Genomic DNA, 57,671 nt, shown 5'->3' with positions numbered 1-57,671 from the left:
GGTCATCGAGTTGATGATCGCGACCATCCGCGGCACTTCCTTGCCGGTGATCTGGTTCTTGACCGCATCGGGGATCTGGCCCATGCCCGGCAGCTTGTCCATGAGCCCGTGCAGGCCGCCCATGTTCTGCATCTGCTCGAGCTGGTCCTTCATGTCGTTGAGGTCGAACTTCTTGCCCTTGGCGACTTTCTCGGCGAGCTTCTGCGCCTTGTCCTTGTCGACCTGTTGCTCGACCTGCTCGACCAGCGACAGCACGTCGCCCATGTCGAGGATGCGGCTGGCGACGCGGTCGGGATGGAACACGTCCAGGCCGTCGGGCTTCTCGCCGACGCCGATGAACTTGATCGGCCGGCCGGTCACGTAACGCACCGACAGCGCGGCGCCGCCGCGGGCGTCGCCGTCGGTCTTGGTCAGCACCACGCCGGTCAGCGGCAGCGCCTCGGCGAAGGCCTTGGCGGTGATCGCGGCGTCCTGGCCGGTCATCGAGTCGACCACGAACAGAGTCTCGACCGGCGCGACCGCGGCGTGCAGCGCCTTGATCTCGGTCATCATCGCTTCGTCGATGGCGAGGCGGCCGGCGGTATCGACCAGCAGCACGTCGACGAACGACTTCTTGGCGTCGGCGATCGCCGCGCGCACGATCTCTTCGGGCTTCTGCGATGCGCTGGACGGGAAGAACAGCACTTCGACCTGCTCGGCGAGCTGGCGCAGCTGTTCGATCGCGGCCGGACGGTAGACGTCGGCCGAGACCACCATCACCTTCTTCTTGCGCCGTTCGCGCAGGTGCTTGGCCAGCTTGCCGACCGTGGTGGTCTTGCCGGCGCCCTGCAGGCCGGCCATCAGGATCACCGCCGGCGCCGGCACGTTGAGGTTGAGGTCGGCGGCCTGCGAACCCATGACCGCGGTCAGCTCGTCGCGCACGACCTTGATCAGGGCCTGGCCCGGGGTCAGCGACTTGAGCACTTCCTGGCCGACCGCGCGCACCTTGATCCGCTCGATCAGGGCCTGCACCACCGGCAGGGCGACGTCGGCTTCGAGCAGGGCGATGCGCACTTCGCGCAGCGACTCGCGGATGTTCTCTTCGGTCAGACGGCCGCGGCCGCGCAGGCGCTCGATGGTGCCGGACAGGCGTTGGGTCAGGGATTCGAACATGGCGGAGCGGGGTCGCGGAATGGCGGGACCGGCAAGTATAGCGGCCCCGGCCCCTGGCCCGTGCGCTCGTGCTTGCCGCGACAACCGGCCGCCCCCGAATCGCGAATCCCAAATCCCGAATGCCCGCTCTTATGCCACACTCCGGCGATGACAATCGTTCTCATCGCGGTCGCCCTCTATCTCGTTGCGACCGGGCAGTTGGTCGCGGCCGTGCGCAACGGCGACGGCCGCAGCGCCCGGTGGTGGCTGCTGCCGGCCAATCTGGCCGTGCTCGGCCACGGCCTGGCGCACCTACTGGCCTGGCGCAACGCGGGTGGGGCCGATCTGCATTTCTTCGCCGCGCTGTCGCTGGTCGGCCTAGGCATGGCGGCGCTGACCGCGATCGTCGGCGCCTCCGGGCGCATGGCCGCACTCGGCGTGGTGGTGTTCCCGCTGTCGGCGCTGATGCTGGCCGGCTACCAGCTGTACGGCCATGTCCAGCACCCGGAGCCGCTGGACTGGCGCCTGCAATTGCACGCCTGGCTGGCCTTGCTGGCCTACGCCACCCTCGCCGTCGCGGCGCTGTTCGCGCTGATGCTGTGGCTGCAGGAACGCGCCCTGCGCCGGCGCGAGTTCCACCGCTGGTTGCGCGCATTGCCGCCGCTGGTGGAACTGGAAAGCCTGCTGTTCCGCACCATCGGCGTCGGCTTCGCGCTGCTGACCGCGACCCTGCTGACCGGGGTGCTGTTCGTCGAGAACCTGTTCGCCCAGCACCTGGTGCACAAGACCGTGCTCAGCGTGCTGTCCTGGCTGGCTTTCGGCGGTCTGCTGCTGGGGCGCTGGCGCTACGGCTGGCGCGGCACGGTCGCGGTGCGCTGGACCCTGGCGGCGATGATCCTGCTGGTCCTGGCCTTTTTCGGCAGCAAGTTCGTGCTGGAACTGGTGCTGCAGCGGGTCTGACCGCGGGTTCCGGCAGCCCGTGCCGGGGCAGCCCATGGCCGTGCGGTCGTGGCCGCCGAGGCAAACACCGCGGCCCCGCCCGCCCCCGACCTGGCCCGTTTTGGCGGTTCGGCCCTCCAGGAGCCGAGAGCGCTGCCGCCGGGGCCGGCGGCGGGCCGTCTTCGTCCCCGGCCCGGCCACACGAAATAATCGATTTAAATCAACACGTTAAAAGTAACGAAGCGTGTCGCGCAAATTAAGCACGATCGTTCGATGCTTGCTGAACGAGCCTATTGCAAGCTCAATATTTGCATTGACAAATATTTCGCGCGCACAGAACATGCCGCGCCATGACCACCCTGCCCCCGAACCAAGCCTGCTCGACCTCGAACCTCGGCCTGCTGTTCCGCCAGGTCCGCGATGCGATGTGGGCGCAAATGGAACGCGAGCTGGCCCAGGCCGGCCACGATCTGACCTTCAGCCAGTTCATCACCCTCAAGGAACTGGCCATCGGCACCGCCGGCGTCACCGAACTGGCGCGCGCCGCCCAGCTCAACCCCGGCGCCATGACCCGCCTGCTCGACAAGCTGGAAACGCGCGGCCTGGTCGCCCGCGTCGCCGATCCCGACGACCGGCGCGCGCTCAACATCCACCTGACCGAAGCCGGCGCCGCGATCTGGGCCGACATCGACGCCTGCGGCCGGCGCGTGCGCGAACGCGCCATGACCGGCCTCAGCGACGCCGACCGCGACCAATTGCACCGCCTGCTCGAACAGGTCCGCGACAACCTCACTTTCACCGGTTCCTGAGCCATGTCCCGCCACGACACTCGCCCGCGCCGCGGGCTGCCCTTCGTGTTCGCACCGCTCGCCGCGGCGCTGATCCTGGCCGGTTGCGCGAGCAGCCGCGGCCTCGCGCCCGAAGGCCGCGCGCTGGATGCCGACGCCCTCGTCGCGCAGCGCAGCTTCGCCGACGCCGCCCTGTCCGACGCCGCGTTCCCGCGCGCCGACTGGTGGACCGGGTTCGGCGACGCGCAGTTGAACGCGCTGATCGAAGAAGCCCTGGCCGGCAACCCCGGCCTCGACGCCGCCGACGCGCGCGTGCGCCAGGCCGTCGCCCAGGCCGGCCTCGCCGATGCAGCGCGCAAGCCGACGCTCGGCGCCAGCGCCCAGTACTCCGGCCTGCAATTGCCGGAGACCGTCGCTCCCGAACCGCTCGGCGGCAAGTACAGCGGCGTGGAAGTGCTGTCGCTGAGCTTCAAGTACAGCCCCGACCTGTGGGGCGGCCACCGCGCCCGTTGGCGGGCCGCGCTGGGCCAGGCCCGCGCCGCCGAGGTCGAAGCCCAGGCCGTGCGCCTGAGCCTGTCGTCGAACATCGCCCGCGGCTATGTCTCGCTGGCCCAGGCCTTCCAGGCCCAGGACGTGGCCCTGGCCGAGAAGCGGCGCGCCGAGCAGCTGCTCGCGCTCGGCCGGCAACGGGTCAAGGCCGGCCTCGACAATCAATTGCAGATCCGCAACGCCGAAAGCGCCAGCGCAGCCGCGGATCAACAGATCCAATCCGCGCAGCAGCAGATCGACTCGCTGCGCAACGCTCTCGCCGCGCTGCTCGGCAAGGGTCCTGACCGCGGCCTCGACATCGCCCGCCCCGGCGCGCTGGCCGCGCAGGCGCCGGCGGTGCCGGCGGTGCTGCCGAGCGAGCTGCTCGGCCACCGCCCCGACGTGGTCGCCGCACGCTGGCGGGTGGAAGCCGCTTCGCACGGCATCGAAGCGGCCAAAGCCGAGTTCTATCCCACCGTCAATCTCAGCGCGATCGTCGGCCTGGCCTCGGGCGGATTGTCCGACCTGTTCACCCGCGATGCGCGCTTGATCCAGGGCGGTCCGGCGATCAGCCTGCCGATCTTCGACGGCGGCCGACTGCGCAACCAGTTGGCCGGCCGCGACGCCGACTACGACCTCGCCGTCGCCAACTACAACCAGAGCCTGGTCGGCGCGCTGCGCGAAGTCGCCGACGCGTTGCAGGCGGCGCGTTCGCTCGACGGCCAATTGGCGTCCGCGCAGCAAGCGCGCGACGCCGCGCAGCAGGCCTGGCAGATCGCCAGCACCCGCTACCGCGCCGGCCTGGGCACCCAGCTCGATGTGCTCGCCGCGCAGCGGCCGCTGCTGCAGCTCGACCAGCAGCTCGCCGGCCTGCGCGCGCAGCGCCTGGCCGCCGGCATCGACCTCGACCGCGCGCTCGGCGGCGGCCTGCCGGTGCAGGCGTCCGATCCGGTCGCGCCGCTGTCCGAACGCAGCGATTCCTCTTCGATCCACGCCATCGCCAAGGCCCCCACGCCATGACTTCCGAAATCAACCCGCAAGCCGCGACCGCGGCCGTCGCCGCGCCGAACAACGGCAAGCGTCGCAAGGCGCTGCTGATCCTGCTCACCGTGGTGGTGGTCGCGGCGGTCGCCTGGACCGCGTACTACCTGCTGGTGCTGCGCTGGCACCAGGACACCGACGATGCCTACGTCCAGGGCAATGTGGTCAACATCACTCCGCAGACCCTGGGCACGGTGATCAGCATCGGCGCCGACGACGGCATGAAGGTGCGCGCCGGCCAGGTGCTGGTCCAGCTCGACCCCAACGACGCCCAGGTCGCCTACGACCAGGCGGTGGCGAATCTGGCCAACACCGTGCGCCAGGTGCGCGGCCTGTACAGCGCAGTCGACGCCGGCCAGGCCGATCTGGCGGCACGCCAGGTCGCGGTGCAGAAGGCCCGCGCCGACGTCAAGCGCCGCGAAGGCCTGGTCGCCGGCGGCGCGGTCTCGGCCGAAGAGCTGGCCCACGCCCGCGACGAGTTGGCTACCGCCGAAGCGGCGCTGTCGTCCTCGCGCGGCACCCTGGCGCGCAATCGCGCCCTGGTCGATGCGACCACGGTCGCCAAGCAGCCGCAGGTCGCCGCCGCCGCCGCGCAGCTGCGCCAGGCCTATCTCAACCTGCAGCGCGCGGCGATCGTCGCGCCGGTCGACGGCTACGTCGCCAAGCGCAGCGTGCAGCTGGGCCAGCGCGTCCAGCCCGGCACCGCGTTGATGACGGTGATTCCGCTGGAGCAGGTCTGGGTCGAAGCCAACTTCAAGGAAACCCAGCTCGCCCACATGCGCATCGGCCAGCCGGTGGAGGTGCATGCCGACCTGTACGGCAGCGACGTGGTCTACCAGGGCAAGCTGACCAGCCTCGGCCTCGGCACCGGCAGCGCGTTCTCGCTGCTGCCGGCGCAGAACGCCAGCGGCAACTGGATCAAGATCATCCAGCGCGTGCCGGTGCGGATCGAACTGGACCCCAAGCAACTGGCCGACCATCCGCTGCGCCTGGGCCTGAGCATGCACGTCGACGTCAGCATCCGCGACCAGGCCGGCGCAGTGCTCGCCAGCGCGCCGCCGGCCAAGCCGGTCCTGAGCACCGACGCCTATGCCAAGCAACTGCACGACGCCGATTCGATGATCGACAAGATCGTGCGCGAGAACCTGCCGGGCGCGCAGCACGGCTGATCCCTTCCCCGCGGACGACGCCCTCCCCCTCGTCGTGCTTCGTCCGCCGTTCGCGCCGCATCGCGGCGAACCGGTCTCCTCCCCCGCCGGATTCGCCTTCCCCTGCGACAGCGCGCGAACTCCGAAGCCGCCGTTCCGGCCTCGCGCCGGAACGGCGGACTAAGGACCGCGGCGAAGCGCCTTCGCGTCCGCCCGCGCCCCCTCCGACTGCACAGGCCGATCCATGTCCGCCACCACCGCCCCCGCCGGACCCGCCGCCGCCCCGGCGCCGCAAGCCGGCTTCCGGCCGCCGAACATGCCGCTGACCACGCTGGGCCTGGCCCTGGCGTCGTTCATGCAGGTGCTCGACATCACCATCGCCAACGTCTCGCTGCCGACCATCGCCGGCAACCTCGGCGGCAGCAGCAGCCAGGCGACCTGGGTCATCACCTCGTTCGCGGTCAGCAACGCCATCGCCCTGCCGCTGACCGGGTTCTTCACCCGCAAGTTCGGCGAGCGCAAGTTGTTCATGTGGGCGACCCTGCTGTTCGTGATCGCCTCGCTGCTGTGCGGCCTGGCCAACAGCATGGGCCTGCTGGTCGCCGCGCGCGCGCTGCAGGGCTTCGTCGCCGGGCCGATGTACCCGGTCACCCAGGCGCTGCTGATCTCGATCTATCCGCCGCACAAACGCGGCCAGGCCATCGCCCTGCTGGCGATGGTGACCGTGGTCGCGCCGATCGCCGGCCCGATCCTCGGCGGCTGGATCACCGACAACTACAGTTGGGAGTGGATCTTCTTCATCAACGTCCCGATCGGCATCTTCGCCAGCCTGGTCGTCGGCAGCCAGTTGCGCGGCCGGCCGGAGAAGCTGGAAAAGCCGAAGATGGACTACATGGGCCTGATCACCCTGGTGATCGGCGTCGGCGCGCTGCAGGTGCTGCTGGACCTGGGCAACGACGAAGACTGGTTCAACTCGAGCAAGATCGTGATCCTGGCCATCGTCGCGGCCATCGCCCTGGCGGTGTTCGTGATCTGGGAGCTCACCGAGCGCGACCCGATCGTCAACCTGCGCCTGTTCCGCCATCGCAACTTCGCCAGCGGCACCGCGGCGATGGTGCTGGCCTATTCGGCATTCTTCGCGGTCGGCCTGCTGGTGCCGCTGTGGCTGCAACGCAACCTGGGCTATACGCCGATCTGGGCCGGCCTGGCGACCGCGCCGATCGGCATCCTGCCGGTGCTGTTGACGCCGTTCGTCGGCCTGTACGCGACCCGCTTCGACCTGCGCATCGTCGCCAGCCTGGCCTTCGTGGCGATGGCCTTCACCAGCTTCGTGCGTTCGGGCTTCAACCTCGACGTGGACTTCCAGCACGTGGCGATGGTGCAGTTGTGGCAGGGCCTGGGCGTGGCGCTGTTCTTCATGCCGGTGCTGACCATCCTGCTGTCCGATCTGGAACCGCACGAGATCGCCGCCGGCTCCGGCCTGGCCACCTTCGTGCGCACCCTCGGCGGCAGCTTCGCCGCCTCGCTGACCACCTGGGGCTGGAACCAACGCAGTACCATCCACCACGCCGAGCTCACCGAGCACATCGGCGCCTACGATCCGGCGATCCGCCAGACCGTGGACCTGCTCGGCCGCGGCGACCTGCAGCGCGGTGCGGTCTCGCTCAACCAGATGATTTCCCAGCAGGCGGCGCAGATCGGCTTCAACGAGATCTTCCACCTGCTCGGCATTCTGTTCCTGGTGGTGATCGCGTTCGTCTGGTTCGCCAAGCCGCCGTTCACCGCCAAGGCCGCCGGCGGCGCGGCGGCGGGCGGTCACTGAGCGCGCGCGTCCCACGAACCGCCGTGGGCGACGACCACGAAACAGGCCGGGCATCGCCCGGCCTGTTTCGTTTCGGCCGCGACCGCGCCGGGCGCCTAGGCCGGCACCTGCGCCGGCCGGGCCGGCGTCGGCGCCGAATGCGCCGCGGCGGCCTCGCACGGGGCCGTGTTCTTGCGCACGAAACGCCGCCGCGCCTCGTGATAGCTGCGGTCGGCGCCGAAGAAATTGCGGTACATGTGCGCCAGTTCCTCGGCGCCGTAACTCTCCAACGGCTTGCGCCGTTCGTCGGCGGCGCGGTGGCGGCGCTTGAGCGCGACCGCCTTGCGCCACGCCGTCGGATCGGCCAGGCGTTCGGCGCGTTGTTCGACGTGCGCGGCGAAGTCGGCGACGCCGGTGCCGAACGCGGCATCGATCAGGCCGATGCGTTCGGCCGCGCCGGTGCCGAGCGGGCGCAGCTCTTCGGTGAGCTCCTGCGCCATCGCCTGGCCGACCCGGCGCGGCAGCAGGTAGGTCCAGTACTCCGAACCGTACAGACCGCCCATGCCTTTGTAGTGCGGGTTCATCACCGCACCGCGACGCGCCCAGACCTGATCGGCGGCCAGGGCCAGGATCACCCCGCCCGCCCCGGCGTTGCCCTGCATCGCCGAAATGACCAGGTGCGATTCGGTCAGCACGATCTCGCGCACCAGGGCGTTCATGGCCAGGATGTTGCGCCACGACTCCAGCGCCGGATCGGCCGCGGCCTCGATCGCGTTGAGGTGGATGCCGTTGGACCAGATGTCCTGGCCGCCCATCAGCACGATCGCCCGGGTCGGACGCCGCCGCGCCTGCAGGAAGGCGGTACGCAGGCGATCGCATTGCCCGGTCGACATGGCGCCGTTGTAGAAATCGAAATGCAGGTAGCCGACCGCGCCGATTTCGCGATAGCGGATCTGGCGATAGGCGCGGTCGCGGCGCGCGGCGACCGAAGTCGCCGGCCGCGGCGGACGCTGGGCGACGCCGGCCAGGCGGCGTTCGCCGAGTACCTGGGTGGCCGGCAGCTTGATCCCGTCCTTTTCGCGCAAATGGCTCAGCCACAACGCGCCGTCGCCGGTGCCGACGCACACCGCGCCTTCGCGCCGTCCGAGCAATTCGCCCGGACGGCCGCGCAGCGAGGGCTCGATATGGGCGCCGAAGGCGTGGCAACGCAGCCCGGCCAGTTCGACCCGCGCGCCCGGCGCGCTGTCGGCGCTGCGGATGCGGTCGTGCAGACTCGCAGTATCGCCGTGCCAGTCGATCTCGCGGTCGCTGGCGCGGATGCCCGGGCGCAGCCGGCCGCGTACGTCGGCGCGAGCGTAATCCAGCGCCTGCGGCCGATAGTCGCCGCTCTCGAAACGTTCCACCGCTAGCAGCAACGCGCGCAACGCCGCGTCGGCGACCTCGTGCCGGTACAGCTGGCTCTTGGGCACCGCGCGCATGGCGAAGCCGGCGCTGGCCCAGATATCGCCGGCGTCCATTTCCTCGGCCGCCTGCAGCACGGTCACGCCCCAATCCGGCTCGCGTTCGAGAATGGCCCAGTCCAGCGAGGACGGACCGCGGTCGCCGACGATGCCCGGATGCACGATCAGGCACACGTGCCGGCGCCAGATGTCTTCGGGAATCGCCGACTTGAGCATCGGCGCGACGATCAGTTGCGGCCGTTCCCGCGCCACCGCCGCGCGCATCGTCGCCGCGTCGGCGGCGACCTGCACGGCGACCTGATGGCCGAGTTCGCTCAGCTCGGCCCAGGCGCGTTGCGCCAGGCCGTTGTACGCGGTGCACAGGAACAGGATACGCAACGACATCGCACGCTCCTTGTCACGACGAAGGCTCGAATGTCCGCCAACTCTCGTTCACGATCCTGAGCGCCGATCACAAATCGCGCGCCTTGGCGTTTCGAACGCGATGACCGGACCGATCCGGTCGACGAACGCGATCGCGCTTGCGGCGCGGTGCGCAGCCTGACCGTGCGCATCGCCATACTTCGTTTGCCGATCCGCCGCACCTATCGAAACTGACAGTAGCCAAACGCGGCCGCCCCGGCCGATGCTCGCCGGGCCCACACATCGTCATCCTCGCGGCGCCCGGGACGCAGCGTCGCGATCGTTCGGACCGCGTCCGGGAACCGGCCGCCACACGGTCCCATCGCCCACGACGGGCAATCAAGGAGAGCATCGATGTTGAAGCGTGCAAGCAAGCTGTTGGGCATCTGCGCATTCTGTTTCGGCGCGGCGTTTTCGATGAGCGCGTTCGGCGCCGGCGGCTGCCAGTCGTGCTGGGACAACTGCCAGGTGCAGTTCGACCAGTGCATGGATTCGGGCAGCCCGGCCTACGTCTGCCAGACCAACTGGCGCCACTGCGGCCTGTCCTGCGGCTGCGACATCCCCTGAGCCCGATCCGGCGCGGGAGGCCGCGCGCCTCTCGCGCCGTCGCGCGGCAGCGTGCTGCGGCGCAACGAAGCCGTATCGCGCCGCGGCGGCCGGCAACCACGCCGGCCGGCGCGGCGCACGCAACAGCCGACTGCGTCGCGGATCGCCGCGACCGCCGTCGCGAATCGGTGCGGCGGTGCTATAAACGCAGAGCCCGCCGACGGGCACAGGGAGCAAGCGCGATGTTCGAGTCAGGCCGGATCGCCGACGCCACGGGTCGTGTGCGCAGTCTCCGATCCATCCTGCCGCACGCCGCCACCGCGACGCCCGCAACGGCGCCGCCCCCTCGCCCCTGACTCCACCACCCGCCGGCGCGCCGACGCGCCGGCTTCTCTTGAGGACAAGGAATGAGCTTCAAGTCGATACTCGGCACCATCGCCATCGTGGTCGTGGCGCTCGCGCTAGGCGTGGGCGCCGGCACCCTGGTCAAACGCACCGGCCTGATCGGCGACGGCGGCAAGGGCGGCGCGATGGTCGAACAAGGCGATTACTCGCAGGTCTATGCCAATGCCGGCGGCGAAGTGGTGCTGTACTCGCTGTCGACCTGCCCCTTCTGCCACAAGACCAAGGAACTGCTGCAAAAGCAGAACGTGCGCTTCGTCGAGCGCGTGATCGACCAGGACGAAGCCGCACGCAAGGAAGCCGACGGACTGAAGATCAAGAGCGTGCCGGTGATCTACGTCGGCAACCAGAGCCTGCACGGCTACGACGAGGCCAAGCTGGTCGAAATCCTGGCCGCGCACGCCAAGAGCGCCAAGCCGGCCGCCTGAGCCGGCGCGCGCCTCGCGCCCCTGCGGGCCGCCGCGGACCGCGGGGCCCGCTGCGCGGCGAGACCGCGGCTGCGTCGCCGCACGGGCCGTGCCTGGCCGCACCGCTATGTCGCCGGCGGCCTCAAGCCAGCCAGCGCAAGCCGAGTGCGAAACCCGCCCCCAGCGCGGCGCCGCCGATCACTTCGGCCAGGCGGTGCCGGCGCATGCGCAACCGCGCCCAGCCCAGCAAGGGCAACGACGCCAGCCCGATCGCCGCCGCCGTCGGCGCCAGCGGCCACAATGCGACCCCCGCGAAACTCAGGCTGGCCATGTGCAGCGACAGCTTGATCCAGCGATTGAGCAGCGCGGCCGCGACCAGCATCGCCGCGACGGCGACGATGCCGTGGCCCAGCACTGCGGCGCGGCCGCGCATCCACCACCAGACCAGCGCCAGCACCCACAGCAAGAGCAGATAAAGCACCGGCCGCTCGCTCGGATGCGAGGCATCGACCGTGCTCCAGCGGCCGCTGCGGTGACGCTGCCAGACGAACAGCCACACCACCGCCACCGCCGCGCCGACCGCGGCCATCGCCGCGGCGAACGCCTGCGGCGCCAGCGCGCGCACGCCCAACACGGTCAGGGCCAGGAACACCGCGAAGGGGTGCAATGCGATCGACACCGCGCGCGCCAGCGCGAACGCCGCGCCGGCGTCGGCGCGGCCGCCGTCGCGCGGGCCGGGCACCGGGTTCACGCCGCGTCCAAGGCCTCGGACAGCCGTTCGACCGCGATCACTTCCATCTCGCCGATGCGGCCGCCGCGCGGCGCGTTGCCCTTGGGCACGATGGCGCGCTTGAAGCCGTGGGTCGCCGCTTCCTTGAGCCGGTCCTCGCCGTTGGGCACCGGCCGGATCTCGCCGGACAGGCCGACCTCGCCGAAGGCCACGGTCTGCTCGGCCAGCGGCTGGTCGCGCAACGAGGACAGCACCGCCAGCAGCACCGGCAGGTCGGCGGCGGTTTCCTGCACACGGATGCCGCCGACCACGTTGACGAACACGTCCTGATCGCCGACCGCGATGCCGCCGTGGCGGTGCAGCACCGCCAGCAGCATCGCCAGCCGGTTCTGCTCCATGCCGACCGCGACCCGGCGCGGGTTCGACAGCGGCGATGAGTCGACCAGCGCCTGCACCTCGACCAGCAACGGCCGGGTGCCTTCGCGGGTCACCATCACGCAGCTGCCCGGCTGCGGCCCGCGGCTGCCGGAAAGGAAGATCGCGGACGGATTGGGCACCTCGCGCAGGCCTTTGTCGCTCATCGCGAACACGCCGAGCTCGTTGACCGCGCCGAAGCGGTTCTTGAACGCGCGCAGCACGCGGAAACGGCTGCCGCTCTCGCCTTCGAAGTACAACACCGCGTCGACCATGTGCTCGAGCACGCGCGGACCGGCGATGCCGCCTTCCTTGGTCACGTGGCCGACCAGGAACACCGAGGTGCCGGTCTCCTTGGCGTAGCGCACCAGCCGCGCCGCGCTCTCGCGCACCTGGCTCACCGAGCCCGGCGCCGCGCCCAGCTGCTCGGTCCACAGGGTCTGCACCGAGTCGGCGACGATCAGCGCCGGCCTCATCGAGGCGGCGTGCTCGAGAATGCGCTCGACGCAGGTTTCGGCCAGCGCATGCACACCGTCCAGCGGCAGGCCCAGGCGCGCGCCGCGCCCGGCCACCTGCGACAGCGATTCTTCGCCGGTCACGTACAGCCCGGGCATGCTCTGCGCCATGCGCACGATCGCCTGCAGCAGCAGGGTCGACTTGCCGATGCCCGGGTCGCCGCCGACCAGCACCACCGCCCCGGGCACCAGGCCGCCGCCGAGCACCCGGTCGAACTCGCCGATGCCGGTGCCGACCCGCGCCTCTTCGCTGTGGCGCACGTCCTTCAGCGCGGTCACCGCCGGCGCGTCGGCGCGGCCGGCCCAGCCGGCGCGGCGCGAGGCGGCAACGCTGGCCCCGGCGCCGGCCTTGGCCGCGGGCTCGACCACGAATTCGCTGAGCGTGTTCCAGGCCCCGCATTCGCCGCACTGGCCCTGCCACTTGCTGTAGTCGGCGCCGCACTCGGCGCAAACGTAGGCGGTGCGGGCCTTGGCGGCGGCGGATTTGAGCGGGGTCTTGGACATGGCGGACGGCAACGGCACGGGCGAAGCCGCACTTTAGCCGCTGCCGGTCGCAGCGCGCGAGACCGGCAGGCGCGGTCGCGGCAAAGCCTTACCCGGCGTCGGGCCGGATCGCCGCGGCGAGCGCCGGTCCGCGAAACGGACCGGCCTGCGGCTCAGGCCGCCATCGGCTGGTTCGGCCGGTGCTGTTCGGGATAGATCGCCTGCAGGTGCTGCTGCGGCATCGCCAGCAGGCCGCTGACATCGTTGGAGGCGACGATGCTGTAGCCGCGCGCGTCGATGTCGTTGGCGATCGCATGCCAGTCCAGCTTGGGCATGGCCATGCGGGTGTCGATGGTCCAGCCGAAACGCAGCGCACCGAGCGCCTTCATTTCGTCCAGGGGCAGCCAGCTGTCGGACGGCGCGACCACATAACCCTCGTCGTCGCCCACTACGAATACGTCTACGCGCATTTTTGTCGGTGCCTTTGCTGTATGCGTTGCAAGCCGGCGCATGGTGTCGATCCACCCGATAAAAAGGAGTGAAGAAGGAATGGCCAATTGGTGAATCCAGGCAGCCGCCTGAATGATGGATGCCGATTCAATGCAGACATGTGACAAGGCCGGCGGAAGCGTAGTGTGACCGGCGCGGCTCTCACCGGCCGCGACGGCGCAGGCCGCGCGAACGCGGTCTCACACCTGCAACGGACGATGAACCGGTGCGAGGCGAATCGTCGGCCAAGCGGCCGCGTCCGCCGGACCGGTCGTGCGCGCAGCGCGCCGGGCGGCCCGCTCCGCCCGACGCCGCATGCCTAACGGTGCGCACGCCGCCGCAGCGCATCGCGGCGGCGTGCGCCCGCCCCCCTTCACTCGATGCAGCTCTCGACCCGGGCGCGGCCGACGTCGAGGAACTCCGCGAACGCGTCCAGGTGCTCCGGGTGGTCGCGCAAGCGGGTTTCCCTCGGCGCGATCACCACCAGTTCGAAGCGGTTGAGATAGGTGGGGTTCTGCGCCAGCTTGTAGCCCCAGGTAATACCCACGCCGGCCACCTTGCCGGTGCCGGTATCGAGCGCGTACTCGGCGAAGCGGGTGGCGGCCGGACTGTCGAGCACGCCGCCGGCCAGAGCGTCGGCGACCTCGCGCGCCGTATCGATCAGCCAGCACTCGGTCGCCGCCAAACGCCGCACCGGCTGGCCGGCGTAATGCGGCGAATGCTCGCCGACGAACAGATTCGCCTCGCCGTACAGGCAACGCCCCAACAACGAGGCGCTAGGCTCCGGCTCGCGCTTGTGCACGCTCCAGCGCCCGGCCTGGGCGTGCGCGAACAACGCCACAGGCGACTGGATCAACTGGATCAGGCCGACCGCACTGGAATGCAGCGCCGCGCGCGTGTACGACACCCGGCCGTCGATTCCGTACTCGACCACGGCGCCAGCCGCGAACACGTTCTCGGGCGCGGCGACATAGGGATGCAAGCGCAACCCGAACTTGCCGACTTGGTAAACCTGCTCGGAACCGTAGTGGCTCATGGGCGCGCCCGCCGTGGAAGTCGAAGACTCGGCCCGGCCGCCCAGGAATCGGGCACCTGGACGAGTCCGACCGCACTCCGCCTTAGCTAACGCCTGGGGCACACGGGCGTGAATCGTGCGGACGGCGAGGGCTGCTGCGAACGGCGGCAAAGCTTGGCCGCATTGCCGCGACGTTCAGCCGAGCATTCGCGGGCGTGCCGCGGTGCGGTTGACGATCAGCGGCGTACCACGAGGACGGCGCAGCGCCGATCGACCGGCACCCGATGTCCGAATCGGCGGTCGATGCCGGCTCTGCGCCCGTCGGTCGTCCGCTGGACGCGCGCCCGGGGGCCGGAACGCTCGCTATCGTTCTACCGGCGATCCGCCGCAGCCGGTTCGCCGCTGCGGTATTCGAAGCGCACCTCGCGCATACCGTCCTTCACCTGCGGCAGCGAAGGCTCCGCGCCGGTGCAGCCACGGTAGAGGCGACCTTGCAAGGCCATGGCCAGCGTCTGCAGCTTGACTGCATCGACCTGCGATCCATCGCGCACCACGACGCGATCGGGCAGTACCCAGGCCACCGCGTTGCCCTCCACGGAAGACGTCGCCAGCGCTTTCCGCGGCGCTCGCGCGCTCTGGGCCAGGGTTTCGACCGGCGGCGGCGACCAGCAGCTGCCGCTGCTGCCGATGTCCAGCCGCGCCAGCATGTCGCGCGCGAGCTGCTCCAGCGCCTGGCGCACCTGGGCTCGGCCGTACTTGGCGGTCTCGGCGCTGTAGCGAAACTTGATGGCATACATCCGATCCACGGCGAACACCATCGCCGAACTGAGCGCCTTGCCGTCGCGGACATAGGCGAAATCCAGCGCATAGGCTGCGATGCCCTCGTCCGCGGCGCTGAGGCCGGGCCCGGGCCCGCCGCCGTCGTCGTGCTCGATCGGCACGGAGAATCTGTTCAATGCCGTCATATCCTGCGGACCGGCCATCGACTTGCCCCAGGTATCGAGCAACGCCTGGCGTTCGGCCTCGGCCATCTTCGCCGTATCGGCAGCGGACGACACGCCGACGGGATAGAAATACACGTCGATCCAGCCGCTGTCGTCGCCAACGCGCTCGAACCGCACCGAAGCGCCGGCCTCCTGCCGGTCGTAACGCTTTTCCGCCCGCATCTCCCACTCGCCGGAACGAAGCGGATACACCACATGCGAGTGGCGAAGGAAACCGCCCAGAAAGACCGGGCTGGACGGCTCCGGCACGGCCGCCGATCCGCTCGGCGCGGCGGCGGCCGCCTCCGCGCTGCCGCAGTTCTGCTCCACCTTCGGCGCCAGATAGGCCCGCAGCGTGCCCGCCTCGCGCTGGGCGATCAACGCATCCAAGCGCGGCGCCTTCGCCCTTGCATCCCGGGCGACGAATGCGGCGTAGGCGCGCAACGCGCTTTCGACCCCCGCCACTTGCTTGGCGAGCTCGCCGGCGTCGGCGCCAGCTTCGATCTGGAATGCGGCATTGCCGTAAATCATCTGCACCGACAGCTCGCTCTCGTGCGGCACGCCATCGCCGCCCGCGGCGGCGAAATCGAGCAGATCGCAAACCGCGATGGAGTAGGCGCGCGTCTGGATCGCCCATCGGGTCAGCCATCGGCGAAGTTCGGGCGCGTCGGCGCGGTCGGGTGCCGCCTCCAGCTCGCGGGTGTATCGCACGACCCGCGCCTCGTCCGATTCCGACGACACTGCCGCTGCGGCGCCCGGCATCTGCGCGCCGGCGCCCGCCGAGGCGAGCAGCAAGGAAAATGCCAGCCCTACGTGCAGCGCGAAGCCGCCCAATCGGTGCGATGTCATTTTGTTCGTCCTTGCCGGCGCGGGCTGCCGTCCCGTGCGGGAGATTATCGATGGATGCTCGGTCGCGAGCCTGACCCGCGGCATCGGCGCTCGTATTCCGCACGCGCCAAACAAAAAGGGCCTGCAGTCCGGGCGGACAATGCAAGCCCTTGATTTTATTGGTGCCGGAAACAGGAGTCGAACCTGCGACCTACGCATTACGAATGCGCCGCTCTACCAACTGAGCTATTCCGGCGAAGGACGGCAATTCTAGGCGGCCGGGGCTTGAGCGGTCAATTCTGGCGGCGACAGGTCCGCGTCGCCTCGCCCGCGATCGGACTCGGCGATAAGCGAAGCTGGTCAGCTTCCGCCCGCTCCTCAGGCCACGACGGTCACAGCCCGCAGGGCGACGGCAAAGCCGGGCTCCGCTCTTTCACGCGATCGACGTGCGCCACGTTCCGGGCCCGCAGGCCGGCGACTTTCGCCTCCACCTCGGCGCTGGCCAGGGCGACGTCCTGCTGGAAGAACACCCAGTCGATGTCTTCCTGGTACTCGCGCAGTTCCGGGGAATCGACCGGGCCCAGCGAGCCGTCCGCGCCCTTGGGCATGAACCACAAGTTGAAGTTGATCGACATGAAGTCTTCCGGGTACACGGCGCTGCTGTGCTCGGAGAACAGCTGGCCGTCGACGTAGTAGCGGACCTTGTCGTCGGCGACCGTCAGCACCAGGGTGCGCCAGCCGGCGTAGCTGCCCTGCTTGCGCGAGAACTCGTTCACCTTGGTCCACGGCTCCAGTTGGAACGTTTCCCAAGTGGTGGTCCACATCGCCGGCATGGTGTTTTCGCCCCAGCCGCCATTGGGCAGATATTCGAAATCGGTCTCGCTGTAGTCCTTGTCCATCGGCGCCTTGAGCGGGCTGATGGCGTAGAAGGTCTGGATCACCTCGTCGCCGTCCGGGCCGAAGCTCGGCGCATCGCGGAAGAAGATCCGCGCGGCGTAGGTGCCTTCGCGATACTTGCGCGCGTGGCAGAACTGGGTGTGGCGGGTGTTCTCGCCCGTGCCGTCGGTGACCGAGCTCATCCTCACCGCGCCGGCCTGGGTATCGGCAATGTCCGAGTGGAACGACAGGCCTTGCGCGGACCAGGTCGCGCCCTTGATGCCCGGATGGCCGGTTTCCGTCCTCACCTTCCAGCCGTTGGCCTGGAACGCGGCCAGATCCGGATAGCTGAAATCGTCGAAAAAGACTGCGTCCGCCGCCGGCGCCGGCTGCGGGGCCGACGTTTGCGCGGGTTCGGAGGCCTGTCCGGCCGGGGCGCCGGTGTTCGAATCGCAACCGGCGACGGCGATGGATGCAGCGACGATGCTCGCGAGGAAAGTACGGTGCAGCCCCATGGTGTCGTCCTTTGTCGGTGACCGGTCGATGGCGATAGATCGAGCGGAGCAATCTCCCGCACAGAAGACAACGTTGTCAAATCGAGACATCGAACGACGCGAGACCGCCGATTCCGGGCGAACCCTAGCGCCCTCCCCTTCGCCGCGGCCGGGCCGCCGGCGCTACAGGTCCCAGGCGTTCCCGGCCAGGATTCGCCCGGTCAGCGCGGTCCCCGAGCGAGGCTGCAAGCGGAGGATGTCGCCGTCGGCTTCGACGCCGAAGCACTCGTTCGCGGTGAATTCCAGGCGCCGCACGCTGGCGGGCACGTCGCTCAGGCACAGCAGCCCCAGGTCGTCGCGCAGCAGCCATTGCAGCGGACGCACGGTGCCGGCCGAGCCGGCGCCGCGCAGCGCGACCCGGCCCTCGCCGTCGGGCAGCAAGCGAATTCCGCGTTCCCGCTCCGGCCGGTCGCGATGGCGCACCACCAGGGTCTGCCCGACCAGCCGCGCCCGCAGCCGCCGGGCGGCCTCGCGGGCCGGGGCCGACAGCCGGCGCGGGTCGCCGGCCAACACACGGCCGTACGCGCCGCCACCGTTGCTCATGCGCCAGGCCATGCGATCGCCGGTGAGCCGGACGCTGCGGCAATCGCCCTGTTCGGGCGAGCGTTCTTCCACCCCGATGCACAGGCCGCGCTCGGGCGTGAAGGTCCATCGGAACGAGCGCAGCGAGGCGCCGGCGATGCGATCGGCGCTATTTCCGGGGTCCGGCACCAGCATCTGCCCGCGGCCGCGCGGTTCGAAACGGTAGGCGCCGGATTCGGTACCGCTTGGTCTGTCGTCGCCCAGCACCGCTACGACGAAGGTGCGGCCGATCAGGGCTTCGACCGCGTCCCGCCCGGCGAGCGCGCGCACCGGACGCTGCAGCCAGCGCTGCTCCAGGTTCCAGGCATCGCCGGCCAGCACCTGTCCGGTACCGGCGCGCCCGTCTTCGCCGGTCCAGCTCGCCCGGTCGCCGTCGACCGCGACGACGCGGCAATCGGCCTCGCGGTAAGAACGTTCGGGGGCGTGGGTACAGAACCGGCCGTCCGAGCGCGAATACCACTTCAGCGGTCGCGGCGGTCCGATCCGATCGCCGTCGCGCAACGCGCTCCAGCCGCTGCCGTCGTAGGCGAAGAAGCTGGCCTTATGCGCTTGCACGCCTGCGGCTTCGACCAGGGTGTTCTCGGCCAGGGCGTAGACCGGCGCGATCGCCGCGCCGGGGGCGCGCTCGGCGGCGTGCAGCAGCGGCACGGCCGCAGCCAACAATGCCGCCATCGGCCGGCGCATCGCGTCGAACATCGGTCCTCTCCCTGGGCCATCGTGGTCGCGCCGCCGGTGCGGCGCCGATCGCGGCATTCTGCCGCCTAGCCGCTCCGCGAGGAAATCCGGCCTGCGGATTGGGGCGATTCTTTGGCTCTTGCTTTTGCCAATCCCTAATCCCTAATCCCTAATCCCCAATCCCCAACCCTCAATCCACCAACTGCAGGCGCAATTCCTTGGGCAGGGCGAACACCATGTCTTCCGGTTCGCCGTCGAGTTCGGAAACCCGCTCCGCGCCGAGTTCGCGCAGGCGCTCGATCACTCCGCGCACCAGCACCTCCGGCGCGGACGCGCCGGCGGTGATGCCGATGCGGCGACGGCCTTCGACCCACTTGGGATCGATCTCGACCGCACCGTCGATCAGATGCGCTTCGACGCCGTCGCGCTCGGCCAGTTCGCGCAGACGGTTGGAATTGGAGCTGTTCGGCGAGCCGACCACCAGCACCAGGTCGCAGTGCTGGGCCAATTCGCGCACCGCGTCCTGGCGGTTCTGGGTGGCGTAGCAGATGTCGTCCTTCTTCGGCCCCTGCAGCGCCGGGAACTTGGCGCGCAAGGCCTCGATCACGCCGCGGGTGTCGTCGACCGACAAGGTGGTCTGGGTGGTGTAGGCCAGATTCTCCGGCTGATCGACCACCAGCCGGGCGACGTCGTCGGCGTCCTCGACCAGGTAGATCCGGCCCGAACCGGCCTCGCGCCGCCACTGGCCCATCGTGCCTTCGACTTCCGGGTGGCCTTCATGGCCGATCAGGACCACGTCGCGGCCGGCGCGGCAATGGCGCGAGACTTCCAGATGGACCTTGGTCACCAGCGGGCAGGTCGCGTCGAACACCTTCAGCCCGCGCCGGTCGGCCTCGGCGCGCACCGCCTTGGACACGCCGTGGGCGCTGAAGATCACGGTCGCGCCGTCGGGCACTTCGTCGAGTTCCTCGACGAAGATCGCGCCGCGGTGCTTGAGGTCGTCGACCACGAAACGGTTGTGCACCACTTCGTGGCGCACGTAGATCGGCGCGCCCAGGGTTTCGATGGCGCGCTTGACGATTTCGATCGCGCGATCGACGCCGGCGCAGAAGCCGCGGGGGTTGGCGAGGATGACGTCCATGGGGGCGATTGTACTCCCGTCGGCAAGCGGGCGCTTTCGGCGGCCCGGCGGAAAGAAGCCGGGGGCGGGCAATCGGAAACGAGTCCGCCGTTCGCGGCCGACTCGTTTCTGCTTACTCGCTGCCCGCTTTCTCGGGCTTGCTGAACAACCCGTAAGCCGCGATCCCGATCGCGCCGGCGACGATCGCCGAGTCGGCGATGTTGAACGAGGGCCAATGGTAGTCGCGCCAGTACCACTGGATGAAGTCGACCACATGGCCGTGCATCAGCCGGTCGATCACGTTGCCGATCGCGCCGCCGATCACCAGGGCGTACGGCAGCGCGGTCTTCCAGTCGCCGCGGCGGGTGCGCGACAGCCAGAACCCGAGCAGGCCGCTGATCGCCACCGCCAGGACCATGAAGAAGTACTTCTGCCAGCCGCCGGCGTCGCTGAGGAAGCTGAAGGCCGCGCCGGTGTTGTAGCTGCGGTACCAGTTCCAGAACCCGTCGATCACCGGCACCGGCGTGTACTCGGGCAGCGAGGCCAGCACCCAGGCCTTGCTCCACTGGTCCAGGGCGATGACCGCGATCGAGACGATCAGCCACGGCAGCGCGCTCTTGTCGGGTCGGTGGGCGGTATCGGTCATCGGTGAGGCATCCGCAGAAAACGACTGAAAGGGTGGAGCTCGCAAGCGAGCGGCGAAAGCGGACCGGCCGTGCTCGCGCGCGCCCTCGGACGCGCGCGAGCACGGGGGCTCAGAACCAGCGCCGGTCCTCGCCCTCGCCGGCCACGTTGCTCACGCAACGGCCGCACAGCTCCGGATGCGCCGCGTCGGCGCCGACGTCGGCGCGGTAATGCCAGCAGCGCACGCACTTGCTCTTGGCGGTCGGCGCGGCCAGCACGGCGATGTCCTTGATGCCGTCGTCGGCGATCACTTCGACGTCGCCGCTGATGAACAGGAAACGCAGTTCGTCGGCCAGCGGCGCCAGCCAGTTCTGGTCGGCGACGCCACAGCGCAGCGAGATCTCAGCCTCGAGCGCGGCGCCGATCTCGCCGGCGGCGCGCATCGGCTCCAGCACCTTGGCCACGCCTTCGCGCAGCGCCAGCAGGCGTTCGAAATCCTCGGCCGACAAGGGCGCATCGGCCGGCAGCAGGGCCAGGCCGTCGTACCAGGTCGCGAACAACACGTTGCCGGCGCGCGCGCCGCGCTCGGTGGCCGCCGGCAGATGGCGCCACATCTCGTCGGCGGTGAAGGCCAGGATCGGCGCGATCCAGCGCACGAAGGCCTCGGCGATGCGGTACATCGCGCTCTGCGCCGAACGCCGGCCGAGCGAGTCCTCGCGCATCGTGTACAGGCGGTCCTTGGTCACGTCCAGGTACAACGACCCCAGGTCGACGCTGCAGAAATTCGACAGCAGCTGCACGATCTCGGCGAAGTCGTAGCGCTCGTAGGCCGAAGCGATGCGGTCCTGCAGTTCGGCGGCGCGATGGACGATGTAGCGGTCCAGCGCGACCATGTCCTGCAGCGCGACCAGGTGGTGCGCCGGATCGAAGCCGCTGAGGTTGCCGAGCAGGAAGCGCGCGGTGTTGCGGATGCGGCGGTAAACGTCGCCGTTCTGCTTGAGGATCTTGTCCGACACCGACATCTCGCCGCTGAAGTCGGTCGCCGCGACCCACAGGCGCAGCACGTCGGCGCCCATCGCGTCGATCACCTTCTGCGGCACGACCACGTTGCCCAGCGACTTGGACATCTTCTTGCCGTGCTCGTCGACGGCGAAGCCGTGGGTCAGCACCTGCCGGTACGGCGCCGCGCCGTCCATCGCCACGCCGCTGAGCAGCGCGCTGTGGAACCAGCCGCGGTGCTGGTCGGAGCCTTCCAGGTACAGGTCGGCCGGCTTGCGCAGGCCGTCCTGCGGCCGCTGCGCCAGCACGCACTCGTGGCTGGTGCCCGAATCGAACCAGACATCGAGGATGTCGTTGACCTTTTCGTAGTCGCCGGCCTCGTCGCCGAGCAGTTGTTCGGCGGTCATCGCGTACCAGGCGTCGACGCCTTCGCGCTCCACCGCGTCGGCGACCTGGCGCATGATCTCGACCGTGCGCGGATGCGGCTGGCCGCTCTCGCGATGGAAGAACAGTGCGATCGGCACGCCCCAGTAGCGCTGGCGCGAGATGGTCCAGTCCGGACGCCCCTCGATCATGTTGTAGATGCGCGCCTCGCCCCAGCCCGGGATCCAGGTCACGCCCGGGATCGCCGCCAGCGCGTCGCCGCGCAGGCCGGCCTGCTCCATCGAGATGAACCACTGCGGGGTGGCGCGGAACACCACCGGCGTTTTGTGCCGCCAGCAGTGCGGATAGCTGTGCTTGAGCCGGCCGGCGGCGAGCAGCGCGCCGCCCTCGCGCAGGATCTGCAGCAGCAAGGCGTCGCTCTTGAAGATGTGTTGGCCGGCCAGCACGTGCTCGCCCACGCCCGGCGTCGACGGCAGGTACTTGCCGCGGCCATCGACCGGATTGATCTGGGCCGCGCTGTAGCGCTCGATCAGGCCGTACTTCAGCGACACCGCATAGTCTTCCTGGCCGTGGCCGGGCGCGGTGTGCACCGCGCCGGTGCCGGCGTCGGTGGTGACGTGGTCGCCGAGCAGCACCGGGATCTCGCGATCGGCGTAGAACGGATGCCGCAGGCGCAGGCCTTCGAAAGCCTCGCCCTTGTGCGAGGACCAGTCGCGGGTCTCGACGCTGTGGCCCTGCTTGAGCGCTTCCGGCGCGGTGATCGCGGCGAGCACGCCGCCGATCAGTTCGCTGGCGACCAGCAGGTACTCCGGACGCTGCGCCGACTCCTTGAACAAGGCCGCTTCGCTGGGCTCGATCCGCACCAACGAGTACTCGACCTGCGGCCCCATCGACACCGCCAGGCTGGCCGGCAGGGTCCACGGCGTGGTGGTCCAGATCGGCACCGACAGGGGCGCGCCGTCGTCCTCCAGGCCGAACACCTCGAACACGCGCTTGCGGTCGAGCACCGGGTAGCGCACGTAGATCTGGGTCGATTCCTTGTCCTGGTATTCGATCTCGGCCTCGGCCAGGGCCGAGCCGCAGTCGAAGCACCAGTGCACCGGCTTGGAGCCGCGCACCAGATGGCCGCGTTCGACGATCTTGGCCAGCGAACGCATGATGTCCGCCTCGTAGCGGAAATCCATGGTCCGATAGGGATTGTCCCAGTCGCCGATCACGCCCAAGCGCTTGAAGTCGCGGCGCTGCAGCTCGATCTGGCTGGCCGCGTATTCGCGGCACTTGGCGCGGAACTGGGCGGCGTCGAGCTTGTCGCCGACCTTGCCGAACTCCTTCTCGACCTTGGTCTCGATCGGCAGGCCGTGGCAGTCCCAGCCCGGCACGTAGGGCGCGTCGAAGCCGGCCAGCAGCTTGGACTTGACCACGATGTCCTTGAGCACCTTGTTGACCGCGTGGCCGATGTGGATCTCGCCGTTGGCGTAGGGCGGGCCGTCGTGCAGGACGAAGCTGCGCTCGCGGTCTTTGACCTGTTCGCGAATCCGCTGGTACAGGCCCTCGCTTTCCCAGCGCGCCAGGGTCTCCGGCTCGCGCTTGGGCAGGTCGCCGCGCATCGGGAACTCAGTCGCCGGCAGCAGCAGGGTCGCCTTGTACGGGTTGGCGGGGGCGGATTGGTTCGGATCGTTGGTCACAGCGGGTCTCAGGCAGGTGGGGTCGCGGCCGCGCGCACGGCCGGCGACGGCGCGCCGACGCGCGGAGCGTCCAATCGCAACAGCGCGCGGGCCTGTTCGGCGTCGCGGTGCATTTGCTCGGTCAGGGACGGCAGATCGGGGAACTTCAGTTCGGGACGCAGGTGGGCGACGAACTCGACCTCGATCCTGCGACCGTACAGGTCGCCGTCGAAATCGAACAGGTGCGCTTCCAGCAAAGGCTCGACCCCGGCCACGGTCGGCCGGGTGCCCAGGCTCGACACCGACGCCCGCGGACGGTCGCCGACGCCGTGCACCCAGGTCGCGTAGATGCCGGACAGGGCCGGCGTCTTGCCGGCGAAGCGCAAGTTGGCGGTGGGAAACCCCAGCGTGCGGCCGAGCTGCTGGCCGCGCACCACCCGCCCGCCGATCGCATAGGGACGGCCCAGCCAACGCGCCGCGGCGGCGAAGTCGCCGGCCAGCAGCGCCTCGCGGATGCGGGTGCTGGACACGCGCTCGCCGTCGAGCAGCACCGGCTCGATTTCGTGCGCGGAAAACCCGCCCGCCTCGCCCATCCGCCGCAACAGCGCGATGTCGCCGCCGCGGGCCTTGCCGAAGCGGAACTCCGGGCCGACCCAGACTTCGCGCGCGCCGACGCGCTCGATCAACACCCGGCGCACGAAATCCTCGGCGCTGAGGCTGCTGAGCGCGCGGCCGAAGCGCAGCAGGCCGACCCGGTCCACGCCCAGGTCGAGCAGGCCCTGCGCCTTGGCGCGCGGCAACAGCAGCCGCGGCGGCGGAGCGGCCGGGGCGAAGAACTCGCGCGGCAGCGGTTCGAAGCTCAGCGCGACTGCACCGAGGCCCTGCGCCCGCGCGCGCGCGATCGTGTGGCGCACCAGCGCGCGATGCCCGAGGTGCAGGCCATCGAAGGCGCCGATGCAGACCACACTGCCGTGCGGGCAGACCTGCCCGCCTTCGACGTCACGAAACAGCCTGCTCATTGGATCTGGCGTGGGGACCCGGGCCGGCCGGGTTCAGCTCGAAGGATGAACCCGGAAGTATAGCCGCCGGCCGCGACTCTCAACGGTACGGACTGCGGCGGCACGCGCGGGCTCAATGCCCGCGCAGATCGCGCGGACGGATGCCCTGCAGCCACAGCGCCGCGCCGTAGGCCGCGCCGCCGGCGCCGACCACCACCGCCAGCTTCCAGGCCCGCTCCCACCACGGCCAACCGGTCCAGCCGGTCCAGACCCACAGCAGCGCCAGCACCACCGCGCTCAGGGCCAGGCTGGCGACGGCGATCTGGCGCAGGAAGCGGCCCCAACCGGGCTGACGCCGATACACGCGGGCGCGGCGCAGATACCAGGCCAGTTGCAGCGCGTTGACCCAGCCGGCGATGGCGATCGCCGCGGCCAGGCCGGCATGCGCGCCGGGCACCCGCCCCAGCGCCTGGGTCAGGCTCGCCCCGGACGCCAGCGCGGCGCGGCCGGCGTCGGTGCAGTACACCGCGGCCAGCAACAGACCGACCGTGCTCAGCAGGTTCACCGCCACCGACACCACCGCGGCCTTCACCGGGGTCTTGGTGTCCTGGCGCGAATAGAACGCCGGCGCCAGCACCTTGACCAGCAGGAACGCCGGCACCGCCAGCGACTGCGCCATCAGACTGAGCCGGATCATCGCGGTGTCGCCGGCATTGAGCCGGCCGTACTGGAACAGCGCGGCGATCAGCGCCTCGGCGCACAGCACCAGGCCCAGGCAGGCCGGCACGCCGATCAGCAGGCACAACCGGAATCCCCAATCCAGGCCCTTGGAATAGCCTTCGCTGTCGGTCGCGGCATGGCGCTTGGACAGGTGCGGCAGGATCACCGTGCCGATCGCGACCCCGAACATGCCCAGCGGAAACTCCAGCAGACGGTCGGTGAGATACAGCCAGGTCACGCTGCCGGCGATCAGGAACGAGGCCATCGCGGTGTTGAGCAGCAGATTGAGCTGGGCCACCGACGAACCGAACAGGGTCGGCACCATCAACCGCATGATCTTGCGTACGCCCGTATGCGCCCCGCCCCAGCGCGGCCGCGGCAGCAGGCCGAGCTTGGCCAGCGCCGGCAGTTGGAACGCCAGCTGCAGCACGCCGGCCACGAACACGCCCCAGGCCAGGGCCAGCACCGGCTCGATCCCGAGCGGGGCCATGACCGTGCTGGCGCAGATCGCGGCGGCGATCATCGACAGGTTCAGCAGCACCGGCGACAGGGCCGGAACGGCGAATTTCTCGTAACTGTTGAGCACCCCGCCGACCAGCGAGGCCAGGGAGATGAACAAGGCATAGGGGAAGGTGATCTGCAGCATCTGGGTCGCGAGGCGGAACTGCTCGCTGCCCGGCTCGAAGCCGGGGGCGAACACCGCCATGACCCAGGGCGCGGCGAGGATCACCGCCGCGGTCAGCACCAGCAGCGCCGCCGCCAGGGTGCCGGTGACCCGGTCGACCAGTTCCTTGACCGCGGCCTGGTCGTGCTGCTGCTTGTATTCGGCCAGGACCGGGACGAAGGCCATCGAGAACGAGCCCTCGGCGGACAGCCGGCGCATGAAGTTCGGAATCCTGAACGCGACAAAGAACGCGTCCATAGCCGGGCTGGCGCCGAATTGCCAGGCATAGACCTGGTCGCGGACCAGGCCCGAAACCCGGGAAATGAAGGTCATCGCGCTGAACACCAGCGACGACCGCAGCAGCCCCCCACCCCGGCTCATCGGCGGCCTCCACTGGAGTTGACGCAACCCACTGAATCGGCCATACTTTTGGGTCTGATTTTCCGCAACTGCGATTTCAACCGTAGTTCCTCGTCCAGTTTCATCACGCTTTCAACCAAATAATTCCAGGAATCCACCCGTGGCAAACATCAAGTCCGCCAAGAAGCGCGCCAAGCAGACTGTCGTGCGTAACGCCCGCAACGCCAGCCAGCGTTCGATGCTGCGTACCGCCGTCAAGAAGGTGCTGAAGGCCCTCGGCGAGAACGACGCCGCCGGTGCCAAGTCCGCGTTCGACGTCGCTCAGCCGATCCTCGACCGCTTCAGCGCCCGTGGCCTGATCCACAAGAACAAGGCCGCTCGCCACAAGAGCCGCCTGGCCGCGCGCATCAAGGCGCTGGCCACCGCCGCCTGATCCGCCGCCCACCCGGGCAGCGCGACGCAAAAACCCGGCCTCGGCCGGGTTTTTGTTTGCCCGATGCTTTTGCGCCCCACCCTCTGCCGCGCAGGCGCAAGCCGCCATCGTCGCGACGCATGCGCGACGAACGCCGACGCCCCGCCGAAGAAGCGCCGAGGCCGGCACCGCATGCCGCATCGCCGCTCTCGGTGCAGCGGAGTCGAAGCCGGGCGCGACGACGCCGCGGCGCGCGATGCGCCGCGACGGAGACGACGGATTGGAGCGCCGAGCCCGAGGCTCAGGGCACATGGCCGCCGGCGGCGTTCGCGGCCTCCAGGGCCTCTTCGCGCTGGCGGTCGAAGAACGCCATCACGTCCTTCATGATCGGCCAGGTCCCCTCGCGGCCGATCGCCGACACCAGGTACCAGCTGTCTTTCCAGCCGAGCTCGTCGATCACCGCCTGGGCCGCGGCCTGCCGCTCCTCTTCCAGCAACAGGTCGGCCTTGTTGAGGATCAGCCAGCGCGGCTTGGCCAGCAACTCGGGGTCGTGCTTGCGCAGCTCGTTCTCGATCGCGCGCACCTGCTCGGCCGGCGACACGCCCTCCACCCCGCCCTCCATCGGCGCGATGTCGACCAGGTGCAGCAGCAGGCGGGTGCGCTGCAGGTGGCGCAGGAACTGCGCGCCCAGGCCGGCGCCGTCGGCGGCGCCCTCGATCAGGCCCGGAATGTCGGCGATCACGAAGCTGCGGTGCGCTTCGACGCTGACCACGCCCAGGTTCGGATACAAGGTCGTGAACGGATAGTCGGCGACCTTCGGCGTCGCCGCCGAGACCGCGCGGATCAAAGTGCTCTTGCCGGCGTTCGGGAAGCCGAGCAGGCCGACATCGGCGAGCAGCTTCAGCTCGAGCTTGAGCTCGCGCTCTTCGCCCGGCAGACCCGGCAGCGCCTTGCGCGGGGTGCGGTTGACCGAGCTCTTGAAGTGCATGTTGCCGAGCCCGCCCTTGCCGCCGCGCGCGACCAGCAGGCGCTCGCCGTGCGCGGTCAGATCGCCGATGACCTCGTCGGTCTCGACATTGGTGACCACGGTGCCGACCGGCACGGTAATGACCAGATCCTCGCCGCCCTTGCCGTACATCTGCCGGCCCATGCCGTTCTCGCCGCGCTTGGCGCGGAACTGCTTTTGGTGGCGGAAATCGACCAGGGTGTTGAGGTTTTCGTCGGCCTGCAGATACACGCTGCCGCCGTCGCCGCCGTCGCCGCCGTCCGGCCCGCCGAGCGGGATGAACTTCTCGCGACGGAAGCCGACGCAGCCGTTGCCGCCGTTGCCGGCGATGACCTGGATTTCAGCTTCGTCTACGAGTTTCATTGGAGTGGCAATTCGGGATTGGGGATTCGGGATTCGGGATTCGTAAAAGCAAAAGCCTGCCGGAAACATTGTAGGGACACGGGCGCGGAGAATCGCTCTGCGAATCCCCAATCCCGAATCCCCAATCCCGGCCAAAAACGAAAAGCCCCGCCGAAGCGGGGCTCCTCGCGTCGCGTCGCGCCGGAATTACTCGGCGGCGACGATGCTGACGGTGCGGCGCTTCTTCGGGCCCTTGGTCGAGAACTCGACCTTGCCGTCGATCAGCGCGAACAGCGTGTGGTCGCGACCCAGGCCGACGCCGCTGCCGGCGTGGAACTGGGTGCCGCGCTGGCGCACGATGATGTTGCCGGCTTCGATGGCCTGACCGCCGTAGATCTTCACGCCCAGGTACTTCGGGTTGGAGTCGCGGCCGTTGCGGGTGGAACCTACGCCCTTTTTATGTGCCATGGCTGCTGCTCCTTACTTGTTGTCGCCACCGGCGATGCCGGTGATCTCGATTTCGGTGTAGTGCTGACGGTGGCCCATCTGCTTGCGATGGTGCTTGCGGCGGCGGAACTTGACGATGCGCACCTTGTCGGCGCGGCCGTGGCCGACGACCTTGGCGGTGACGCTGGCGCCCTTGAGCGCGTCGCCGATCTTGATGCCTTCGCCGTCGCCCAGCATCAGGACGCTGTCGAACTTGATTTCGCTGCCGGCTTCGACGTCCAGCAGCTCGACGCGGAGCGTCTCGCCTTTCATCACGCGGTATTGCTTACCGCCGGTGACCAGTACTGCGTACATGACCAGATTCCTCTGTAGTTATTTTGGTCCTGCCAGCCCGGACCGGGCAGACAGAAGCGGAATTCTAGGGGAATTCCCCGCCCCGGGTCAAACCGGACCGTCTCCGAATCACACTATCCGGGGAAAAACCCTTGTAAAAAAGCACACTTACGGCATTTTTGCGACCGTTCGTCCGCCCTACGCTGCCGTTTGGTAAAAAGCCCGCCGCCGCCCCCTTCAGCCCCCCTGCCCCGTGATACATCGGCGGCGCGCATCGGGGTTCGTGATGCGCATCCCACTTTTATGGAAAGCACTATGCGCATCGACCTTCTGAACTCCCTTGTCGGCGACGTCGCCCACCGCTTCGGCCTGAGCATGGACCAGGCCCGGCAACTCGCCGGCGTGCTCATCGCCCTGATCTTCGACGAGAAGCGCGGCGGCTTCGCCGGCTTCGTCCATCTGTTCGAGAGCAAGGGCCTCGGCAGCCTGGTGCAGTCCTGGATCGGCACCGGGCCGAACCAGCCGATCAGCGCCCCCCAGGTCGAGCGGGCGTTCGGCGCGCCGCTGATCGGCGCCATCGCCGGCAAGCTCGATGCCCCGGTACCGACCACCGCCGGCGCGATCGGCGCCCTGCTGCCGGGCCTCATCAACGAGCTGACCGAGGGCGGCAAGGCCCCGGCCGGCATCCCCGAGACCCTGCGTTACTGGGTGGCCAGCGTCGCCGACTGGCTCGGCGACCTCGGTCGCTTCGGCTGGGGCGCCCTCGCCGCCGGCGCGGCGGCGGTCGGCGGAGCGGTCGCCGGCGGCGTGCGCGCGGTCGGCCACGCCGCCGACACCACCGTCGACGCGGCGGCCGGCGTGGCGCGCAAGACCGGCCGCGGCCTGGCCGCGTTCCTGCCGTGGCTGATCCTGCTGCTGGCCTTGCTCGCGGCCCTGGCCTGGTTCAAGGGCTGCCAGCGCCAACGCGAAGCCGCGGCCGACGCCTCGGTCTCGACCAGCGCCCCGCTCGGCGCTGAGCCGGCCGCGACCGCGCCGGTCGCGCAAAGCAACGCGCGCTTCAGCTTCGAGAACGCCGAAGGCAAGGCCCGCATCGGCGGCCAGGTCGCCAGCGAGGCCGAAAAGACCAAGCTGCTCGATGCGATCAAGGCCACGTTCGGCGCCGGCAACGTCGAGGGCGACCTGGTCGTCGACGCCGGCACCGCGCCGGCCGGCTGGCTCGATCGCCTGATCGCCTTGCTGCCGGACCTGAAGGCGCGCGGGGTCAAGCTCGGCTTCGACGGCGACAAGATCGACATCGACACCTCCGCGTTGCCGGAAGCCGAGCGCTTCGCCCTGTCGCAGAAGCTGCGCAGCGGCTTCGGCGGGTTCGAGATCAGCGGTCTGTGGGACCAGGCGATGGCGGCGCTGTCTTCGCTCAAGGCCGGCTTCAGCGCCGACGACCTGGTCAAGGCGCTGAACCTGTCGGCGATCTACTTCGACACCGGCTCGGCCAGCATCACCCGCGACAGCTACGAAACCCTGCGCAAGGCCGCCGAAGCGATCAAGGCCGCACCGGCCGGAACCCGCATCGAAGTCGGCGGCCACACCGACGCCACCGGCGACGCCGCCGCCAATCTGCAGTTGTCGCTGGAACGCGCCAATGCGGTCACCGCCAAGCTGGTCGAGCTCGGCGTGCCCGGCGAACAACTGGTGGGCAAGGGCTACGGCCAGGACAAGCCGATCGCCGACAACGCCAGCGAAGAAGGCAAGGCGCGCAACCGCCGCATGGAATTCACCGTGCTGCGCTGAGCCGCGCATGCGCCGGCATCGCATCGATCGGTAGCCGGCGCGCGATCGCTGGTACCGCAGAGGGCGCCGCAAGGCGCCCTCTGCATTGGGGCGGACAGCGCATTCCCTGACGATCGACAGCGCATGCGCCTGCGCGACAGCGCAGACGCGCGCACCGAGATGTTCCCGCACGGACGCGGTTCGCGCCGCCGATCCGCTCGTCGCTCGCCGCCGCGCCGTCGGCTTGCGACGGATACGCCTAGGGTTTCCCCTAGATCGCCGTCGATCGCTTCGTCGACGCATCGCGCAGCGCGCTTCGCGGAGACGTTCGAGCGCACTCGCACGAGACGACGCAGTTCACAGATCCGAAAGAAAATTAGGCGATCCGGAAAAAGATTCGCGCCTTGTCGCCGCATCCTGACGGCCGCGAAAACCCCTTGTTTTCTCCTGTTCAAACGACGCCCGCGCGAGCCCGCGTTGCGCGCCCGATACGTCGCGGTGTGCGCTCAGTCGCATTCATGCGCGTTACACGATTTGCATGACACTTGCACGCGACCGAGAAGCTCCATTAGCTTCGGTCGCGAGCGACTTGCAAGGGGTCGCGCGACAAGGAACAGCGGCATCGAAGGCGCCCGCACGACCCGGGCGACGATGCGGCGGTCGCGTTGTCTCGGGGACTTCCTGCACGTGGCCCGATAGCCAGACCGCCATTCCGCATTGCGCGCGCAAGCACCGCTTGCGCGCAAGACGACGCACTCCGACGTGACGATTCCGCGCAGCGATGCGCGGCTACGGGCGCGTGCGTCCGCGATGCCATGCAGCCGCGACGGCGGCTGCGCAACGCAAACCCGCGACGGCGCGGATCCGTAGCGCCGCCGCGGTCCAAGGCCCGACGCTGATGGGGATGCGAAGGGGATCATGCACAACGAAGATCAAGGATGTTTGTCATGACTCGCAAAGCTCGTTCGTTGAAATGGACCGCGTTGGCCCTGGCCACCGCGGTCGTGGTCGCACCGGTGGCCTACTCCGGCGGCAAGCTGCAGGCCTTCAACAAGGTCCACGGCCCGGCCGCGACGACGTCGAAGAAGGCGGTTAAGAAGGCTGCCGCCGAGACCTACAACCGCTTCATCGTGACCCGCGCGCCCGGCGCGAACGCCAAGCTCAGCGCCGCCGCGGTGAACCAGCAGTACGCCGACGCCGCGACCAAACTCGGCATCGCGATCCGCCCGCTGCGCACCCTGGCCACCGGCGCCAGCCTGATCCGCACCGACAGCAAGCTCAGCACCGCCCAGGTCAAGGACCTGGCGATCGAGCTGATGAAGGACCCCAGCGTGATCGCGGTCGAACCGGACGTGCGCGTGCAGCGCCTGGCGGTGCCGAACGATCCGGGCTATGCCCAGCAATGGCACTACAAGAACGGCCCCGGCGGCCTCAATCTGGAACCGGCCTGGGACCTCAGCGACGGCGACGGCATTGTGGTCGCGGTGCTCGACACCGGCATCACCCCGCACAGCGATCTGAACGCCAATATCGTGCCGGGCTACGATTTCATCGACCTGGATCCGGACGGCACCGACGCGACCGCGGTCGACGGCGACGGCCGCGATCCGGACCCGAACGATCCGGGCGACTGGCACGACGGCGAATGCAACATCTTCGGCATCCCCGAAGACAGCAGCTGGCACGGCACCCACGTCGCCGGCACCATCGCCGCGGTCAGCAACAACAGCCTCGGCGTGGCCGGCGTGGCCCACGGCGCCAAGGTCCAGCCGGTGCGCGTGCTCGGCAAGTGCGGCGGCTGGTCGTCGGACATCATCGACGCGGTGACCTGGGCGTCCGGCGGCACCGTCGACGGCGTGCCGGCCAACCCGACCCCGGCCGAAGTGATCAACCTCAGCCTCGGCGGCAGCGGCGCCTGCAGCGTGGCCTGGCAGACCGCTTTCGACGGCGCGCGCGCGCGCGGCACCACCGTGGTGGTCGCGGCCGGCAACTCCGGCGCCGACGTGGACGGCTTCTCGCCGGCCAACTGCAACAACATCGTCGCCGTATCCGCGGTCGGCCCGACCGGCGCGCTGGCGAGCTACTCCAACTTCGGCGTCAAGGTCGACGTGGCCGCTCCCGGCGGCACCGGCGCGGCCCCGGCCGCCGACAACATCCTGTCGACCCTCAACCTGGGCACCCAGGGCCAGGCCGGCGAAGGCTATGCCTGGATGGCGGGCACCTCGATGGCGGCGCCGCACGTCGCCGGCGTGGTCGCGCTGATGCAGTCGGCGGCGCCGTCGCCGAAGACCCCGGCCGAGATCGAGAAGATCCTGGTCAACACCGCCCACGTCGGCGGCCTGCCGGGCGCCTGCAGCTGGGACAAGTACTGCGGGTCGGGCATCGTCGACGCCCGCCTGGCGGTCGCCGTCGCCGCCGGCAGCGAACCGCTGCCGCCGGATCCGCAGGCGCCGGAACCCGAGCCGCCGACCGAGCTGGAGAACGGCATCACCGTGACCAACATCGAGGTCGCGGCCAACGGCACCGTCAAGTACCAGCTGCTGGTCCCGAACGGCGCCTCCAACCTGCTGTTCGCCATGTACGGCGGCACCGGCGACTCGGACATCTACGTCAAGTACGGCGCCGAGCCGACCAGCACGTCCTACGACTGCCGTCCGTTCACCGCTTCCAACAACGAGACCTGCTTCTTCCCGACCCCGAAGGGCGGCGTGTGGTACGTCCACGTGAAGGGCTACCGCGCTTCGGCCGGCATCTCGCTGTACCCCAGCTTCGTCGACGCGAATTGGCCGCGCCGGGTCGAGGCCAAGGCCAGCGCCCTGCCGAACCACCGCACCTCGGTCAACCTGTCGTGGGAGAAGGGCAAGAAGAACATCGACATCTACCGCAACGGCGCGATCCTCAAGACCGTGCGCAACACCGGCGCCAACACCGATACCTTCCGCATCATCGGCAGCGGCACCATGAGCTACAAGATCTGCAACAACCAGACCCAGGAATGCGCGGATCCGGTCGAGATCCAGTACAACTCCAGCAAGTGATCGCCGCCTAGGCGAGGCGAAGGGCCCGGATCGCCGGGCCCTTCGTTTTGCGGCCCCGCGCCGCCCTCACGAATTCCGTACCAGCACCGCGGAGATTTCATGCGCACCACCCCGCCCGTCTTCCGTTCCGCCCCCCTTTCCGTGGCCCGCTCCGGCCTGCTGCTGATCGCGCTCAGCGTCGCGCTGGCCGGCTGCAACCGCGCCCCGCGCGACGCCGAAACCGCCGCGGCCGCCGACAAACCCGCCGTCGCCGCGCCGGTTCCGCGCTTCGACGCCAAGCTCAGCCTGGTCAACAACAACGGCGCGATCCGCTACGACGGCGTGGTCGACAGCGAGGCCACCCGCAAGGCGCTCGGCGTCGCCCTGGCCCAGGCCTACGCCGGCCAGATCGGCGGCGACCTGCAGGTCGACAAGGCCGCCAAGCCCGCGCCGTGGCAGGACCAACTGCCCCAGTTCGCCGCCGCCCTCACCATGCCCGGCGCCGCGGTGCGCTTCGAAGGCAACCTCATCGAACTCAGCGGCCAGACTTCCGACGCCGACCGCGCGGTCTTGCTCGAACAGGCCAAGCAGCGATTCCCGGGCTATCGCTACGCCGGCCTGTTCGAGGGCGTCGGCGATGCGGCCGCCTCGCCCGACGCCGCGGCCCAGGCGCTGGCCGCGCTGCAGCCGGGCAAGGCCGACGGCCCGGCCGTGGCCAAGGCCCTGAACCAGATGTCGGTGCGTTTCGAGGACGGCGGCGCGCGCATCCAGGCCTCCAGCCTCGACATCCTCAGCCGCGCCGGCAAGGCATTGCAGGCCGCGCCCAAGGACGCCCGCTTCCAGATCGTCGGCCCGGGCGGCGGCGCCGGCCAGCCGGCCGACAACGAGGCGCTGTCGCGCCAGCGCGCCGAAGCGGTCAAGGTCCAGTTGATCGTCGCCGGCGCCAACCCGGGCGCGCTGGAGACCCGCGGCGAACCCGGTGCCGCCGCGACCCCGCTGCGCTTCCAGGCCCTGCCCTGAGCCAGGCTGCAAACTGAACGAGACAGCCGGGCCGGCCCCCTCGCGGGCCGGCCCGTTCGCGCACTCGCGGCCGCTGCGGCGGACCCGCCGCCCCAGCCCTGCGCCGCCGCGCCGGCGCAAAGCCCGCCGCCACGGGCCCTGCGTGACATCGAGGGTGACGCCTGCGGACCTTCCGTTGCGCGGATTTGCCCCCATCTCCCCCACTCGATACGCTCCTCTGTTCGCCGTCGCGCCTCGCGCCGGCGACCCTCCCCTTGCAGGCACCCGATGGCGCTGGACTACATCCGCATCCGCGGCGCGCGGACGCACAACCTCAAGAACATCGATCTCGATCTGCCGCGCGACAAGCTGATCGTGATCACCGGACTGTCCGGTTCGGGCAAATCGTCGCTGGCCTTCGACACGATCTACGCCGAAGGCCAGCGCCGCTACGTCGAATCCCTGTCGGCGTACGCGCGGCAGTTCCTGTCGGTGATGGAAAAGCCCGATGTCGACCACATCGAAGGCCTGTCGCCGGCGATCTCGATCGAGCAGAAATCGACCTCGCACAATCCGCGCTCGACCGTGGGCACGATCACCGAGATCTACGATTACCTGCGCCTGCTGTACGCGCGGGTCGGCTCGCCCCGCTGCCCGGACCATCACTACCCGCTGGAAGCGCAGACCGTCAGCCAGATGGTCGACCAGGTCCTGACCCTGGACCCGGAGCAGCGCTACATGCTGCTGGCGCCGGTGATCCGCGAGCGCAAGGGCGAGCATGCGCAGGTATTCGAGCAACTGCGCGCGCAGGGCTTCGTGCGCGTGCGGGTCGACGGCGAGTTGTACGAGATCGACGCGGTGCCGCCGCTGGCGCTGCGGGTCAAGCACACCATCGAGGCGGTGGTCGACCGCTTCCGCCCGCGCGATGACATCAAGCAGCGCCTGGCCGAATCCTTCGAGACCGCGCTCAAGCTCGGCGACGGCATGGCCCAGGTCATGTCGCTGGACAAGGCGGATTCGGCGCCGCTGCTGTTCTCGTCCAAGTACAGCTGCCCGGTCTGCGATTACTCGCTGCCGGAGCTGGAGCCGCGGCTGTTCTCGTTCAACTCGCCGGTCGGCGCCTGCCCGACCTGCGACGGCCTGGGCGTGGCCGAGTTCTTCGATCCGGGCCGGGTGGTCACCCATCCCGAGCTGTCGCTGGCCGCCGGCGCGGTGCGCGGCTGGGACCGCCGCAACGCCTACTACTTCCAGTTGATCCAGTCGCTGGCCAAACACTACAAGTTCAGCGTCGACGCGCCGTGGCAGTCGCTGCCGGCGCCGGTGCAGAAGGCGGTGCTGTACGGCAGCGGCGACGAGACCATCACCTTCACCTACCTCACCGAGAACGGCGGGCGCAGCCAGCGCAAGCACCGCTTCGAAGGCATCGTGCCGAACCTGGAGCGGCGCTACCGCGAGACCGAATCGGCGGCGGTGCGCGAGGAGCTGGCCAAGTACATCAGCCAGCGCCCCTGCCCCGAGTGCGCCGGCGCGCGCCTCAACCGTTCGGCGCGCAACGTGTTCGTCGCCGAGCGGCCGCTGCCGGAGCTGGTGGTGCTGCCGGTCGACGAGGCGCTGTCGTTCTTCAAGGCGCTGGAACTGCCGGGCTGGCGCGGCGAGATCGCGGTCAAGATCGTCAAGGAGATCGTCGACCGCCTGCGCTTCCTGGTCGACGTCGGCCTGGACTACCTGACCCTGGAACGCAAGGCCGACTCGCTGTCCGGCGGCGAAGCCCAGCGCATCCGCCTGGCCAGTCAGATCGGCGCCGGCCTGGTCGGGGTGATGTACGTGCTCGACGAGCCCTCGATCGGCCTGCACCAGCGCGACAACGAGCGCCTGCTCGGCACCCTGACCCGGCTGCGCGACCTCGGCAATACGGTGATCGTGGTCGAGCACGACGAGGACGCGATCCGCCTCGCCGACCATATCGTCGACATCGGCCCCGGCGCCGGCGTGCACGGCGGCGAAGTCGTCGCCCACGGCAGCTTCCAGGACGTGCTCAAGGCGCCGCGTTCGCTGACCGGCCAGTACCTCAGCGGCAAGCGCAAGATCGAGATCCCCAAGCAGCGCCACAAGCCCAACCCGAAGTCGATGCTGCATCTGCGCGGCGCGACCGGCAACAACCTCAAGGACGTCGATCTCGATATCCCGGCCGGGCTGTTGACCTGCATCACCGGCGTGTCCGGCTCGGGCAAGTCGACCCTGGTCAACGACACCTTGTACGTGATCGCCGCCAACGAACTCAACGGCGCGGCGCAGACGCCGGCGCCGTACAAGTCGGTGGAGAACATCGAGCTGTTCGACAAGGTGGTCGACATCGACCAGTCGCCGATCGGCCGCACCCCGCGCTCGAACCCGGCCACCTACACCGGCCTGTTCACCCCGCTGCGCGAGCTGTTCGCGCAGGTGCCGGAAGCGCGCGCCCGCGGCTACTCGCCGGGACGCTTCAGCTTCAACGTGCGCGGCGGCCGTTGCGAGGCCTGCCAGGGCGACGGCCTGATCAAGGTCGAGATGCACTTCCTGCCCGACGTCTACGTCCCCTGCGACGTCTGCCACGGCAAGCGCTACAACCGCGAGACCCTGGAGGTCCTGTACAAGGGCTTCAACATCAACGACGTGCTGGAAATGACCGTCGAGGCCGCGCTGAGCCTGTTCGAGGCCGTGCCGAGCATCGCCCGCAAGCTGGAAACGCTGATGGACGTCGGCCTGAGCTACATCAAGCTGGGCCAGAGCGCGACTACCCTGTCCGGCGGCGAGGCGCAACGCGTCAAGCTGTCCAAGGAACTGTCGCGCCGCGACACCGGCCGCACCCTGTACATCCTCGACGAGCCGACCACCGGCTTGCACTTCCACGACATCGAGCACTTGCTGGCGGTGCTGCACCGTTTGCGCGACGACGGCAATACCGTGGTCGTGATCGAGCACAATCTCGACGTGATCAAGACCGCCGACTGGGTCGTCGACCTGGGTCCGGAGGGCGGCCATCGCGGCGGCACCATCCTCGCCACCGGCACGCCGGAACACATCGCAGCCCTGCCGCACTCGCATACCGGCCGCTTCCTCGCGCCCTTGCTCGGCCTGCCCGCAGCCGACAGCGCGCACAAGAAACCTGCCGCCAAGCCGGCAAAATCCGCCACCAGCGCCACGCGCGCCAAGAAGAAGTCCGCTGCATGACCGATACTCCGTCCACGCCGGCCGCCGGCAAGAAAAAGCCGGCGCCGCGCAAGCGCGCCCCGCGCAGCCGCAAGAAACCGGAAGCGGCGGTGGCCGGCGCCGAAACGGCGGCGCCCGCCGCGCCGGCGACCGAAACCGCCCCCGCTCCGGCCGCCGCGCCCGCAGCGCCCCTGTCCGCCGCCGTCGCGGCCGTACCGACGCCGCTGATCAAAGTGCCGCTGTCGGTGCGCTGGCGCGACCTGGACGCGTTCAACCACGTCAACAACTCCAAGTACCTCAGCTACCTCGAGGAAGCGCGCCTGCGCTGGATGATGACCCTGCCCGGCCACGGCATGGACGACCATGTCGCGCCGGTGGTCGCCGCCGCACACCTCAATTACCGCCGGCCGATCGAGTGGCCGAACGAAGTCGACATCGAACTGTTCGTCGAACGCTTGGGCACCACCAGCGTCACCGTCGGCCACCGCATCGTCGGCGCGCAGGACCCGACCGCGCTGTACTGCGACGGCAACGTCGTCGTGGTCTGGATCCATCGCGAAACCGGCCAGGCCGCCGCCCTGCCGGAAGCCGTGCGCACGGCCTGCAATTCCTGAGTCCGGCGGCGCTGCGCGGCCCCGCACCGCGCAGCGTTTGCGCCCAGATCGCGGCTGGCCCGCGCAGGAGCGGCGCGAGCCGCAATCGGGTCGCGTAGAACCGGCATCGCCGCCGTCATCGATCGACACGGCGGCGCCCGTCGAAATACGGATAGCGCAAACCGCGATCGCGCAACGCCGACGCCTAGCCGCGCCGTGTTTCCGCGTAATCGGCGCGGACGTGCCTCGCGTTCCCGCGACGCGCTCCGGGTTCAGCGATCCGGCCTGATCTTCGCGGGCGCGGCCGCAACAACGCGGTCGCGGCTGAGGCCGCGGCTACAGGCGAAGCACCGGGGGCCCTCGACGAGCCGGCGCCGCGCTCATGGCGCCGGTTTACGCACCTCGAACTCGCCGAACAGCGTACCGCCGTCCTTCAGCGCGAACTCCACCGCCACCCGGCTGCCCGCCTTCAACGGCGCGCGCGGCTGCATCAGCATCAGATGCAGGCCGCCCGGCTTGAGCACCGCCGCACCGTCGGGCGCGATGCGCAGTTCCGGCACCGGCCGCATCTTGCTGACCCCGTCGACCAGCCGGGTCTCGTGCAAGCTCACCTCGCCGAACGCCGCGCTCTTCGCGCCGACGATCACCACCGGCGCCGCGCAGCGATTCTCGATCCGGCCGAAGCCGGCCATCATCGGCATCTGCATCGGCGGCAACCGCAACCAGCCTTCGCGGACCTGCGCCGCGCAGCCCTTGGCCGGCGCGGGCGATTTGGCGAGCGTCGACAGCGGCGCCGCGAGCGCGAGCGCCAGACCGAGTCCGATAGCGATGCGAGAAGCGTTCATGGGGCCCATCATACCCGCGGACATCGTCGCGTCGATGAAGGCCGGCAGGCGGCGCCGGGCGGCGGTACGGCCCGCGGCGACGAACGCGGGGCCGCCCGTCGCTCCGGACATGGCGCCGCAACGGCGGCCACGGCGCGACGGCTTCGCGGCGGACCGTACCGAACAGCGCATCGCCGAATCGTTCGCGCGCAGCCATGTCGATGCGAAACCGCACCCCGCCACGGTTCGCATCACCGGACCCTTGCCGCGCCGAAGCGATTGGGAGATCGTGTCGTCCCGTCAGCCGGCGAGCAGAAAGGCCCGCGCCATACCGTGTCCGGGTGAGCCGCAACCGCCGACGGCAAAGCCGAACCGACCTACGCCGTGCGCCAGCGCCCGCCCCCAGGACATCACACCATGAGCTTCGTAGAGACCCAGACCCACGGCGACATCGTCGAGATCCGCCTGAACCGCGCGCCGGTCAATGCGCTCGATCCGCAACTGTGCAACGAGACCCGCGAAGCGATCGACAAGGCGGTCAGCCACGGCGCACATGGCATCGTCCTCAGCGGCGGGCCGAAGGTGTTCTCGGCCGGCCTCGACGTGCCGTATCTGCTCTCGCTCGGCGAGCGCAAGGACCACCTGCTGCTGGCCTGGCAGGCGTTCTTCGGCCTGGCCCGCGCCCTGGCCTCCTCGCCGGTGCCGGTAGTCGCCGCGATCGGCGGCCACGCTCCGGCCGGCGGCTGCGTGCTGGCGTTGTGTTGCGACTACCGGATCATGGCCTCCGGGCCGTTCCGCATCGGCCTGAACGAAACCGAGGTGGGCCTGGTCGCGCCGGAAGGCATCCAGCGCCTGATGCGGCGCGTGGTCGGCACCTACCGCGCCGAGCGCCTGTTGGTCGCCGGCGAGTTGGTCGATGCCGAAACCGCGCTCAACATCGGCCTGGTCGACGAACTGGTGGAGATCGAACACGTCGCCACCCGCGGCCGGGTCTGGCTGGAGCAACTGCTGAGCTTGCCGCGCAGCGCGATGCTGCACACCCGCGCCCTGGCCCGCGCCGACCTGGTCGATGCGCTGCGCCCCGAGCACATCGAACTCGACCGCTTCATCGAGGCCTGGTACGGGGTCGACACGCAGACGGCGCTGCAGGCCCTGGTGGCGAAGCTGCGCAAGTAACCAAGCCGGATGCCGGCGCAGCGGAATCGGCCGCCGCGAGCCGGCGATCGGCAGCAGCCAACCTCGCTTCCGAGCGTTTTCGGCTCCGTTCCTGCCGACGTCCTGCGTCCGTCCGCCAACGCCCGGCTCACAGCATCCAGATCTCGACCCGCTCGTTCCGGTAGCGCGCGCCGGGACTGCCGGCCGCGGCCAGCGGCAGCGCGGTGCCCATGCCGCGCGCCTGCTCCACCCGCAGCCCGCGCGTCATGAGCTCCTGCGCAACCAGATCGGCGCGGTCGTTGCTCATCATCATCGCCGCCATGCTGGAGCCCGCGCTGGCGTCGGCGAAGCCCACCACCAGCAAGCGCCGGCCCCGGTTCGGCGGCAGTTGCATGAAACGGCGCAGGCGGTCGAGGTCGCGCACCGTGCGGCTGTCGTAGACGCTGGCGGCCACTCCGCTTTCGCCGCCGCCGGCGAAATTGAAACGCAGGCTCAGCGGCAACCGGACCGCGTCGGCGACCAGTTGCCGGTACTCGGCCGGTCCCAGCATGGTGCGGCGGACACGGCCGGGAACCAGCGTCATCGCCACATGGCCGCTGCGCGCCACGGCGCGCTGGCCCGAGCGGGCCATCGCGTACAGGGCGAAGCTGCGGCTCAAGGCGCCCATCATCTGACCGCCGTAGAAATACAGGCGCCGAGTCAGCGGATAGTCCTCGGACAGTATCTCGGTCTGGGTCGGCGCCACCGCCCGGCCGCCGTCGGCGATCGCCAACGGACGCGTGCCGGCGCCGTAGTGCGCGCCGATCGGAATCAGGCCGATCGCGTTGCGGTCGGCGGCGACTGCGGCGACCAGGCGCTCGGCATCGACGTGCAGCTGCGCCTCGCCGAATGCGGCGCCGCGCATGACCCGCTCGTTCATCAGGTCGCGCACCGCGCCGGCGGCCGGAAGCAGATGCAAATGCACTTCGCCGGCCGCGGCGCCGAATTCGCGCCAGTCGCGCGCCTGCCCCGAAAACAGCCGCCGCAGCTGCGTCACGTCGAGACGAACCAGGGGGTGGTCGCGCGCGACCACCACCGCGACGCCGTCGAGCGCGACCGCGAACTCCTGGTCCTGCGACGCGAGGTCGCCGAGTTGCCAACCGGCCTCGAGTTCGGCCGCGTTCGGGCGCCGGGTCATCATCGCGATCTGCGCACGGCCTTCGACCAGGTCGGCGAAGCCGCGCGCCGAATCACTGGACGCGATCTCCACCACCAGCGGCAGCCCGTCGCGCACCGCGTGGATTTCGGTCAGCTCGGCGCGCGGACGACTGCGGCGGATGCCGGTGTAGCCGATATCGCGCAGCCAGGACTCGGCCACCGCCGGCGTCAACGCATAAGCCAGCGTATGCGAACCGTGGATGCGGACGCGTTCGGCCTCCTGGGCCTGCACGACGAGCGCCGGCGCGAATAACAGTGGCCACAACACGAACGAGCGCAAAAACGGGCGCAGCATGATGCGCACTCCCCCTGTAAGAGTGCGCGCAAGAATGGGCGTGGCCTGTGACGCAGCGATTACGCGACTCCAAGCACATTAATGACGAAATGGAATGCGCTTATTTCGTCAAGTCGCAACACAGCGCGGGTGGGGATGCCGTCAGGGCACGGCTGCGGGTTGTCGGCGATGCCGCGCCAAAATTCCGTCTTCGCACTGCGCTTGCTTGGCACGCCGACAGCGGCCGAAGAGTCGCTGCACAGTCCCTATCGCGACTTCCGTCGCTCTTGCAGAGACACGGGAAGCGCGCGGCAAGAACGACGCATGACGGTCGCGGCTTGCGCCGCGCCTACCCCTCGAGCGGTAACGCAACGAAGTCCGTTGCGTTTGTGCTTCCGCTGCCGTTGCTGTTGTGGTTGTCGTTGTGGTTGTCGTTGTGGTTGTCGTTGTCGTTGTCGTTGTCGTTGTCGTTGTCGTAAAGAGCTTGGCGCCGCAGCGATCTCGCGAGAACGCCCTGAAGCCCCGCAGGGCGGCCCGCAGGGAGGCGGGCCGTGCGCAGCCAGGCCACGGAGGGCCTGTGCGAGCAGCCCCGCGCAAGCCACGTCCCATAGTGGCTCTTGATCCGAAAACAGCCACGGCGTTTTCTTTGGTTACTTTTGGCGGAGGAAATCCAGTAGGACGTTGTCGCCTTGGACAAAGAAAGTCACCCGGCCGCCTGCGGACGGAAACTTTGCTTTAGAGCTTTTGTCCATAGACGCCGGCGCTACGGTTTCGGGCTTCGATCGATGGCGAAGGCGTCGATTTCTCTGCGCGTCCCGGGGTCGCGGCTTACGCCGCTCCTACAGCGGGGCACAGGACGCGGACGGAAGGGTTGCTTTGAAGCTTCAGAGGCCGGCGAACGATACGCGCCGCGAGGCCGAAAGGACGCGGTCGCGGCTTGCGCTGCTCCTACACAGGGACAGGCGACAACGCGCGGCTAGAGTGAAGGATGGCGGTCGCGAGTTGCGTCGCTCCCAACCCGTCGCGACGGTTTCCGGCTTCGATCGATGACGTCGGCGTTGGGTTCTCTGCGCGTCCCGGGGTCGCGGCTTGCGCCGATCCTACAGGGCGGGCGGGAGCGGACGGAGAGCGGCCGCAAGCTCACTCGGCGCCGGTCGCGACCGGGCGCTGCGGGTCTTCGATCCAGCCGCTCCACGAACCGGTGTACAGCGCCGCGCCGTCGAAGCCGGCGTGCGCCATCGCCAACAGATGATGGCAGGCGGTGACGCCGGACCCGCACATCGCCGCAACCTCGCCCGGCCCGCGGCCGTCGAGCAGCGGCGCGAACTCCTGCGCCAGCGCCTCGCGCGACTTGAAGCGGCCGTCGGCTAGATTGCCGGCAAAGGCCCGATTGCGCGCGCCCGGCACGTGGCCGGCGACGCGGTCGAGCGGTTCGACTTCGCCGCGGAAACGCTCGCCGGCGCGGGCGTCGATCAGCAGGCCGCCGGAATCCAGCAGCGCGCGCACGTCCTGCGCGTCGAGCAGGCGGCGATGGTCGTAGTCGGCCTGGTAATGCGTCGGCTGCGGCACCGGCACCTGCGCATCGGTCGGCAGGCCGAGCGCGGTCCAGCGCTGCCAGCCGCCGTCGAGCACGGCGACGTGCCGGTGGCCCAGCACGCGCAGCAGGAACCATAGCCGCGCCGCCGCCAACGCGCCGTCGGCGCTGTCGTAGGCGACGACCTGATGCTGCGGGGTGATGCCCCACTCGCCCAGGCGTGCGGTGAAATCGGCCGCGTCCGGCCAGGGATGGCGTCCGCCACCGCGCTTGCGATGGTCGGACAGGTCGCGGTCCAAGTCGGCGTAGCGCGCGCCGGGGATGTGCGCGTCGCGATAAGCCTGCTCGCTGGCCGCGCGGTCGGTCAGCGAGGTGCGGGTATCGATCACGATCAGGTCCGGGCGGCCGAGCGCGGCGGCGAGCTCTTCGGCCGATACCAGGGTGGTCCACTGCATCATCGGATCGTCTCCAGTCGTTGCCGCAGGTTCAACAGCATCGAAGCGGTCGCGCCCCAGATGCGCTGGCTCGGCCAGCGGTACTCGAGCACGTGACGCGCGCGCCCCTTGTAGTCGAGGGTGCGGGTGGTGAGGTTGCCGGGGTCGAGCAGGAACGCCAGCGGCACTTCGAACACCTCGGCGACCTCGTTCGGATCCGGCCGCGCGACATAGCCCGGATCGATCGTCGCCACCAACGGCAGCACGCGGAAACCGGTGATGGTGACCAGCGGGTCGAGAAAGCCCAGCGGCGCGATCAGCGCGCCCGGCACGCCGATCTCCTCTTCGGTTTCGCGCAAGGCCGCAGCCACCGCGTCGGCATCGTCCGGCTCGATGCGGCCGCCGGGGAAGCTGACCTGGCCGCCGTGCTGGCGCAGGCCGTCGGTGCGCCGGGTCAGCAACACCTGCACGCCGTCGCCGCGCGGCACCAGGCCGACCAGCACCGCCGCCTGCGCGCGCAGCGCGTCCTCGGGCAGCAGGCCGCTGAGGTCGTCGAGGTTCCAGCCGTCGCTCTCCGGCGCGGCATCCAGCGGATGCAGCGCCGCCAACAGGCGGATGCGGGCGCGCGAGTCGGCGACGAGGAAATCGGCGCCGAAGCCGCCGGCGGGCGCGGCCCCGCTCATCGCCGGCCCGTTTCGCGCAACGGCAGCACCTGCTCCATCAGGCGCAGGCGCTCGTCGTCGTTCATTTGCGACCAGCGCGCGATCTCGGCCGTGGTGCGCAGGCAGCCCTGGCACAGGCCGTCGTCGCCGAGTTGGCAGATGCCGATGCAGGGGCTCAGCACCGCGCGGAAAGTCGTCATGTCGTCCACTCTGGCCATGCGGCCATTGTGCCTCGCGGCGCCGCCCGGAGCAGCCGGCGCGCTTGGCGAATGCAGCGGCCGGCCGGGCCGGCCGCAAAAACGACTTGCGCCGGACGAGCCGGCGCAAGTGGGTACTGCTGAGCGGGTCTTACTTGACGCTGACCAGCTTGATCTCGAACTGCACCGCGACGTTCGGCGGGAACGGGGTGCGCGGGTCGGCGCCGTAGGCCTTGTCGGCCGGCAGGGTCACTTCCCACTTCGAGCCGGTCGGCATCTGCAGCAGCACTTCGCGCATCGCCGCCATCTCGATCTCGCTGACCTTGATCGCCGGGATCGAGTTGGCCGGACGCGCCTGCGCCGGACGCTCGCCGAACGGGAACGGGCCGGCGACTTCCAGGGCCACGGTGCTGGCCTGGGTCGGCTTGGCGCCGGTGCCGTTTTCGATCACGCGATACTGCACGCCGCTCGGCAGGGCCTTCACGCCGGCCTTGGACTTGTTGGCGTTGATGAAGGCGTCGCTCTTGGTCTTGTTCTCGGCGGCGGCCTTGTCCCACTCGGCCTTGGCCTTGTCCTGCTGGCGCTTCTGCATGTTCTGAACCGCAGTGCGCAGCTGGTCGACCGGCACCGACGGCTGCTTCTTGGCGTAGCCGTCCTGCAGACCCTTGACGATGGTGTTCACGTCGACCTGTTCGCCGCTTTCCACGGCATTGCGGCCGAGGTCGTAACCGAGCGCATAGCTCAGCTTGCCCTTCTCGGTAGAAGTGTCCTGCGCGACGGCGTTGCCGGCGGTCAGAGCCAGGGCCGCAACGGCGGCAGCAATCAGACGCAACTTCATTCGGTGGAATCTCCGCTAATGGCACGGGGCGACCTGCGCCGCCCCGATCGGCTGGGGACATCGTCAACCTGTCCCGATTTGAAAGCCCTGGCTCGGTCGTATGCGGCCGACAGGACGGGTTAGGATACCGGCGGCAGCGCTTAACCGCCACTGACGCCGCCCCGCTGTGACCGCGCCGCGGGCGCAGAGTTCCGTGGCCGCCGCGCCCGTTCCCCTTTCCCGAACTCCAACGGCCATCACATGACCGAATCGCCCCTGCTGATCGCCGATCGCGGCGCCGTGCGCCAGATCACCGTCAATCGCCCCGACAAGCTGAACGCGCTCAACGCCGCGACCCTGGACGCCCTGCTGGCCGCCTTCGAAGCCGCCGCGGCCGATCCGGCGGTACGCGCGGTGATCCTGACCGGCGCCGGCCCCAAGGCCTTCGTCGCCGGCGCCGACATCGCCGAAATGAACGGCCTCAGCCCGGTCCAGGGCCGCGATTTCTCCCTGCGCGGGCAGAAGCTGATGCGCCGGATCGAGAAAATGCCCAAGCCCGTCATCGGCATGATCAACGGCTTCGCCCTCGGCGGCGGCCTGGAACTGGCGATGGGCTGCCATCTGCGCATCGCCGCCGACAGCGCCAAGGTCGGCCAGCCCGAAGTCAATCTGGGCCTGATCCCCGGGTTCGGCGGCACCCAGCGCCTGCTGCGCCTGGCCGGGCGCGCAGCGACCCTGGAGCTGTGCCTGCTCGGCGCGCCGATCGACGCGGCCCGCGCCCAGCAGTTGGGCATCGTCAACCGGGTGGTGCCGGCGGCGGAGCTGGAAGCGGAAACCTACAAGCTGGCCGACCAGCTCGCCGCCTCGGCGCCGCTGGCCCTGCGCGGCGTGCTCGACTGCGTCGCGGTCGGCGGCGAATGCGGGATCGAGGAAGGCCTGGAATACGAAACCGCGCAGTTCGGCCTGATGTTCTCGACCGAGGACATGCGCGAAGGCACCGGCGCGTTCCTGGAACGCCGCAAGCCGGCCTTCGCCGGCCGCTGAGCCGCGCCGCAATGACCGCGCCCGTGTCCTGCCGCTGCGGCTGCGTCGCCGACGCGGCCGCCGCGCACGCGATCGTCCTGGCCCTGGCCGCGGACGATCTCGACCGGGCCCTGGAGCTGGGCCTGGCCGGCCCGCTCGCCCCCGACTGCGCGCAGTGCGCACCGGAGTGCCGCCAGCGCCTGCGCACCGCGCGCGACGCGCGCCTGCGTGCGCTGGCCGCGCGCGAGCGCTACCGGGCACGCGAAACCCGCTTGCAGCGCCGCGCCGCCGAACGGGCCGCGCAGCGCACCGGTGCACCGGCGGCGGCCGCCGCGGCCGCAGAAGCCTCTGCGCCGCAGGCCCCTGTGGCCGCGGCCGCACCGCCACGCCCCGCGCTGCCCGCCGCGGCCGCCGCGGCCTTGGCCCGGGCCAAGGCGAAAGCCGCCGGCCGGCCGCCGGACTGAACCGTTCCCCCGTCCACTGCCTTCGCATCGACCGCATGCCCAAGCCCGCCTCGCGCCAGCGCCCCGCACGCCCCTCCGCCTCCGCCGCTGCCGGGCCGAAGGCCGCTCGCTCCGCCGAAGCCGCCGTGCCCCGGCCGGCGACGTCCAAAGCCGCAGGCTCCGGAACCGGCGCGGTCAAAGCGGCCGCGACGCGTGCTGCGCCGCCGAAGTCCCGCGCATCGCAGCCGAAGGCGGCGACAGCCCGTCCGTCAGGGCCGCGCACAGCGGCCAAGCCGGGCGGGTCGGCATCGAGCCCGGCCTCCGCCAAGCCGCGCGCCGCCAAGCGCGTGCCGCGGTTGAGCCCGATCGAAGCCGAGGAGATGTTCTCGCGTTTGCGCGAACTCAATCCGCACCCGACCACCGAGCTGGAATACGCCACGCCGTTCGAATTGCTGGTCGCGGTCGCGCTGTCCGCGCAGGCCACCGACGTCGGCGTCAACAAGGCCACGCGCAAGCTGTTCCCGGTCGCCAACACGCCGCAGGCGATCGCCGCGCTCGGCGTCGAAGGGCTCAAGCCGTACATCGCCACCATCGGCCTGTTCAATACCAAGGCGGCGAACGTGGTGGCGCTCTCGCAACAACTGCTGGAACGCCACGGAGGCGAGGTGCCGCGCGACCGCGCCGCGCTCGAAGCCCTGCCCGGCGTCGGCCGCAAGACCGCCAACGTGGTCCTCAACACCGCTTTCGGCGAACCGACCATGGCGGTCGACACCCACATCTTCCGCGTCGCCAACCGCACCGGCCTGGCGCCGGGCAAGGACGTGCGCGCGGTCGAGGACGCGCTGCTGAAAGCCGTGCCGGCGGAGTACCTGCAGGACGCGCACCACTGGCTGATCTTGCACGGACGTTACGTCTGCAAGGCGCGCAAGCCCGATTGCCCGCACTGCGCGATCCGCGACCTGTGCCGCTTTACCGACAAGACGCCGGGCGAGCCGGAGCCCGTAGCCGCCTGATTCGCAAGGGAATCGGATTCGACGCACGGCGGTTGCGCCGGCGTCATCGCGCGGTCACGCCGGCGAAATAAGTCAGATCTGTCACATTTACGCAACTTTCACACCCTAGCCTGCGCGCCATCACTCCACGCCTCAGGGCTAGACCATGAAACTCTCGCGTAACACCCTCGCCGTAGCGTTGCTCGCCGCGCTGGCCGCTCCGGCCGCGCATGCCGAAGTCGCGCTGGACGTCATCGGCGACTCCGAAGTCTCCTTCGAAGGCCTGCTGCAGGCGGATTACAACGATTTCAACAGCGACGTCCTGAACCTCAACGCCGACCTGCCGGACGGCAAGGACAACGACAACGAGCTGCGCCGCGCCGAACTGGTGCTCAAGGGCAAGGGCCCGGGCAACATCGAGTGGGTCGCCGGCTACGACGCCAAGGCCGACAAGTTCCTCGACGTCAACCTCAAGTACAAGCTCGGCGGCGACAGCAACCACTACATCCAGGTCGGCCAGTTCAAGCAGCCCAACAGCCTGGAAGAGCTGTCCTCGACCAAGAACAACGACTTCGTCTCCAAGGCGATGGTCACCAACACCTTCGGCGTCGCGCGCCGTCTCGGCGCCGCCTACAGCTACGGCAGCAACGACTGGAGCATCACCGCCAGCTATTTCGGCCGCGAGCTGACCCGCAACCTGGCGCACGGCGCCGGCTTCGGCCTGCGCGGCACCTTCGCCCCGATCAACGAGAAGGGCAACCTGCTGCACTTCGGCCTGTCCTACGTCGACCTCGACACCGACGCCGACACCGCGCGCATCCGCACCCGTCCGCAGGCCGACCTGGCCGCGGGCCGCCTGGTCGACACCGGCAACATGCTCAACGTCGACCGCCAGAACACCATCGGCGCCGAAGCGCTGTGGGTGCGCGGTCCGTTCAAGCTGCAGGCCGAGTACATGCGTTCGGAGTTCGACCGCTACGCGACCCGCGCCAGCTCGCAGCCGGGCAAGAAGTTCACCGGCGACAGCTGGTACGTCAGCGGCGTGTGGAACATCACCGGCGAAACTTGGGGCTACAAGGCCGGCGTGCCGACCACCCCGCTGCCCGACGAACCCGCCAGCGGCATGTGGCAGGTCGGCGTGCGCTACGACAAGATCGACCTCAACGACGGCTCGCTGCGCCCCGGCGCGACGCCCACCGCGGCGCCGATCGTCGCCGGCGTGCTCGGCGGCGAAATGGACGCCTGGACCGTCGGCGTGAACTGGTACTGGCGCTCGAACTTCAAGTTCATGCTCGATTACTCGATGGTCGACAGCTCCAAGTACATCGGCCGCACCAGCGCGACCTATTCGCAGAACCCGCGCTACAACAACCGCACCTTCAACCGCGTGGTCGACGACAGCCCGAACATCATCACCGCGCGCGTCCAGTTCTACTGGTAATCGGTCCCGGTCCTCTCTCCCCCTCCGATCGGCGACGGTCGTTACGGGCGCGGCGCTGCCGCGCCCTTATTTTTCCCGCGCCACGGCCCGTGCCGTGTCACCCGGCTGTCACATAAGTGCCTCGCGGCGGTCATCGCACCGTTATGAAATGCGCCGCAACGGTTACGTGCCAGCCGTCTCTTTTCAGGAGCCCACCGTGTTCAAGTCCCTGTCCTTCCGCCTGAGCGCCATCGCCGTCGCCAGTGCGCTCGCCGTCACCGCGCAGGCCGCCGACGTCACCGGCGCCGGCGCTTCCTTCGTCTATCCCGTGATGTCGAAGTGGTCGGCCGACTACGCCAAGACCACCGGCAAGAAGGTCAACTACCAGTCGATCGGCTCCGGCGGCGGCATCGCCCAGATCAAGGCCGCCACGGTCGATTTCGGCTCCTCCGACGCGCCGCTCAAGCCCGAGGAACTGAGCAAGTTCGGCCTGGCCCAGTTCCCGTCGGTGATCGGCGGCGTGGTGCCGGTGATCAACGTCCCCGGCGTGGCTTCCGGCGCGATGAAGCTGGACGGCGAAACCCTCGCCAACATCTTCCTCGGCAAGGTCACCATGTGGAACGACCCGGCGATCGTCGCCCTCAACGGCGGCCTCAAGCTGCCGGCGAAGAAGATCACCGTCGTCCACCGCTCCGACGGTTCGGGCACCACCTTCAACTTCGTCAACTACCTGTCCAAGGTCAGCGGCGAGTGGAAGAGCTCGGTCGGCGAAGGCACCGCCGTCAAGTGGCCGACCGGCATCGGCGGCAAGGGCAACGAAGGCGTGGCCGCCTACGTCAAGCAGATCCAGGGCGGCATCGGCTACGTCGAGCTGTCCTACGCGCTGCAGAACAAGATGGCCTATTCGCGCCTGAAGAACGCCGACGGCAAGTTCGTGCTGCCGACCGACGAAACCTTCTCCGCCGCCGCGGCCAGCGCCAAGTGGGCCGACGCCAAGGACTTCTACCTGGTCATGACCAACGCACCGGGCGAGAACTCCTGGCCGATCACCGCGACCAACTTCATCCTGATGTACAAGCAGCCGAAGAACGCCGCCGGCGCCAAGAACGCCAAGGAATTCTTCCGCTGGGTCTACGCCAACGGCGACGCCCAGGCCAAGTCGCTGGACTACGTGCCGCTGCCGGACGCGCTGGTCAAGCAGATCGAGACCTACTGGTCGGCGAACATGAACTACTGATCGGTTCGGAGGCGACCGGACCGGGGGGTTATCGGTCGCCGCCAGGGGAAGCAGATCGCGCAACGGGCCTTCGGGCCCGTTGTTGTTTTGGGGATTGGGGATTGGGGATTGGGGGTTGGGGGGTTGGGGGTGGAACGCCAAGACGGCGTCGCTGTGAAGGCGGGGCCGGGGATTTCAGCGCGCCGCTCCCTGCCAAGCCCCGGGGCCCGGGCGCTCGCGGCACACGACCGGCCGGGGTCGCCTTGCGCCCGGATCGACCGCCCTGCCTGCGGCTAAACGGATTCCCGGCACGCCAGGCCCGCGCGACGCCTCCCGAATCGCGGGTGCCGCCGTCACGCTCAAAGCCGGACTCCGGGCCTTTTGTGACCGCCAGACAGCAGCCCCCTCCGCCAAACCGCGACCTCCGGCACCCGGAACCGCGCTTCGCTACAGATTCGTTACCGATCCATGTCATAGCGGTGTAACAAAAAGATCATCAAATGGCGCCACCCAGCCGGCGCCCACGCCGGCCCCTCTTGGAGCAGCCATGAAATCGCCGGCCCGTATCGCCGTCCTGTCCCTCGCCATCGCGCTCGCCACCGCAGCCTGTTCGGGCAATCAGTCCCCGACCCCGGCCGGCGACGCCAAGACCGAAGCGGCCGCTCCGGCCGGCGACCAGGTCGCCGCGCAGATCACCGGTGCCGGCGCCACCTTCATCTACCCGCTGCTGTCCAAGTGGTCGGACGACTACCACAAGGCCACCGGCGCCAAGGTCAACTACCAGTCGATCGGCTCCGGCGGCGGCATCGCCCAGATCAAGGCCGGTACGGTCGACTTCGGCTCCTCCGACAAGCCGCTGGCCAGCGACGAGCTCGCGGCCGCCGGCCTGGGCCAGTTCCCCTCGGCGATCGGCGGCGTGGTGCCGGTGGTCAACGTCGACGGCATCGCCCCGGGCCAGTTGCGCCTGACCGGCCCGCTGCTGGGCGAGATCTTCCTCGGCACGGTGGCCAAGTGGAACGACGCCAAGATCGCCGCGGCCAACCCGGGCGTGGCCCTGCCCGATCTCAAGATCAACATCGTCCACCGCTCCGACGGCTCGGGCACCACCTTCAACTTCTCCAACTACCTGTCCAAGGTCAGCCCGGAGTGGAAGAGCAAGGTCGGCGAAGGCACCTCTGTGCAGTGGCCGGGCGGCGTCGGCGGCAAAGGCAACGAAGGCGTGGCCTCGTACGTGAAGCAGATCAAGGGCTCGATCGGCTACGTCGAACTGGCCTACGCGCTGCAGAACAAGATGGCCCACACCCAGCTGCAGAACGCGGCCGGCCAGTTCGTCCAGCCCAGCGCCGAGGCCTTCCAGGCCGCCGCCGCGACCGCGGACTGGGCCAACGCCAAGGACTTCAACCTGGTGATCACCAACGCCGCCGGCGAGAAGTCCTGGCCGATCACCGCGACCAATTTCATCCTGATGCACAAGCAGCCCAAGGACGCCAAGCGCAGCGCCGACACCCGCGCTTTCTTCAAGTGGGCGTTCGAGAACGGCCAGGCCCAGGCGCAGTCGCTGGATTACGTGCCGCTGCCGGCGGAGCTGGTCAAGCAGATCGAGGCGTACTGGAGCGCGGAGTTCAAGTGACGAACCGGCCCGCGCGGGCGGGGGGCCCGCGCGGGCGGGGGGATCGAACGCTGGGGCGCAGTGCGCCCTGGCCGGGTCGGAAAGCCTGCAGCGCGACACAGGTTGACGCAAGCCAGGCCGCAATGAAGCGCTGCATCCCCGTGTTCGCGGGGACGACGGCAGGTAACGCACGCAGCGCTCGGAGTATCCGCACTCCGGAATCCACGGTCTTTGCTCCGCCCGATCGCGGGCAAAGCATCTGATCCATCCAAGGCACCGCCTCAGGCACCACCGCCAGTCGCACCCGCAAACGCACCACCCGCTCGCAACCCCTTCCCCACGCGTGGCCCCGCCGGACTTTCACCCGCCAATGAACGCGACCGCCCTACCTGCCGCTCCGACCGCGCCCGCCGCGCGCGACGTCAAGGACGCGCGCAACGACCGCCTGTTCCGCTACGCGCTCACCGCTACTGTCGTCTTCGTCCTGTTCGCCCTCGCCAGCGCAGCGCTGTCGATGCTGTGGGGCGGCCGCCACGTGCTCGCCCATGAGGGCCTGAGCTTCTTCGTCACCGCCGAGTGGAATCCGGTCGAGGACAAGTACGGCGCGCTGGTGCCCATCTACGGCACCGTAGTCACCGCCCTGATCGCGATGCTGATCGCGGTGCCGGTCAGCTTCGGCATCGCCTTCTTCCTGACCGAGGTCGCGCCGCGCTGGGCGCGCGGGCCGATCGGCACGGCGATCGAACTGTTGGCCGGCATTCCTTCGATCATCTACGGCATGTGGGGCCTGTTCGTGCTGGTGCCGGTGATGACCGAGTACGTCACCCCCTGGCTCAACGACCATGTCGGCACCTGGCCGGTGATCGGCAAGCTGTTCCAGGGGCCGCCGCTGGGCATCGGCATGCTCACCGCCGGCATCGTCCTGGCGATCATGGTGATCCCGTTCATCTCCTCGGTGATGCGCGAGGTGTTCCTGACCGTGCCCACCCGGCTGAAGGAGTCGGCTTACGCGCTGGGCTCGACCAAGTGGGAAGTCAGCTGGGACATCGTCCTGCCCTACACCCGCTCGGCGGTGATCGGCGGCATCTTCCTCGGCCTGGGCCGCGCGCTCGGCGAGACCATGGCGGTGGCGTTCGTGATCGGCAACTCGGTCAACTTCTCGGCCTCGCTGCTCGAACCCGGCACCACCATCGCCGCGCTGATCGCCAACGACTTCGGCGAAGCCACCGAGACCTACCGCTCGGCCCTGCTGCTGCTCGGCTTCGTGCTGTTCATCGTCACCTTCGTCGTGCTCGCCGCCGCGCGGTTGATGCTGCTGAAACTCTCGCGCAAGGAGGGCACCTGATGAGCGCCGCTACCGCTACGGCCGACCCGGCCCTGCAGCAACGCCACCGCACCGCCGACGCCCTGTACCGCCGCCGTCGCCTGGTCAACGCCGCCTCGGTGCTGCTGGCCTGCGCCGCCGCCGGCTTCGGCCTGTTCTTCCTCGGCTGGATCCTCTACACCCTGATCGCCAAGGGCCTGGGCGGGATCGACTGGGCGCTGTTCACCCAGAACACGCCGCCGCCGATGCAGGAAGGCGGCCTGATGAACGCCTTCTTCGGCAGCGCGGTGATGTGCGCGATCGCCATCGCGATCGGCACCCCGCTGGGCATCGCCGCCGGCACCTGGCTGGCCGAATACGGCGCCGGGCGCAAGATCGGCACGGTGGTGCGCTTCGTCAACGACATCCTGCTGTCGGCGCCGTCGATCGTGCTCGGCCTGTTCGTCTACACCCTGGTGGTGATGCAGACCGGCGGCAACTTCTCCGCCCTGGCCGGCGCGATCTCGCTGGCCTTCATCGTCCTGCCGGTGGTGGTGCGCACCACCGACGAGATGCTGCGCCTGGTGCCGGCGCAGATGCGCGAAGCGGCGCTGTCGCTGGGCGTGCCGCAGTGGAAAGTGATCGTGCAGGTGCTGTACCGCAGCGCCTCGGCCGGCATCGTCACCGGCGTGCTGCTGGCCCTGGCGCGCATCTCCGGCGAAACCGCGCCGCTGCTGTTCACCGCCTTCGGCAACCAATACTGGAACCACAACGTGCTGCAGCCGATGGCCAGCGTGCCGGTGGTGATGAACCAGTTCGCCGGCAGCCCGTACGAAACCTGGCAAACCCTGGCCTGGGCCGGCGCCCTGGTGCTCACCTTCTTCGTCCTGATCGTCAGCCTGCTCGCCCGCACCCTGGTGCTGCGCAAACGGATCTCCAATGACTGACCTGTCCAACATCTCCGCCGCCCGTACTCCGGCCGCCATGAACGAGACCCGCCTCACCGTCGCCACTCCGGAGCGCGCGGCCGCCGCCGACGCGCCGGTGAAGCTCGCCGCGCGCGGCCTGAACTTCTACTACGACAAGTTCCACGCGCTGAAGAACATCGACCTGGAGATCCCGGAAAAGCGCGTCACCGCGCTGATCGGACCTTCCGGCTGCGGCAAGTCGACCCTGCTGCGCATCTTCAACCGCATCTACGCCCTGTACCCGAAGCTGGAAGCGCGCGGCGAAGTGCTGCTGGACGGCGAGAACATCCTCGACTCGCGCTATCCGATGAATCGGCTGCGCAGCAAGGTCGGTATGGTCTTCCAGAAGCCGGTGCCGTTCCCGATGACCATCTTCGAGAACGTGGCCTACGGCATCCGCCACCACGAGAAGCTGTCCAAGTCGGAAATGAACGATCGCGTCGAACAGGCCCTGCGCCAGGGCGCGCTGTGGGACGAGGTCAAGGACAAGCTGGGCCAGAGCGCGCTCGGCCTGTCCGGCGGCCAGCAGCAACGCCTGTGCATCGCCCGCGCCGTGGCCTTGCGCCCGGACGTGCTGCTGCTGGACGAACCGACCTCGGCGTTGGACCCGATCTCGACCAGCCGCATCGAGCAGTTGGTGGAGGAGCTGAAGAAGGACTACACCATCGCGATCGTGACCCACAACATGCAGCAGGCCGCGCGCGTCTCCGACTTCACCGCCTTCATGTACCTTGGCGACCTGATCGAGCACGGCGCGACCGAACAGATCTTCTCGCAGCCGACCAAGCAGCAGACCGAGGATTACATTACCGGCCGGTTCGGTTGAACCGGCCGGGATTGGGGATTCGGGATTCGGGATTCGCAAAAGCGGCCCTCTCCCACCCCGATCCGGAGCCGTTGCTGTTGCAGTCGCCTTTCACCAATCCCTAATCCCGAATCACGAATCCCCGCCCATGACCATGCACGACCATATCGTCAAAAGCTACGACGACGAGCAGCGCCGCTTGCTCGACGAAACCCTGCGCATGGGCGAGATGGCGGCGTCGCAGTTGGAAGCCGCGTTGGACGTGGTGCAGCGCCGCGACGACAAGGCCGCCGAGCGCATCATCGCCAACGACGAGGCGATCGACGCGCTGGAGCAGGAAATCAGCCACGACGTCATGAAGCTGGCCCTGCGCGGGCCGATGGCCCGCGACCTGCGCGAGATCCTGGCGGCGATCCGCATCGCCTCGGACATCGAGCGGGTCGGCGACTACGCGGCCAACGTCGCCAAGCGCTCGACCGCGTTGAATCTGGCCCCGCCGCTGCCGCACGTGGCCGGGCTGCACGCGCTGGGCACCCTGGCGGTGGCGCAGCTGCGCGACGTCCTGGCCGCCTACCGCGACAACGACGTCGAACTGGCCCAGCGAGTGCGCGCGCGCGACGCCGAGATCGACACCGCCTACACCGGCCTGTTCCGCGAACTGCTGACCTACATGATGGAAGACGCGCGCAGCATCACCGCCTGCACGCATCTGCTGTTCATGGCCAAGAACATCGAACGGATCGGCGACCACGCCACCAACATCGCCGAGAACGTCTGGTTCCTGGTCAAGGGCGAGCAGCCGCTGCCGCCGCGCGAGAAGCGCGACGACACCAACACCGCCAGCCCGGTCTGAAGCGGTGGGCGGGCGCCGCGCGCGCCCGCCCGCGTTGCGCCGCAACATAATCCGGCCCGCGTCGTAACTCCGGCACAGGGCCGGCCGCATTCCGTCGCCGCCTCGCGGCAGCGCCGTCGCGTCGGCCATGAATCGCGGTTTCGCCGCGATAGCGCGCATGCAAACGGTTTCTGTGCCTTGGGACTGAATCCGCTCTGAACAAAACGCGACGCCGGTCGCGCTGCGCGAACCCATTCGCCCCCTCCCCCCCCCTCTTGGTACATGCCCGCAACGCGGCGGCGCGGTGTATTTTGGCAACCCGGAGGAGGACCGGCATGACCCTGCTGATGGCCAACGGAGATTTGGCGGCGGCCCGCTCGGGCGATCGGGCGGCGCTCGAGCGCGTCTTGACGCATTCGCGCCAGGACCTGCGCCGCTACGCCGAATTCCACTGCGTCATCAACGACGTCGAGGACGCGGTCCAGGAAAGCCTGATCACCGTCTCGCGCAAGCTGCGCGACCTGCGCGTGCTGGAATGCTTCGTGTCCTGGACCTTCCGCATCGTCAAGCGCGAATGCAACCGGCTCAAGCGCGCCCGGCGCCTGCTCAGCGGCGAGCCGATCGGCGAGGAGATCATGCCGGTGGTGACGCCGGAACCGGCCGAGTGGCGCCACGACGTCGCCGCGGCGCTGGAGTCCCTGCCCGCCCACTACCGCGAGATCATCCTGCTGCGCGACCTGGAAGGGCTGACCGTCGAGGAGATCGGCGCGCGCCTGGGGATGACCCGCGAGGCGGTGAAGTCGCGCCTGCACCGCGCCCGCGTCCTCGCCCGCGAGTACCTGCAGCCTTGACCTCGCCCCGGCCGCCGCATGGCACCCGGCGACGCCGGATTGCGTATGTTCCTGTTGATCCGCTCCATCGCCTTTCCCGCAACGCCGAATTCAACGCAAACCACGGACCCGACCCGTCGGACCGTCATCCCAACCGGCGGAACCCCGCCGACATCGCCACGTAGGAGTGATTCCATGTCCAAGCAAATCAAGAAGCCCGTCGCCCTCGCCCTCGGCGCCACCCTGATCGGCGGCCTGAGCCTGTCGGCTTCCGCGTTCGCGATGACCGACCTGTCGCAGGGCTACCTGCTGGGCGCGCAATCGGCGCAGACCGCCGACAAGGCCGCCGACGCCAAGGCCACCGACGCAAAGAAGGCCGAAGGCACCTGCGGCGCCGACAAGAAGGCCAAGGAAGGCAGCTGCGGCGGCGACAAGAAGGCCGCCGAGGGCAAGTGCGGCGAAGGCAAGTGCGGCGCCGACAAGAAGCACGCCGAAGGCAAGTGCGGCGAAGGCAAGTGCGGTGCCGACAAGAAGGCCGGCGAAGGCAAGTGCGGCGAGGGCAAGTGCGGCGGCGACAAGAAGGACGCAGCCAAGCCCGCCGCGGCCAAGCCGGCGGCCAAGAAGGCCGGTGAAGGCAAGTGCGGCGAAGGCAAGTGCGGCGGTTCGGTCTGATCGCAGCGCGATGACGATGGACGGCTCGCGTCCCTTGAAACCGGATGCCGTCGGCCTCGGCCTGCGGCGGGCCCTGCTGGGCCCGCTGC

Annotated in this window: 47 protein-coding genes, 1 tRNA gene and 1 pseudogene (1 of these 49 running past the window's edge); 26 read left to right on the top strand and 23 right to left on the bottom strand. The window is 69.4% G+C overall.

Features of this window, described 5'->3' with window-relative positions; all coding sequences use genetic code 11:
- On the bottom strand, positions 1–1,152 hold the 5' portion of the coding sequence (gene ffh / locus TX83_RS22110; protein WP_064750146.1) for a signal recognition particle protein. The gene continues 216 nt to the left of window position 1, outside the view; 1,152 of the gene's 1,368 nt are visible here — the first part of the coding sequence; it begins with the start codon at positions 1,150–1,152; the stop codon falls past the left edge of the window.
- Between the two features lie 147 nt (positions 1,153–1,299).
- Between ffh and TX83_RS22105 the strand changes: the two genes are divergently transcribed.
- From TX83_RS22105 to TX83_RS22085, 5 genes are all read left to right on the top strand, one after another.
- A complete protein-coding gene (locus TX83_RS22105; RefSeq protein WP_064750145.1) occupies positions 1,300–2,091 on the top strand; it encodes a cytochrome C assembly family protein in 792 nt (263 codons plus the stop codon).
- Between the two features lie 329 nt (positions 2,092–2,420).
- On the top strand, positions 2,421–2,879 hold the full coding sequence (locus tag TX83_RS22100; protein ID WP_064750144.1) for a MarR family winged helix-turn-helix transcriptional regulator: 459 nt from the start codon (positions 2,421–2,423) through the stop codon (positions 2,877–2,879).
- 3 nt (positions 2,880–2,882) lie between these two features.
- Positions 2,883–4,406: an efflux transporter outer membrane subunit gene (locus TX83_RS22095; protein ID WP_064750143.1), complete on the top strand. Its 1,524-nt coding sequence runs from the start codon at positions 2,883–2,885 to the stop codon at positions 4,404–4,406.
- Complete coding sequence (locus TX83_RS22090) at positions 4,403–5,596, top strand: efflux RND transporter periplasmic adaptor subunit (protein ID WP_064750142.1); 1,194 nt, start codon at positions 4,403–4,405, stop codon at positions 5,594–5,596. The genes TX83_RS22095 and TX83_RS22090 overlap by 4 nt, the downstream gene beginning before the upstream one ends.
- A gap of 223 nt (positions 5,597–5,819) precedes the next feature.
- Positions 5,820–7,397 carry a DHA2 family efflux MFS transporter permease subunit gene (locus tag TX83_RS22085; protein ID WP_064750141.1) on the top strand — a complete coding sequence of 526 codons (1,578 nt, stop codon included), beginning with the start codon at positions 5,820–5,822 and terminating at the stop codon, positions 7,395–7,397.
- A 95-nt stretch (positions 7,398–7,492) separates the two neighbouring features.
- On the opposite strand, the gene TX83_RS22080 is transcribed toward TX83_RS22085, so the two are convergent.
- The gene (locus tag TX83_RS22080) at positions 7,493–9,220 is read right to left on the bottom strand and encodes an enoyl-CoA hydratase-related protein (RefSeq protein WP_222423810.1); all 1,728 of its coding nucleotides are present in this window, start codon (positions 9,218–9,220) and stop codon (positions 7,493–7,495) included.
- A gap of 372 nt (positions 9,221–9,592) precedes the next feature.
- Here TX83_RS22080 and TX83_RS22075 point away from each other — a divergent pair, with 372 nt between their 5' ends.
- Positions 9,593–9,805: a hypothetical protein gene (locus TX83_RS22075; protein WP_064750140.1), complete on the top strand. Its 213-nt coding sequence runs from the start codon at positions 9,593–9,595 to the stop codon at positions 9,803–9,805.
- Positions 9,806–10,191: 386 nt separating this feature from the next.
- On the top strand, positions 10,192–10,614 hold the full coding sequence (locus tag TX83_RS22070) for a glutaredoxin family protein (RefSeq protein ID WP_064750139.1): 423 nt from the start codon (positions 10,192–10,194) through the stop codon (positions 10,612–10,614).
- A 121-nt stretch (positions 10,615–10,735) separates the two neighbouring features.
- Here TX83_RS22070 and TX83_RS22065 read toward each other — a convergent pair whose 3' ends face one another.
- The 13 genes from TX83_RS22065 to murJ form a co-directional block, all read right to left on the bottom strand.
- Entirely contained in the window at positions 10,736–11,344 is a 609-nt protein-coding gene (locus TX83_RS22065; protein ID WP_064750138.1) for a hypothetical protein, read from the bottom strand.
- Positions 11,341–12,756: a DNA repair protein RadA gene (radA, locus tag TX83_RS22060; protein ID WP_064750137.1), complete on the bottom strand. Its 1,416-nt coding sequence runs from the start codon at positions 12,754–12,756 to the stop codon at positions 11,341–11,343. The genes TX83_RS22065 and radA overlap by 4 nt, the downstream gene beginning before the upstream one ends.
- Positions 12,757–12,908: 152 nt before the next feature.
- On the bottom strand, positions 12,909–13,205 hold the full coding sequence (locus tag TX83_RS22055; RefSeq protein WP_141233643.1) for a hypothetical protein: 297 nt from the start codon (positions 13,203–13,205) through the stop codon (positions 12,909–12,911).
- A 392-nt stretch (positions 13,206–13,597) separates the two neighbouring features.
- Entirely contained in the window at positions 13,598–14,260 is a 663-nt protein-coding gene (locus TX83_RS22050) for a hypothetical protein (protein ID WP_064750135.1), read from the bottom strand.
- 350 nt (positions 14,261–14,610) lie between these two features.
- Positions 14,611–16,071, bottom strand: a complete 1,461-nt coding sequence (locus TX83_RS22045; protein ID WP_141233642.1) for a hypothetical protein — start codon at positions 16,069–16,071, stop codon at positions 14,611–14,613.
- A 159-nt stretch (positions 16,072–16,230) separates the two neighbouring features.
- Positions 16,231–16,306, bottom strand: a tRNA-Thr gene (locus tag TX83_RS22040).
- A 136-nt stretch (positions 16,307–16,442) separates the two neighbouring features.
- Positions 16,443–17,441, bottom strand: a complete 999-nt coding sequence (locus TX83_RS22035) for a glycoside hydrolase family 16 protein (protein ID WP_064750133.1) — start codon at positions 17,439–17,441, stop codon at positions 16,443–16,445.
- A 162-nt stretch (positions 17,442–17,603) separates the two neighbouring features.
- Positions 17,604–18,758, bottom strand: a complete 1,155-nt coding sequence (locus tag TX83_RS22030; protein WP_064750132.1) for a hypothetical protein — start codon at positions 18,756–18,758, stop codon at positions 17,604–17,606.
- A 169-nt stretch (positions 18,759–18,927) separates the two neighbouring features.
- Positions 18,928–19,878 (bottom strand): 4-hydroxy-3-methylbut-2-enyl diphosphate reductase, encoded by a 951-nt coding sequence (gene ispH / locus TX83_RS22025; RefSeq protein ID WP_064750131.1) that lies wholly within the window; start codon positions 19,876–19,878, stop codon positions 18,928–18,930.
- A 112-nt stretch (positions 19,879–19,990) separates the two neighbouring features.
- Positions 19,991–20,503 carry a signal peptidase II gene (lspA, locus tag TX83_RS22020; RefSeq protein ID WP_064750130.1) on the bottom strand — a complete coding sequence of 171 codons (513 nt, stop codon included), beginning with the start codon at positions 20,501–20,503 and terminating at the stop codon, positions 19,991–19,993.
- 109 nt (positions 20,504–20,612) lie between these two features.
- Positions 20,613–23,471 (bottom strand): isoleucine--tRNA ligase, encoded by a 2,859-nt coding sequence (ileS, locus tag TX83_RS22015; protein ID WP_064750174.1) that lies wholly within the window; start codon positions 23,469–23,471, stop codon positions 20,613–20,615.
- 86 nt (positions 23,472–23,557) lie between these two features.
- Complete coding sequence (locus tag TX83_RS22010; RefSeq protein WP_064750129.1) at positions 23,558–24,547, bottom strand: bifunctional riboflavin kinase/FAD synthetase; 990 nt, start codon at positions 24,545–24,547, stop codon at positions 23,558–23,560.
- 112 nt (positions 24,548–24,659) lie between these two features.
- Positions 24,660–26,291 carry a murein biosynthesis integral membrane protein MurJ gene (murJ, locus tag TX83_RS22005; protein WP_064750128.1) on the bottom strand — a complete coding sequence of 544 codons (1,632 nt, stop codon included), beginning with the start codon at positions 26,289–26,291 and terminating at the stop codon, positions 24,660–24,662.
- A 139-nt stretch (positions 26,292–26,430) separates the two neighbouring features.
- Here murJ and rpsT point away from each other — a divergent pair, with 139 nt between their 5' ends.
- Entirely contained in the window at positions 26,431–26,703 is a 273-nt protein-coding gene (gene rpsT, locus TX83_RS22000) for a 30S ribosomal protein S20 (RefSeq protein WP_064750127.1), read from the top strand.
- Positions 26,704–26,983: 280 nt separating this feature from the next.
- Here rpsT and cgtA read toward each other — a convergent pair whose 3' ends face one another.
- The 3 genes from cgtA to rplU all read right to left on the bottom strand — a co-directional run bounded on the left by cgtA (position 26,984) and on the right by rplU (position 28,831).
- Positions 26,984–28,051 carry an Obg family GTPase CgtA gene (cgtA, locus tag TX83_RS21995; RefSeq protein ID WP_064750126.1) on the bottom strand — a complete coding sequence of 356 codons (1,068 nt, stop codon included), beginning with the start codon at positions 28,049–28,051 and terminating at the stop codon, positions 26,984–26,986.
- A gap of 186 nt (positions 28,052–28,237) precedes the next feature.
- Positions 28,238–28,498, bottom strand: coding sequence for a 50S ribosomal protein L27 (rpmA, locus tag TX83_RS21990; protein ID WP_064750125.1), 261 nt, complete (start codon positions 28,496–28,498; stop codon positions 28,238–28,240).
- Positions 28,499–28,510: 12 nt separating this feature from the next.
- Positions 28,511–28,831 (bottom strand): 50S ribosomal protein L21, encoded by a 321-nt coding sequence (rplU, locus tag TX83_RS21985; RefSeq protein WP_064750124.1) that lies wholly within the window; start codon positions 28,829–28,831, stop codon positions 28,511–28,513.
- 294 nt (positions 28,832–29,125) lie between these two features.
- Here rplU and TX83_RS21980 point away from each other — a divergent pair, with 294 nt between their 5' ends.
- From TX83_RS21980 to TX83_RS21960, 5 genes are all read left to right on the top strand, one after another.
- On the top strand, positions 29,126–30,598 hold the full coding sequence (locus TX83_RS21980) for an OmpA family protein (protein ID WP_064750123.1): 1,473 nt from the start codon (positions 29,126–29,128) through the stop codon (positions 30,596–30,598).
- Between the two features lie 926 nt (positions 30,599–31,524).
- Entirely contained in the window at positions 31,525–33,615 is a 2,091-nt protein-coding gene (locus tag TX83_RS21975) for a S8 family peptidase (RefSeq protein WP_186442692.1), read from the top strand.
- 99 nt (positions 33,616–33,714) lie between these two features.
- Positions 33,715–34,614, top strand: a complete 900-nt coding sequence (locus TX83_RS21970) for an OmpA family protein (RefSeq protein WP_064750121.1) — start codon at positions 33,715–33,717, stop codon at positions 34,612–34,614.
- Positions 34,615–34,881: 267 nt separating this feature from the next.
- Positions 34,882–37,803 (top strand): excinuclease ABC subunit UvrA, encoded by a 2,922-nt coding sequence (uvrA, locus tag TX83_RS21965; RefSeq protein ID WP_064750120.1) that lies wholly within the window; start codon positions 34,882–34,884, stop codon positions 37,801–37,803.
- A 203-nt stretch (positions 37,804–38,006) separates the two neighbouring features.
- Positions 38,007–38,396: an acyl-CoA thioesterase gene (locus tag TX83_RS21960; protein ID WP_261370249.1), complete on the top strand. Its 390-nt coding sequence runs from the start codon at positions 38,007–38,009 to the stop codon at positions 38,394–38,396.
- A gap of 359 nt (positions 38,397–38,755) precedes the next feature.
- Here the strand turns inward: TX83_RS21960 and TX83_RS21955 are convergent, their stop codons facing one another.
- Positions 38,756–39,451 carry a copper chaperone PCu(A)C gene (locus TX83_RS21955; protein WP_261370246.1) on the bottom strand — a complete coding sequence of 232 codons (696 nt, stop codon included), beginning with the start codon at positions 39,449–39,451 and terminating at the stop codon, positions 38,756–38,758.
- Between the two features lie 165 nt (positions 39,452–39,616).
- On the opposite strand from TX83_RS21955, the gene TX83_RS21950 reads away from it, so the two are divergent.
- Entirely contained in the window at positions 39,617–40,375 is a 759-nt protein-coding gene (locus TX83_RS21950; protein WP_064750119.1) for an enoyl-CoA hydratase/isomerase family protein, read from the top strand.
- Positions 40,376–40,502: 127 nt separating this feature from the next.
- On the opposite strand, the gene TX83_RS21945 is transcribed toward TX83_RS21950, so the two are convergent.
- From TX83_RS21945 to TX83_RS21925, 4 genes and pseudogenes are all read right to left on the bottom strand, one after another.
- Positions 40,503–41,846: a substrate-binding domain-containing protein gene (locus TX83_RS21945; protein WP_075575313.1), complete on the bottom strand. Its 1,344-nt coding sequence runs from the start codon at positions 41,844–41,846 to the stop codon at positions 40,503–40,505.
- Between the two features lie 1,119 nt (positions 41,847–42,965).
- Positions 42,966–43,817: a sulfurtransferase gene (locus TX83_RS21935; RefSeq protein WP_064750117.1), complete on the bottom strand. Its 852-nt coding sequence runs from the start codon at positions 43,815–43,817 to the stop codon at positions 42,966–42,968.
- Positions 43,814–44,655, bottom strand: a pseudogene (locus tag TX83_RS21930) (NUDIX hydrolase). The gene TX83_RS21935 and the pseudogene TX83_RS21930 overlap by 4 nt, the downstream one beginning before the upstream one ends.
- A 148-nt stretch (positions 44,656–44,803) precedes the next feature.
- A complete protein-coding gene (locus TX83_RS21925) occupies positions 44,804–45,490 on the bottom strand; it encodes an FKBP-type peptidyl-prolyl cis-trans isomerase N-terminal domain-containing protein (protein WP_064750116.1) in 687 nt (228 codons plus the stop codon).
- Positions 45,491–45,730: 240 nt separating this feature from the next.
- On the opposite strand from TX83_RS21925, the gene TX83_RS21920 reads away from it, so the two are divergent.
- From TX83_RS21920 to TX83_RS21865, 12 genes are all read left to right on the top strand, one after another.
- A complete protein-coding gene (locus TX83_RS21920; protein ID WP_064750115.1) occupies positions 45,731–46,513 on the top strand; it encodes an enoyl-CoA hydratase/isomerase family protein in 783 nt (260 codons plus the stop codon).
- Between the two features lie 11 nt (positions 46,514–46,524).
- Complete coding sequence (locus tag TX83_RS23590; protein ID WP_186442690.1) at positions 46,525–46,956, top strand: hypothetical protein; 432 nt, start codon at positions 46,525–46,527, stop codon at positions 46,954–46,956.
- A gap of 359 nt (positions 46,957–47,315) precedes the next feature.
- On the top strand, positions 47,316–47,948 hold the full coding sequence (gene nth / locus TX83_RS21910; protein ID WP_087960782.1) for an endonuclease III: 633 nt from the start codon (positions 47,316–47,318) through the stop codon (positions 47,946–47,948).
- Positions 47,949–48,093: 145 nt separating this feature from the next.
- Positions 48,094–49,368 carry an OprO/OprP family phosphate-selective porin gene (locus TX83_RS21905; RefSeq protein WP_064750113.1) on the top strand — a complete coding sequence of 425 codons (1,275 nt, stop codon included), beginning with the start codon at positions 48,094–48,096 and terminating at the stop codon, positions 49,366–49,368.
- Between the two features lie 148 nt (positions 49,369–49,516).
- Complete coding sequence (pstS, locus tag TX83_RS21900) at positions 49,517–50,584, top strand: phosphate ABC transporter substrate-binding protein PstS (RefSeq protein WP_064750112.1); 1,068 nt, start codon at positions 49,517–49,519, stop codon at positions 50,582–50,584.
- A 526-nt stretch (positions 50,585–51,110) separates the two neighbouring features.
- On the top strand, positions 51,111–52,193 hold the full coding sequence (gene pstS, locus TX83_RS21895; RefSeq protein ID WP_064750111.1) for a phosphate ABC transporter substrate-binding protein PstS: 1,083 nt from the start codon (positions 51,111–51,113) through the stop codon (positions 52,191–52,193).
- Between the two features lie 349 nt (positions 52,194–52,542).
- Positions 52,543–53,517, top strand: a complete 975-nt coding sequence (gene pstC, locus TX83_RS21890; protein ID WP_064750109.1) for a phosphate ABC transporter permease subunit PstC — start codon at positions 52,543–52,545, stop codon at positions 53,515–53,517.
- Positions 53,517–54,422 carry a phosphate ABC transporter permease PstA gene (gene pstA, locus TX83_RS21885; protein ID WP_064750107.1) on the top strand — a complete coding sequence of 302 codons (906 nt, stop codon included), beginning with the start codon at positions 53,517–53,519 and terminating at the stop codon, positions 54,420–54,422. Before pstC ends, pstA begins: the two co-directional genes overlap by 1 nt.
- Positions 54,415–55,269, top strand: coding sequence for a phosphate ABC transporter ATP-binding protein PstB (gene pstB, locus TX83_RS21880; protein WP_428992590.1), 855 nt, complete (start codon positions 54,415–54,417; stop codon positions 55,267–55,269). The genes pstA and pstB overlap by 8 nt, the downstream gene beginning before the upstream one ends.
- Before the next feature lie 127 nt (positions 55,270–55,396).
- Positions 55,397–56,101 carry a phosphate signaling complex protein PhoU gene (gene phoU, locus TX83_RS21875; protein WP_064750103.1) on the top strand — a complete coding sequence of 235 codons (705 nt, stop codon included), beginning with the start codon at positions 55,397–55,399 and terminating at the stop codon, positions 56,099–56,101.
- Positions 56,102–56,415: 314 nt separating this feature from the next.
- Positions 56,416–56,931 carry an RNA polymerase sigma factor gene (locus TX83_RS21870; protein ID WP_064750101.1) on the top strand — a complete coding sequence of 172 codons (516 nt, stop codon included), beginning with the start codon at positions 56,416–56,418 and terminating at the stop codon, positions 56,929–56,931.
- Positions 56,932–57,105: 174 nt separating this feature from the next.
- Positions 57,106–57,582, top strand: coding sequence for an HvfA family oxazolone/thioamide-modified RiPP metallophore (locus TX83_RS21865; RefSeq protein WP_064750098.1), 477 nt, complete (start codon positions 57,106–57,108; stop codon positions 57,580–57,582).
- Positions 57,583–57,671: the final 89 nt, after the last annotated feature.

The sequence above is a fragment of the Lysobacter antibioticus HS124 genome, assembly GCF_000336385.2.
Taxonomy (GTDB): Bacteria; Pseudomonadota; Gammaproteobacteria; order Xanthomonadales; family Xanthomonadaceae; genus Lysobacter; species Lysobacter firmicutimachus.
The sequence above is the reverse complement of the archived record's forward strand: the minus strand, read 5'-3'. Positions and strand labels throughout refer to the sequence as shown.

Coding starts and splice junctions, on each gene's coding strand:
- TX83_RS22010 (WP_064750129.1), bottom strand. CDS start 24,547: ATGAGCAGGCTGTTTCGTGACGTCGAAGGCGGGCAGGTCTGCCCGCAC.
- TX83_RS23590 (WP_186442690.1), top strand. CDS start 46,525: ATGACCGCGCCCGTGTCCTGCCGCTGCGGCTGCGTCGCCGACGCGGCC.
- TX83_RS22055 (WP_141233643.1), bottom strand. CDS start 13,205: ATGCGCGTAGACGTATTCGTAGTGGGCGACGACGAGGGTTATGTGGTC.
- TX83_RS21925 (WP_064750116.1), bottom strand. CDS start 45,490: ATGAAGTTGCGTCTGATTGCTGCCGCCGTTGCGGCCCTGGCTCTGACC.
- TX83_RS22090 (WP_064750142.1), top strand. CDS start 4,403: ATGACTTCCGAAATCAACCCGCAAGCCGCGACCGCGGCCGTCGCCGCG.
- ileS (WP_064750174.1), bottom strand. CDS start 23,471: ATGCGCGGCGACCTGCCCAAGCGCGAGCCGGAGACCCTGGCGCGCTGG.
- cgtA (WP_064750126.1), bottom strand. CDS start 28,051: ATGAAACTCGTAGACGAAGCTGAAATCCAGGTCATCGCCGGCAACGGC.
- pstA (WP_064750107.1), top strand. CDS start 53,517: ATGAGCGCCGCTACCGCTACGGCCGACCCGGCCCTGCAGCAACGCCAC.
- TX83_RS21945 (WP_075575313.1), bottom strand. CDS start 41,846: ATGCTGCGCCCGTTTTTGCGCTCGTTCGTGTTGTGGCCACTGTTATTC.
- TX83_RS22085 (WP_064750141.1), top strand. CDS start 5,820: ATGTCCGCCACCACCGCCCCCGCCGGACCCGCCGCCGCCCCGGCGCCG.
- pstC (WP_064750109.1), top strand. CDS start 52,543: ATGAACGCGACCGCCCTACCTGCCGCTCCGACCGCGCCCGCCGCGCGC.
- TX83_RS21950 (WP_064750119.1), top strand. CDS start 39,617: ATGAGCTTCGTAGAGACCCAGACCCACGGCGACATCGTCGAGATCCGC.
- TX83_RS22030 (WP_064750132.1), bottom strand. CDS start 18,758: ATGTTCGACGCGATGCGCCGGCCGATGGCGGCATTGTTGGCTGCGGCC.
- TX83_RS22095 (WP_064750143.1), top strand. CDS start 2,883: ATGTCCCGCCACGACACTCGCCCGCGCCGCGGGCTGCCCTTCGTGTTC.
- TX83_RS21920 (WP_064750115.1), top strand. CDS start 45,731: ATGACCGAATCGCCCCTGCTGATCGCCGATCGCGGCGCCGTGCGCCAG.
- TX83_RS21935 (WP_064750117.1), bottom strand. CDS start 43,817: ATGATGCAGTGGACCACCCTGGTATCGGCCGAAGAGCTCGCCGCCGCG.
- TX83_RS21975 (WP_186442692.1), top strand. CDS start 31,525: ATGACTCGCAAAGCTCGTTCGTTGAAATGGACCGCGTTGGCCCTGGCC.
- TX83_RS22100 (WP_064750144.1), top strand. CDS start 2,421: ATGACCACCCTGCCCCCGAACCAAGCCTGCTCGACCTCGAACCTCGGC.
- nth (WP_087960782.1), top strand. CDS start 47,316: ATGTTCTCGCGTTTGCGCGAACTCAATCCGCACCCGACCACCGAGCTG.
- TX83_RS22105 (WP_064750145.1), top strand. CDS start 1,300: ATGACAATCGTTCTCATCGCGGTCGCCCTCTATCTCGTTGCGACCGGG.
- ispH (WP_064750131.1), bottom strand. CDS start 19,878: ATGGACGTCATCCTCGCCAACCCCCGCGGCTTCTGCGCCGGCGTCGAT.
- TX83_RS22035 (WP_064750133.1), bottom strand. CDS start 17,441: ATGGGGCTGCACCGTACTTTCCTCGCGAGCATCGTCGCTGCATCCATC.
- murJ (WP_064750128.1), bottom strand. CDS start 26,291: ATGAGCCGGGGTGGGGGGCTGCTGCGGTCGTCGCTGGTGTTCAGCGCG.
- pstS (WP_064750112.1), top strand. CDS start 49,517: ATGCGCCGCAACGGTTACGTGCCAGCCGTCTCTTTTCAGGAGCCCACC.
- TX83_RS22050 (WP_064750135.1), bottom strand. CDS start 14,260: ATGAGCCACTACGGTTCCGAGCAGGTTTACCAAGTCGGCAAGTTCGGG.
- TX83_RS22045 (WP_141233642.1), bottom strand. CDS start 16,071: ATGACATCGCACCGATTGGGCGGCTTCGCGCTGCACGTAGGGCTGGCA.
- uvrA (WP_064750120.1), top strand. CDS start 34,882: ATGGCGCTGGACTACATCCGCATCCGCGGCGCGCGGACGCACAACCTC.
- TX83_RS21980 (WP_064750123.1), top strand. CDS start 29,126: ATGCGCATCGACCTTCTGAACTCCCTTGTCGGCGACGTCGCCCACCGC.
- TX83_RS22075 (WP_064750140.1), top strand. CDS start 9,593: ATGTTGAAGCGTGCAAGCAAGCTGTTGGGCATCTGCGCATTCTGTTTC.
- TX83_RS21870 (WP_064750101.1), top strand. CDS start 56,416: ATGACCCTGCTGATGGCCAACGGAGATTTGGCGGCGGCCCGCTCGGGC.
- TX83_RS21970 (WP_064750121.1), top strand. CDS start 33,715: ATGCGCACCACCCCGCCCGTCTTCCGTTCCGCCCCCCTTTCCGTGGCC.
- TX83_RS21955 (WP_261370246.1), bottom strand. CDS start 39,451: ATGCGAACCGTGGCGGGGTGCGGTTTCGCATCGACATGGCTGCGCGCG.
- pstB (WP_428992590.1), top strand. CDS start 54,415: ATGACTGACCTGTCCAACATCTCCGCCGCCCGTACTCCGGCCGCCATG.
- pstS (WP_064750111.1), top strand. CDS start 51,111: ATGAAATCGCCGGCCCGTATCGCCGTCCTGTCCCTCGCCATCGCGCTC.
- phoU (WP_064750103.1), top strand. CDS start 55,397: ATGACCATGCACGACCATATCGTCAAAAGCTACGACGACGAGCAGCGC.
- rplU (WP_064750124.1), bottom strand. CDS start 28,831: ATGTACGCAGTACTGGTCACCGGCGGTAAGCAATACCGCGTGATGAAA.
- TX83_RS22070 (WP_064750139.1), top strand. CDS start 10,192: ATGAGCTTCAAGTCGATACTCGGCACCATCGCCATCGTGGTCGTGGCG.
- rpmA (WP_064750125.1), bottom strand. CDS start 28,498: ATGGCACATAAAAAGGGCGTAGGTTCCACCCGCAACGGCCGCGACTCC.
- TX83_RS22080 (WP_222423810.1), bottom strand. CDS start 9,220: ATGTCGTTGCGTATCCTGTTCCTGTGCACCGCGTACAACGGCCTGGCG.
- lspA (WP_064750130.1), bottom strand. CDS start 20,503: ATGACCGATACCGCCCACCGACCCGACAAGAGCGCGCTGCCGTGGCTG.
- TX83_RS21905 (WP_064750113.1), top strand. CDS start 48,094: ATGAAACTCTCGCGTAACACCCTCGCCGTAGCGTTGCTCGCCGCGCTG.
- radA (WP_064750137.1), bottom strand. CDS start 12,756: ATGTCCAAGACCCCGCTCAAATCCGCCGCCGCCAAGGCCCGCACCGCC.
- TX83_RS21865 (WP_064750098.1), top strand. CDS start 57,106: ATGTCCAAGCAAATCAAGAAGCCCGTCGCCCTCGCCCTCGGCGCCACC.